Origin of the sequence: Microbulbifer echini, assembly GCF_041447225.1 — a bacterium.
Classification (GTDB): domain Bacteria; phylum Pseudomonadota; class Gammaproteobacteria; order Pseudomonadales; family Cellvibrionaceae; genus Microbulbifer; species Microbulbifer echini.
In genome coordinates, this window is sequence record NZ_JBGMEL010000020.1 from 1 (window position 1) to 57,671 (window position 57,671).

At 51.9% G+C, this 57,671-nt stretch carries 46 protein-coding genes (1 of these 46 running past the window's edge); 24 read left to right on the forward strand and 22 right to left on the reverse strand.

Annotation, left to right across the window (positions count from 1 at the left end):
- Nucleotides 1-855: 855 nt before the first annotated feature.
- The gene (gndA, locus tag ACCI51_RS16635; RefSeq protein WP_299585074.1) at nucleotides 856-2,376 is read left to right on the forward strand and encodes an NADP-dependent phosphogluconate dehydrogenase; all 1,521 of its coding nucleotides are present in this window, start codon (nucleotides 856-858) and stop codon (nucleotides 2,374-2,376) included.
- Nucleotides 2,377-2,488: 112 nt separating this feature from the next.
- Here the strand turns inward: gndA and rdgC are convergent, their stop codons facing one another.
- Complete coding sequence (gene rdgC / locus ACCI51_RS16640) at nucleotides 2,489-3,481, reverse strand: recombination-associated protein RdgC (protein ID WP_299585072.1); 993 nt, start codon at nucleotides 3,479-3,481, stop codon at nucleotides 2,489-2,491.
- 912 nt (nucleotides 3,482-4,393) lie between these two features.
- Here rdgC and ACCI51_RS16645 point away from each other — a divergent pair.
- Nucleotides 4,394-5,233, forward strand: a complete 840-nt coding sequence (locus ACCI51_RS16645) for a type 1 glutamine amidotransferase domain-containing protein (protein ID WP_371844575.1) — start codon at nucleotides 4,394-4,396, stop codon at nucleotides 5,231-5,233.
- A gap of 322 nt (nucleotides 5,234-5,555) precedes the next feature.
- On the forward strand, nucleotides 5,556-6,401 hold the full coding sequence (locus ACCI51_RS16650) for an SDR family oxidoreductase (protein ID WP_299585068.1): 846 nt from the start codon (nucleotides 5,556-5,558) through the stop codon (nucleotides 6,399-6,401).
- Nucleotides 6,402-6,656: 255 nt separating this feature from the next.
- On the opposite strand, the gene ACCI51_RS16655 is transcribed toward ACCI51_RS16650, so the two are convergent.
- The 4 genes from ACCI51_RS16655 to ACCI51_RS16670 all read right to left on the reverse strand — a co-directional run bounded on the left by ACCI51_RS16655 (nucleotide 6,657) and on the right by ACCI51_RS16670 (nucleotide 9,521).
- Nucleotides 6,657-6,995 carry a hypothetical protein gene (locus tag ACCI51_RS16655; protein WP_299585066.1) on the reverse strand — a complete coding sequence of 113 codons (339 nt, stop codon included), beginning with the start codon at nucleotides 6,993-6,995 and terminating at the stop codon, nucleotides 6,657-6,659.
- A 10-nt stretch (nucleotides 6,996-7,005) separates the two neighbouring features.
- Complete coding sequence (locus tag ACCI51_RS16660; RefSeq protein ID WP_299585064.1) at nucleotides 7,006-7,509, reverse strand: hypothetical protein; 504 nt, start codon at nucleotides 7,507-7,509, stop codon at nucleotides 7,006-7,008.
- Nucleotides 7,510-7,596: 87 nt separating this feature from the next.
- Complete coding sequence (locus tag ACCI51_RS16665; RefSeq protein WP_371844576.1) at nucleotides 7,597-8,697, reverse strand: hypothetical protein; 1,101 nt, start codon at nucleotides 8,695-8,697, stop codon at nucleotides 7,597-7,599.
- A 425-nt stretch (nucleotides 8,698-9,122) separates the two neighbouring features.
- Nucleotides 9,123-9,521: a VOC family protein gene (locus ACCI51_RS16670; RefSeq protein WP_371844577.1), complete on the reverse strand. Its 399-nt coding sequence runs from the start codon at nucleotides 9,519-9,521 to the stop codon at nucleotides 9,123-9,125.
- Nucleotides 9,522-9,958: 437 nt separating this feature from the next.
- On the opposite strand from ACCI51_RS16670, the gene ACCI51_RS16675 reads away from it, so the two are divergent.
- From ACCI51_RS16675 to ACCI51_RS16685, 3 genes are all read left to right on the forward strand, one after another.
- Nucleotides 9,959-11,041 (forward strand): linear amide C-N hydrolase, encoded by a 1,083-nt coding sequence (locus ACCI51_RS16675; RefSeq protein ID WP_371844578.1) that lies wholly within the window; start codon nucleotides 9,959-9,961, stop codon nucleotides 11,039-11,041.
- Between the two features lie 99 nt (nucleotides 11,042-11,140).
- A complete protein-coding gene (locus ACCI51_RS16680) occupies nucleotides 11,141-12,016 on the forward strand; it encodes a GNAT family N-acetyltransferase (protein ID WP_371844579.1) in 876 nt (291 codons plus the stop codon).
- Nucleotides 12,017-12,413: 397 nt separating this feature from the next.
- A complete protein-coding gene (locus ACCI51_RS16685) occupies nucleotides 12,414-12,689 on the forward strand; it encodes a polysaccharide deacetylase family protein (protein ID WP_371844637.1) in 276 nt (91 codons plus the stop codon).
- Between the two features lie 735 nt (nucleotides 12,690-13,424).
- On the opposite strand, the gene ACCI51_RS16690 is transcribed toward ACCI51_RS16685, so the two are convergent.
- The 3 genes from ACCI51_RS16690 to ACCI51_RS16700 all read right to left on the reverse strand — a co-directional run bounded on the left by ACCI51_RS16690 (nucleotide 13,425) and on the right by ACCI51_RS16700 (nucleotide 18,091).
- Nucleotides 13,425-13,751 (reverse strand): YceK/YidQ family lipoprotein, encoded by a 327-nt coding sequence (locus tag ACCI51_RS16690; protein WP_371844580.1) that lies wholly within the window; start codon nucleotides 13,749-13,751, stop codon nucleotides 13,425-13,427.
- 781 nt (nucleotides 13,752-14,532) lie between these two features.
- Nucleotides 14,533-16,005, reverse strand: a complete 1,473-nt coding sequence (locus tag ACCI51_RS16695; RefSeq protein WP_371844581.1) for an aminoacyl-histidine dipeptidase — start codon at nucleotides 16,003-16,005, stop codon at nucleotides 14,533-14,535.
- Between the two features lie 118 nt (nucleotides 16,006-16,123).
- The gene (locus tag ACCI51_RS16700) at nucleotides 16,124-18,091 is read right to left on the reverse strand and encodes a VacB/RNase II family 3'-5' exoribonuclease (protein ID WP_371844582.1); all 1,968 of its coding nucleotides are present in this window, start codon (nucleotides 18,089-18,091) and stop codon (nucleotides 16,124-16,126) included.
- A 348-nt stretch (nucleotides 18,092-18,439) separates the two neighbouring features.
- On the opposite strand from ACCI51_RS16700, the gene ACCI51_RS16705 reads away from it, so the two are divergent.
- Both ACCI51_RS16705 and ACCI51_RS16710 read left to right on the forward strand, forming a co-directional pair.
- Nucleotides 18,440-19,528: a Glu/Leu/Phe/Val dehydrogenase dimerization domain-containing protein gene (locus ACCI51_RS16705; RefSeq protein ID WP_299585047.1), complete on the forward strand. Its 1,089-nt coding sequence runs from the start codon at nucleotides 18,440-18,442 to the stop codon at nucleotides 19,526-19,528.
- 252 nt (nucleotides 19,529-19,780) lie between these two features.
- Nucleotides 19,781-22,597: a M16 family metallopeptidase gene (locus ACCI51_RS16710; RefSeq protein ID WP_371844583.1), complete on the forward strand. Its 2,817-nt coding sequence runs from the start codon at nucleotides 19,781-19,783 to the stop codon at nucleotides 22,595-22,597.
- A gap of 131 nt (nucleotides 22,598-22,728) precedes the next feature.
- On the opposite strand, the gene ACCI51_RS16715 is transcribed toward ACCI51_RS16710, so the two are convergent.
- The gene (locus ACCI51_RS16715) at nucleotides 22,729-23,340 is read right to left on the reverse strand and encodes a glutathione S-transferase family protein (RefSeq protein WP_371844584.1); all 612 of its coding nucleotides are present in this window, start codon (nucleotides 23,338-23,340) and stop codon (nucleotides 22,729-22,731) included.
- A 90-nt stretch (nucleotides 23,341-23,430) separates the two neighbouring features.
- Between ACCI51_RS16715 and ACCI51_RS16720 the strand changes: the two genes are divergently transcribed.
- Nucleotides 23,431-24,792, forward strand: a complete 1,362-nt coding sequence (locus ACCI51_RS16720) for a metal-dependent hydrolase family protein (protein WP_371844586.1) — start codon at nucleotides 23,431-23,433, stop codon at nucleotides 24,790-24,792.
- A gap of 107 nt (nucleotides 24,793-24,899) precedes the next feature.
- On the opposite strand, the gene ACCI51_RS16725 is transcribed toward ACCI51_RS16720, so the two are convergent.
- Together ACCI51_RS16725 and ACCI51_RS16730 are read right to left on the reverse strand one after the other, a co-directional pair.
- Complete coding sequence (locus ACCI51_RS16725) at nucleotides 24,900-25,613, reverse strand: SIMPL domain-containing protein (protein ID WP_299585039.1); 714 nt, start codon at nucleotides 25,611-25,613, stop codon at nucleotides 24,900-24,902.
- 205 nt (nucleotides 25,614-25,818) lie between these two features.
- Nucleotides 25,819-26,988, reverse strand: a complete 1,170-nt coding sequence (locus ACCI51_RS16730; protein WP_371844587.1) for a hypothetical protein — start codon at nucleotides 26,986-26,988, stop codon at nucleotides 25,819-25,821.
- Nucleotides 26,989-27,063: 75 nt separating this feature from the next.
- On the opposite strand from ACCI51_RS16730, the gene ACCI51_RS16735 reads away from it, so the two are divergent.
- From ACCI51_RS16735 to ACCI51_RS16770, 8 genes are all read left to right on the forward strand, one after another.
- On the forward strand, nucleotides 27,064-27,504 hold the full coding sequence (locus ACCI51_RS16735; RefSeq protein WP_371844588.1) for a VOC family protein: 441 nt from the start codon (nucleotides 27,064-27,066) through the stop codon (nucleotides 27,502-27,504).
- Between the two features lie 65 nt (nucleotides 27,505-27,569).
- Nucleotides 27,570-28,676, forward strand: a complete 1,107-nt coding sequence (locus tag ACCI51_RS16740) for a hypothetical protein (protein WP_371844590.1) — start codon at nucleotides 27,570-27,572, stop codon at nucleotides 28,674-28,676.
- A 2-nt stretch (nucleotides 28,677-28,678) separates the two neighbouring features.
- Complete coding sequence (locus tag ACCI51_RS16745; RefSeq protein ID WP_371844591.1) at nucleotides 28,679-29,344, forward strand: GntR family transcriptional regulator; 666 nt, start codon at nucleotides 28,679-28,681, stop codon at nucleotides 29,342-29,344.
- 347 nt (nucleotides 29,345-29,691) lie between these two features.
- A complete protein-coding gene (locus ACCI51_RS16750) occupies nucleotides 29,692-31,041 on the forward strand; it encodes an aspartate aminotransferase family protein (protein WP_371844593.1) in 1,350 nt (449 codons plus the stop codon).
- A gap of 122 nt (nucleotides 31,042-31,163) precedes the next feature.
- Nucleotides 31,164-32,549, forward strand: a complete 1,386-nt coding sequence (locus tag ACCI51_RS16755) for a glutamine synthetase family protein (protein WP_299585029.1) — start codon at nucleotides 31,164-31,166, stop codon at nucleotides 32,547-32,549.
- A 583-nt stretch (nucleotides 32,550-33,132) separates the two neighbouring features.
- Nucleotides 33,133-34,476, forward strand: coding sequence for a glycosyltransferase family 4 protein (locus ACCI51_RS16760; RefSeq protein WP_371844595.1), 1,344 nt, complete (start codon nucleotides 33,133-33,135; stop codon nucleotides 34,474-34,476).
- Nucleotide 34,477: 1 nt separating this feature from the next.
- Nucleotides 34,478-35,230, forward strand: a complete 753-nt coding sequence (locus tag ACCI51_RS16765; RefSeq protein ID WP_371844597.1) for a class I SAM-dependent methyltransferase — start codon at nucleotides 34,478-34,480, stop codon at nucleotides 35,228-35,230.
- Nucleotides 35,227-36,342 carry a prenyltransferase/squalene oxidase repeat-containing protein gene (locus ACCI51_RS16770; protein WP_371844599.1) on the forward strand — a complete coding sequence of 372 codons (1,116 nt, stop codon included), beginning with the start codon at nucleotides 35,227-35,229 and terminating at the stop codon, nucleotides 36,340-36,342. Before ACCI51_RS16765 ends, ACCI51_RS16770 begins: the two co-directional genes overlap by 4 nt.
- On the opposite strand, the gene ACCI51_RS16775 is transcribed toward ACCI51_RS16770, so the two are convergent.
- The gene (locus ACCI51_RS16775) at nucleotides 36,271-36,888 is read right to left on the reverse strand and encodes a class I SAM-dependent methyltransferase (RefSeq protein WP_299585021.1); all 618 of its coding nucleotides are present in this window, start codon (nucleotides 36,886-36,888) and stop codon (nucleotides 36,271-36,273) included. The genes ACCI51_RS16770 and ACCI51_RS16775 overlap by 72 nt on opposite strands.
- Before the next feature lie 106 nt (nucleotides 36,889-36,994).
- On the opposite strand from ACCI51_RS16775, the gene ACCI51_RS16780 reads away from it, so the two are divergent.
- Together ACCI51_RS16780 and ACCI51_RS16785 are read left to right on the forward strand one after the other, a co-directional pair.
- Nucleotides 36,995-37,717 carry an acyltransferase gene (locus tag ACCI51_RS16780; RefSeq protein WP_371844601.1) on the forward strand — a complete coding sequence of 241 codons (723 nt, stop codon included), beginning with the start codon at nucleotides 36,995-36,997 and terminating at the stop codon, nucleotides 37,715-37,717.
- Nucleotides 37,718-37,752: 35 nt separating this feature from the next.
- Nucleotides 37,753-38,259 (forward strand): shikimate kinase, encoded by a 507-nt coding sequence (locus tag ACCI51_RS16785; RefSeq protein WP_299585017.1) that lies wholly within the window; start codon nucleotides 37,753-37,755, stop codon nucleotides 38,257-38,259.
- Nucleotides 38,260-38,309: 50 nt separating this feature from the next.
- Here the strand turns inward: ACCI51_RS16785 and ACCI51_RS16790 are convergent, their stop codons facing one another.
- Nucleotides 38,310-38,780, reverse strand: a complete 471-nt coding sequence (locus ACCI51_RS16790) for an Lrp/AsnC family transcriptional regulator (protein WP_299585015.1) — start codon at nucleotides 38,778-38,780, stop codon at nucleotides 38,310-38,312.
- A 277-nt stretch (nucleotides 38,781-39,057) separates the two neighbouring features.
- Between ACCI51_RS16790 and ACCI51_RS16795 the strand changes: the two genes are divergently transcribed.
- Entirely contained in the window at nucleotides 39,058-42,615 is a 3,558-nt protein-coding gene (locus ACCI51_RS16795) for an indolepyruvate ferredoxin oxidoreductase family protein (protein WP_371844602.1), read from the forward strand.
- Between the two features lie 68 nt (nucleotides 42,616-42,683).
- Here the strand turns inward: ACCI51_RS16795 and ACCI51_RS16800 are convergent, their stop codons facing one another.
- Both ACCI51_RS16800 and ACCI51_RS16805 read right to left on the reverse strand, forming a co-directional pair.
- A complete protein-coding gene (locus tag ACCI51_RS16800; RefSeq protein ID WP_371844603.1) occupies nucleotides 42,684-43,994 on the reverse strand; it encodes an OprO/OprP family phosphate-selective porin in 1,311 nt (436 codons plus the stop codon).
- Between the two features lie 330 nt (nucleotides 43,995-44,324).
- Complete coding sequence (locus ACCI51_RS16805) at nucleotides 44,325-45,215, reverse strand: TraB/GumN family protein (protein ID WP_371844605.1); 891 nt, start codon at nucleotides 45,213-45,215, stop codon at nucleotides 44,325-44,327.
- A gap of 187 nt (nucleotides 45,216-45,402) precedes the next feature.
- Between ACCI51_RS16805 and ACCI51_RS16810 the strand changes: the two genes are divergently transcribed.
- Nucleotides 45,403-46,521 (forward strand): glycosyltransferase family 4 protein, encoded by a 1,119-nt coding sequence (locus ACCI51_RS16810; RefSeq protein ID WP_371844606.1) that lies wholly within the window; start codon nucleotides 45,403-45,405, stop codon nucleotides 46,519-46,521.
- A gap of 10 nt (nucleotides 46,522-46,531) precedes the next feature.
- Here ACCI51_RS16810 and ACCI51_RS16815 read toward each other — a convergent pair whose 3' ends face one another.
- The 3 genes from ACCI51_RS16815 to ACCI51_RS16825 all read right to left on the reverse strand — a co-directional run bounded on the left by ACCI51_RS16815 (nucleotide 46,532) and on the right by ACCI51_RS16825 (nucleotide 49,219).
- Nucleotides 46,532-46,969, reverse strand: coding sequence for an acyloxyacyl hydrolase (locus tag ACCI51_RS16815; protein ID WP_299585116.1), 438 nt, complete (start codon nucleotides 46,967-46,969; stop codon nucleotides 46,532-46,534).
- A 592-nt stretch (nucleotides 46,970-47,561) separates the two neighbouring features.
- On the reverse strand, nucleotides 47,562-48,710 hold the full coding sequence (locus ACCI51_RS16820; protein ID WP_299585004.1) for a sigma-70 family RNA polymerase sigma factor: 1,149 nt from the start codon (nucleotides 48,708-48,710) through the stop codon (nucleotides 47,562-47,564).
- A 221-nt stretch (nucleotides 48,711-48,931) separates the two neighbouring features.
- Nucleotides 48,932-49,219, reverse strand: coding sequence for a hypothetical protein (locus tag ACCI51_RS16825; RefSeq protein WP_371844607.1), 288 nt, complete (start codon nucleotides 49,217-49,219; stop codon nucleotides 48,932-48,934).
- Nucleotides 49,220-49,611: 392 nt separating this feature from the next.
- Here ACCI51_RS16825 and ACCI51_RS16830 point away from each other — a divergent pair, with 392 nt between their 5' ends.
- On the forward strand, nucleotides 49,612-49,935 hold the full coding sequence (locus tag ACCI51_RS16830; protein ID WP_371844609.1) for a hypothetical protein: 324 nt from the start codon (nucleotides 49,612-49,614) through the stop codon (nucleotides 49,933-49,935).
- Nucleotides 49,936-49,999: 64 nt separating this feature from the next.
- Here the strand turns inward: ACCI51_RS16830 and ACCI51_RS16835 are convergent, their stop codons facing one another.
- From ACCI51_RS16835 to ACCI51_RS16850, 4 genes are all read right to left on the reverse strand, one after another.
- Nucleotides 50,000-50,758 carry a YciK family oxidoreductase gene (locus ACCI51_RS16835; protein WP_299584999.1) on the reverse strand — a complete coding sequence of 253 codons (759 nt, stop codon included), beginning with the start codon at nucleotides 50,756-50,758 and terminating at the stop codon, nucleotides 50,000-50,002.
- Between the two features lie 51 nt (nucleotides 50,759-50,809).
- Complete coding sequence (locus ACCI51_RS16840; protein ID WP_299584998.1) at nucleotides 50,810-51,469, reverse strand: HAD family hydrolase; 660 nt, start codon at nucleotides 51,467-51,469, stop codon at nucleotides 50,810-50,812.
- 17 nt (nucleotides 51,470-51,486) lie between these two features.
- Nucleotides 51,487-52,188: a bifunctional 2-polyprenyl-6-hydroxyphenol methylase/3-demethylubiquinol 3-O-methyltransferase UbiG gene (gene ubiG, locus ACCI51_RS16845; protein WP_371844611.1), complete on the reverse strand. Its 702-nt coding sequence runs from the start codon at nucleotides 52,186-52,188 to the stop codon at nucleotides 51,487-51,489.
- A 242-nt stretch (nucleotides 52,189-52,430) separates the two neighbouring features.
- Nucleotides 52,431-53,756 carry a TRZ/ATZ family hydrolase gene (locus tag ACCI51_RS16850; protein ID WP_371844613.1) on the reverse strand — a complete coding sequence of 442 codons (1,326 nt, stop codon included), beginning with the start codon at nucleotides 53,754-53,756 and terminating at the stop codon, nucleotides 52,431-52,433.
- Between the two features lie 188 nt (nucleotides 53,757-53,944).
- On the opposite strand from ACCI51_RS16850, the gene gyrA reads away from it, so the two are divergent.
- Together gyrA and serC are read left to right on the forward strand one after the other, a co-directional pair.
- Nucleotides 53,945-56,506: a DNA gyrase subunit A gene (gene gyrA, locus ACCI51_RS16855; protein WP_371844614.1), complete on the forward strand. Its 2,562-nt coding sequence runs from the start codon at nucleotides 53,945-53,947 to the stop codon at nucleotides 56,504-56,506.
- A gap of 167 nt (nucleotides 56,507-56,673) precedes the next feature.
- A protein-coding gene (gene serC, locus ACCI51_RS16860) for a 3-phosphoserine/phosphohydroxythreonine transaminase (protein ID WP_371844616.1) crosses the window boundary here: on the forward strand, nucleotides 56,674-57,671 show its 5' portion. It continues 82 nt past the right edge of the window; only the first 998 of its 1,080 coding nucleotides appear in the window; the start codon lies at nucleotides 56,674-56,676; its stop codon lies off the right edge, out of view.

The window sequence follows — 57,671 nt, forward strand, 5'->3', positions numbered from 1 at the left end:
CTATCGAGGTTTAAAGAAAAACACCCAGCGTCTGTGTATGCTGGCCGGCTTTACCAACTTATTAATTGGAAAAAAATATCTTCCGCACTAGGACCAGTGCGTCTGAAATCTGCAAAACGCAGATTTCAGGGAATGAAAATGGGGTTAAATACGTATGGAAACCTGATTTTTGACTAAAAAACATTCATTTTTTTGCTGTGTGAAACCTAATGCAGAGTTAGAAAGCCATTTTTCAGAGTCTCCTTAAATACCACTATCGCCGAAAGCGGGTACAGCTAAGAATTTCTTTATCATAAGTTTTTTCTATGAATAGAATGCAGTCGGTAAGGTTTCTGAGACGTGAGTTTGCAGCGTCTAATGGCTACGGCTGGTGATCGCTTTTTGGAGGTTGGGTCCTCCTTCCCTGTTTGCACCAGTTAAAGCGCTATTTAACTTGAAATCTGTTTTAGGAAGTTACAGAGCAGGAGTGGATGATAAAGTGCCATCACGCTACGCCTTAGTTAGAACCCTCGAGTTAATTGAAGGATGGTGGGTAATAATTCACTGTGCTCGAAGATCCTATGAGGCATAGATATCGATCCCAATCATATAGGGATGTCTTCACTGCGTGTTTCAAGAGCCCTGTATGTATTGCTTCCGGCCCAGTCGATATAGGTTAAATCAGGTTGGGTAGGCCCGCAGGTGTTCTAGGTGGGGGGCTACTCAAGGCGAGACCCCTACCGCTGCTTTGGACTTTTGCAGGTTGTTTTAAGGTATCCAGGATGGATTTTGTTGGGTTTTTGCTCTCCCGGCTCTGGATTCATATTGCTATACTCCGCGCCCCTGAAAGCCCCCTATCTTTATACGGAGAACTTGATGTCTGATTCACAGTGCGATATTGGCTTTATCGGCGCCGGTGTGATGGGTAAGAACCTGATCATGAACCTGGCGGATAACGGCTACAGGGTCTGTGCTTTCGACCTGGATCACAATCGGCTCAATGCACTGCTGGAGCAGGACAAGAAAGAACGCGGCGAACAGCCCGCGCGGGTGGAAACTTGTAATTCGTACACCGAGCTGTTGGCAAAGGTAAAAGCACCGCACCTGATTATTCTGTCAGTGCCGGCGGGTGCGCCCGTGGATGATGTCTGTGGCAAGCTGCTGGATGCGGGCCTAAAAGCCGATGATATCGTGGTGGATACTGGCAATAGCTTATGGACCGATTCAGTTGAGCGTGCCAAACGCTATGAAGGCAAACTGATTTTCTTTACCACGGCCGTATCCGGTGGCGAGGTGGGGGCGCGCTTCGGGCCGTCATTAATGCCTAGCGGAGATCGCTACGCCTGGAGCCGTATCGAGCCTGTTTGGCATGCCATCGCAGCCAAGGTAGACAAGGCCAGCGGCCAGCCCATTGAGCGTTTTGAGCCGGGTAATCCTGTGCGTGAAGGGGAGCCCTGCGCCGCTTATATTGGTCCAATCGGCTCCGGTCACTACGTAAAGATGGTGCACAACGGCATCGAGTATGCCGATATGCAGATGATCTGCGAGGCTTATCATGTCATGCGCAGTGCACTGGCGATGTCTCCGGCAGAAATTGCCGAGGTGTTTTGCGAGTGGAATCGAGGGCCGCTGAATAGCTACCTGATTAGTATCAGTGCGGAAGTCCTGTCTACCCTGGATTCGGTCACTGAGCAGCCGCTGGTGGATGTAATCCTGGATCGTGCCGGCCAAAAAGGTACCGGGTTGTGGACGGCAATAAGCAGTCTCGAGGTTGGCTGCCCTGCGCCAAGTATTGCCGAGGCGGTCTATGCCCGTTCACTATCTACTCGCAAAGCCCTACGAACTCGCGCGGCACAAAAACTGAAAGGCCCGGAAATTTCCCCGGTGGCTGCGGAGCAGCGCGAGGAAGTGATTCAGCAGCTACATGATGCGCTGTACTGCGCCAAGATTTGTGTGTATGCACAGGGATTTGATTTGATGAAGCTGGCTGCACGGGAGCAGGGCTGGCAGCTGAACTTCTCTGAGATTGCCCGTATCTGGCGTGCCGGCTGTATTATCCGAGCGGTATTTCTGCAGTCGATTAGCGATGCTTATGAACGCGATGCCAAGCTCTCCAATCTGCTGCTGGATGACTTCTTTACCCAGCAAATAGCTGAGCACCAGGCTAACTGGCGTCAGGCGGTGGCGAGTGCGACGCTGAATGGTATACCGGTGCCGGCGCTATCCTCTGCATTGAGCTACTACGATGCTTTCCGCACAGAATCACTGCCGGCGAATTTGTTGCAGGGGCAACGGGATTTCTTTGGTGCCCACACATTCTCCCGAGTGGACCAGCCAGAGCAGCGCAAGTATCACGTCCAGTGGAGTGAGCCGGGTCGCCCCATTACTGAAATATAAGGCTCTGATCAAGCCGGGTTCCCCGGCCCCGATCTGGGAGAATCCCCGCAGGGAGAGTTGATATAGTGCTCTCCCTGGCGGGCTTACCTGGCACATCGTGCCGGGTAAGTGATCAAAACACCACTTCTTCCACTTCTCGTGCCAAGTTATCGACTTCTGCACGGGAGGCTTTGGCCACGATTTCCTCTACGCTGACTGACTCAGTGTTTACTCCACCGAAAGCAGCAAGTAAGTCCTTGAGCAGGGCAGAGATTTCCAGGGTCATTACGGCAAAATCCGCATCGAAGCGCAGAGCTGCGTTATCCGCATCGGCGCTGTCAGCCTTTTCCAGCAACTCATCGCTGAATTTTACCCGCTTCAGGGATAGCTGGTCGTCGACCAGGAATTCCACTCCTCCGCGCCAGACGAGGCCCAGTTTGTGTACCTGCATTCCAGCCACCAAGTGGTTGTGGATTTCTTCCGCACACAGATCCTGGTTTTTACAGCGAATCACACTGCCGCTGTCTTTAGGGTCACGCAGTTCACATTCGTGGCCAAATTCGAACTGTGCGGGGGCCTCGGGTGCGGTAAGCCAATGGGTCATGGTGTGCTGTGGCAGATTCTTGGCAGAAAGCGGTATTACCGCAAGGCTGCTGATCGCTTCGCGCAGATTTTCCAGTAATTCCTCCGCGGCAGAGGCTGAGGAAGCATCCACTACTACCCAGCCATCCTGCGGGGCGATGTAGGCGTAGTGCAGTCGCGAACGGGCGAAGGCTTTTGGGCGCATCTCCAGTAGCACTTCATCCTTGAGGTTTTGCCGCTCCTTGCGGCCAACCTGGCGGGCTTCCTTTTCGGAGATGGCTTGGGCAAGCTCCTCCACTTTTTCATTCACGACCGTTGCAGGCAGTACCTTTTCCTGCTTTTTTGCACAGATCATTAAGTGGCCATTGGTGGCGTGCACCAGTTGGCTGCCATGGCGCCCCAATGGAGGGACCCAGCCGTAGCGGGCGGAATCCTGGCTACCACAGGGTACAAAAGCCTGTGTCTCCAGCAATTCGTTCAATTTTTCGGCGTCCAGGCTAAATTCTTTGGTTAAGCGGTAAATACGAAGGTTTTTAAACCACATACATCAGGCCATTTATATTCAGTTGCGTGTGCGGCCGTCAATTATGCGGAAACTGAGGCGAAGCAGCTAGTGAGCTGTTTCCAAATGCCAGATTGTCTTCTCTCAGGTTGCTTCTTTTAGGAGATGATTTGGGAGTTTTGAATAGAGATCTCCCAAGCTTTGCGTCACTTCAGATGGTAGGATCCGGCTACCTTGACAAAATCGGCGGGAGTCAGGTCCTGGAACTGTCATGCAACAGTAATCTGCTTCATTGAATAAAGCAGCACCGTTCGGATACGTCACTGCGTCTTTTGAAAGCTAGGCCCAGGAGGGTAATCAAGATCTCATCGGAGTGGGATGCCTGTGCGTTGTGGCGGTAGCTTCCCTTGCCGAAGAATCGGGTCGGAGTTCTATAGCTGGTGCGATGTGTTCAGAAACCAACAGTCTAACCTCGCAATGGTAATTAAGTTGAGGTTGTCCGAGCGGTCACTCATTGACTGGGGAGCGTTCGATCGTAGTGCAGAGAGAATAGGTATCAGGTATTGGCGGTGTTACTTATTGTTGGGAAGGTCATCACATCAAGCGGGAAAACCAGCAAGTTAGCGGCTTAATGTGGCACGAGGGTTTGCTGCTACAGTCCATTGGGCGGCATTGGTGGTAGTGAAATTGATAAGGGCTGACAGATTGCATTCTTAAGTGAATATGAGGATGCCAAAAATGCCGATTCAAACAAAAATGACCACCGGACCAGGACTTTGTGCCTCCATTCTATAAGGTCCAAAGACGCCATGCCTCTGATGTTAAGTGTAGGAATTTTTAAAATTAACTGTTTCTAAAACAAGAACATTAAGTTTCAAAATGCAAGATTGTGCCTCTTTTGCCAACACTTACAATGGAGCCCACGTTTCAAATGTACTTAAAGAGGTTTTTAAGATGAAAATTAAACAGGTGATAGCGGCTGCAGCCCTGCTATTTAGTCCGGTAGCATTCGCCGACAATATTTTGGTGGTTATGTCTGATGCATCTGAGATGATGTTAAAAGGAGGCACCAAATATGAAACTGGTTTTTACAGTAATGAGTTAATGGAACCGGTTAAGATTTTTCTGGATGAGGGACACACCCTGACCTTTGCGTCACCAAAGGGAATGGCGCCCACTCTCGATGTAAACTCTGATACTCTCGATCATTATAAAAAGGATCAAGAATATTATGACGCGCATAACTCATTGCTTGAGGAATTAAAGATAACTGACCCGAACAACTCTCCAGTTGTTAGTTTCTCACGTATTGAACAAATTGGTATTGAGAATTTTGATGCGATATTTGTTCCCGGTGGACATGCCCCTCTGGCTGATCTTGTCGCCAATGAAAAACTGGGTAAATTCCTGATCCACTTTAACAAAAAGGGAAAGCCAACAGGACTGGTTTGTCATGGTCCAGCCGCATTATTGTCGGCACTGCCTAATAGTAAAGAATTTGAAGCCAGTATGAAACGCGGTGAAGAACCGAAGTCTGTGACTGGCTGGATTTACGAAAACTACGATCTTACGTCTTTCAGCAATACTGAAGAGGCAACGGCAACTAAATATTACTTGAAGGGAGATGAGTTATTCTATACCCCGGAAGATGCGCTGACTTATGCCGGCGGCGATTACAAGCGCTCAAAAGCTGACTGGGGTGAGAAAGTTGTTGTTGATCGCGAGCTGATCACTGGTCAAAACCCTGCATCAGCAGTGGGTGTGGCTAATAAAATGCTAAAAATGCTGAAATAACCTGCATACAGGTTTATATTTTAACCTTCTGTAAGCCCAGCCTTAATGATTGGGCTTATTTTTAGGTTGTACTATGTATGACCTCTGCATTTTATCCTCCCCATTCACGATATTTGTTTTGTAGTTTTGTAGTTTTGTAGTTTTGTAGTTTTGTAGTTTTGTAGTTTGGGGGTTGATCAAAAAATTTCTGGTGAAGCTTTATTCATCGGAAATTTGGGGTCCATAAGGGGTTTTCCAGGTTTGAGGTATTACTGTTTTTTTGCTAAGACAGTAGATCTTTCCCATACTTCTTTTACTACTAAATTTATCGCTTGGTGATGCTATGAATGGCTCAATATTTCAGGAAGGTCATGTTGCAATTATTAGTGGCGGCGCTGATGGAATTGGCTTGGCAGCGGCAAAGAAATTTGCATCCGTGGGGATGAAAATCGGTTTAATCGATCTGAATGAAGAAAAACTTTCGAAGGCTCTAAAGGACTTGCCTGACTCTACGCTTTCATTCGTTGTGGATGTCGGAAATGTTCAATCACTGGAGAAGGTTAAGGTTGAAGTTGTTGAGCAATTTGGTCGAATAGACCTTCTTATGAATAATGCTGGTGTTGGCTACCCAACCAAGAGTTGGGACAATTTAGACAGCTGGGAGAATATAATCAATACTAATTTTTGGGGTGTTGTTAATTCCATACATGTATTTGTACCACAGCTTATTTTACAGGAACATGCCTCTTTAGTGATTAATACAGGATCTAAACAGGGTATAACAACACCTCCAGGCAATCCCGCCTACAATGCGAGTAAAGCCGCAGTAAAAGTGGTAGCTGAAGCACTTGAGTATCAGCTCAGAGAGCTATCTTATAAAGGTGGTCCTCGCAGTAAAAATAATAGGATTGCATCACACTTGTTAATACCAGGGTTTACCTATACGGGGATGATTAGCAGCCCGCAAAAACCCAAGTCGGCCTGGGCCCCAGATCAAGTTATTGATTTTATGTTAGAGCGAATTGAACAGGGCGATTTTTATATTCTTTGCCCTGATAATGACGTAACTCGTGAGGTGGATAATAAGCGTATAGCTTGGGCCGCTGGTGATATCATTGAAGATAGGCCACCCTTATCCCGCTGGCACCCAGATTATGCCGATGCCTTTAAAAAATATATGGAGTCCTGATCGCCTAGTGGTAAAAATTGAGAGGTTTGATTTTTACCTTAATGCAGATGAGCAGGGTAAGTCACATCAAACGAATAGGGATGAAAAGTTCTGTGTAGTGTCAATGAGAGTCGGTGATTTCCCTAATATTCCTATTGGCAGCCCCAAATTTTGAACAAAAATTTCCCTTAAAGAAATCAAGTTCAATAGAGTTGTAGACTACAAAGAAAGCCCGGTAGCACATTAGAGTGAGCTACCGGGGAGAGGCCTCGGTGATTAAGAGGCTACTTTTAGTGATATCCCCGTGCAGGCCTCTATTGCTGACCAAATGACCCCAATTATCGCATTCCAGACTTTCTCAATAGTGACTGCCAGCAGACCTCGTAAGGTCTTGGCAAAGTTCAGGGCCATATCCTCAAGGGAGTCCAGGAAATAGTCCCTTAAGTCTTCGTCTATTTCTTCCGTCACGATAGCTTTGGCGATGAGCTTTGCCTGAAGAGCCAAAGCAGACAGCTGACGTTCTGAGAAACCGCGTATCTCAGTAACATCGTGGCTGATAATTGAAGAGGCTGCATCTTTGATATTGGAAATCAGCTGGTTTACGTCAAGTGACATGTCGAAGTCCTTAGCGGTTCAAAAAAGTTTCGTAGGTCAGTGCCTGGTCCATGGAAATCACAATCTCATTCTTGAAAAGAGCAACAGCGGTAGCACGCAGCCCCTTATCCTCGTCTTCTTCACGCATCCGATTGAGGCTGCTGGAAATTCTCTCTAGAGAGGCAACGCTGGGAGGCTCAGCTTCAAAGACAATATTGGTTCCTTTGGAATTCAGGTAGTTATTGATTTCCTCCAAAGTGTCTTTGTTGGGGATTGGGCGGGTATTGGATTGCAGGGCCATCGCATCAATTTTACCAATCAGGGAATGATAGTTTTGGTTCCTCTCTGTGTAGGAATCTCTGCTGGTGCCATGGGAAACTGAGGAAAAGAACTGCATGAGTTCTGCATTCACTTCGGTGAGGTCTGAGTAGAGCTCCGCATCATATCTGGGGGCCAGCTGGGTACAGCTACTGACTAGAATTGCCAGAAAAACACTTAGGGCCGAAATAACCTTCATTGGCTGGCTGGGCGACATCTCTATTCTCCTTGCTATTGGCGTATTGTTGATATTCGAAATGCTCCGCTATTTTCTCCGGAGCAATTAATTTACGTTATTAATGGATCAAGCTGTCTCCAGGGTGGCTTTGTCGCTGGGAATGTTTGCATTATTTTGCCGCTCAAAGTACGAAAGTAAAAGCCTTACCGCTTCTTGATTGTCGAAGTAGCGGGAGTGTACCTTAGCGGCAATTTTGTCAGGGAAAGTGCCGTAGGAGCCGATAATTCGCTCATAGCAATGGTGGGTCTCGGGCACAGCGGAACCACTGGCAAACCAGTCTGAGTGCGATTTAATATCGATCCACTCAATGAGATCTTCGCGCTGCGATAATGCCATAACTTCGTTTTGTAGCCAGGGCGCCTGTTTGCCCAGAACCTCGATCAGAGAGCCCATGGTCAGTATACGCACGGGGATCCCGAAGGAGGGCAAGTCGGCAAATAGGTCTACCGTCACCACGCTACCAAAGCTGTGACCAACGATAGTAACCGACTCATAGTCTCCCAGTGCCAGGCTGCTCACCAGTTGCTCGCGGACCCGTCGAATAATTTCAAAGCGTACAGCTGGTTTCCCGCGCGCAGCGGGTTCATTGGTAAGATAGCGCTTACAGAAATCGGAGATATCTACCAACAAGGAAACTGGTATTAGAGCCACAATAGCTGTGGCCACGGCCCAGATCCGCCAGCCACCGATATATTCTACTGATCTTTTAAGCTCCTTCACGAGAGGAAATAAGGGGTTATCAGCGGCGGGCTCAATGGCTTCCACGAACAATATAATAGTACCTAGGTACCAAACTAGAAATGCCAGTGCCGATAAAGTCAGTCCAAAAGTTAGGTACTTACGACCCAATACCCCCTTCCAGATATGCAGGTTCGCTAACCAAAACCAGATGAGTGAAAAGCCGCGGGTTAATCGGGTCTTCAGTGTCTGTTGGGTAATACTGGGTACCAGGTCATTCCAGTAGGCTTCAACGAGATCGAGTTCAAGCTCCTGCCCGGTGGCGGTTACGCGTAGGCGTTGTACACCTGGAGGAATCAAAGGGTCTGCAATAGGGGTAAGCGGCATACGTTCGCTTGCGGCGATCAGCCCTTCACTAAATTCAGATAATTGTGCGGTACTGGTAACCCTGGTAAGCCCAGGAACCAACATAATTAAGCTTCTTTTCATAGTATCTTCAAATGGTTGTGTTGAAGCGTGGGCTTCTCCACCAGTGGAACTGACGCCCATAGAGCTATTGCTATAAGAGGCCGGTTACTATTTCGACTGGTATTGCGGTAAGAAATAAACTTCCTTTTATGCGGTTACACGCCGGCGTTGAGCTGGCAGTGGCACATTCCAGTGCCGAAAATTTGATCTGTGGTTAGATTTAACCGGATCAAGAGGCGTGATAGGTGTTTAATTTGGTACTGATATCGCGATTCTTGTTCGATTTATATGTGATAGTCGGTGAGAAGTAAACACCATTTTTTCAAGAGTAGGATTTATTGCTTGGTAACAGAACGAGAAACTGATTTTGAATATTGAGGTTGTAGGTAAATGGTAATCGCCGGAGTAAACATAGGTTACACCGCGGATTCTTTTGAAGAGTGGTACTAATCAGCAGCGACTGTTTTGAGTTCCACGAGTACAAATTCATTACCATATAGATCTACAAAATGCCCAAATTCGGCATTTGTATCCGCGCAGCGTGGCTTGGTGAAGTGGACCCCATTTTCTGAAAGGCGCCTATAATCAAAATCAAAATTATTTGTATAAATCACGGCGCAGGGTTCACCTGCAGTCTGCCTACCGACTTGATCCCGTTGTGCGCTAGATGAAGCTTTTAAAAGCCAAATTCCCATATCCTTTTGCTGAGGTAGGCGAAGGTGAACAAATCTTAATGATGATTCCTCTGAGTCAACAAAAACTTCAAAGCCGAGTTTGTCCCGATAAAATGTTATGGCCTCTTCGTAATCCCGAACAAGAATAACGAGCCTACCTATGGTATTCATATGAAATTCTCCTAACGATGAAGTCTCACTTTCTTTTTGGTATATGGATTCGCCTTGTTGGGTATGGATTCTACCTGAAATTCTGAAAGATTAAATTCCGAAAGTGTCTATGGCGCCAAGTTCTTAAGGAGATGCCCAGTATCTAAGGTCGGTGAAGGTGTAATGACGCGATACTTTTTATTTAAAAGTAAAGATTGAGACTATCTGTGTGTTTTTGCCCAAAGTTAGTCGCAGCGTTTACCTAAGAATGAGTATTTAGATGCCTTTCCTGGGGGGCACTCAATTAGTATCGCTTCCTTCTTTGTAAAATAGCTTTTTCTTTATCCATAAAAGCTAAAGTTATCCCATACAGATACCCCAATATATAGCCTGTCGAGTTGTTTGGCGGGTTTGGGTATGCAAAGTGGTTAGTAAAAAAGCTCAAAAGGAAGCTTGAAATGAACGTTCAGAAGCATACGAACGCTATAAGGTTTATTCCCCGTCTCCTAGCTAGTACTTTGGTGATGATACTCATCCTGACTCAAGAGGAAGCTCGCGCTTGTACCCGGATTTTTTATGAGGCTGGCGATGGGTCATATATTACCGGCCGGAGTATGGATTGGAGTGATGCTAAAGCGGCAATGAATTTTTGGTTGTTTCCTAAAGGGATGCAGAGGAATGGTGGTGTAGGTGAGGGCTCCATAACCTGGACTTCGAAGTACGGCTCGGTAGTGATTAGTATTTATGAGGCGGCAACGTCAGATGGCCTCAATGAGGCTGGCTTGGCCGGGAACCTACTCTATTTAGCTGAAGCCGATTATGGAAATGCAAAAAAACGTGGTAAGCCAACGATATCTGTGGGGGCCTGGCTACAATATATCCTTGATAATTACGCAACTGTGGATGAAGTAGTTAAGGCAATGGAGGCGGATCCATTTACCGTAGTGAGCGCCAACCTTCCCGATGGTAAACCTGCAACGGCTCATATTGCGATCTCTGACCCAAGTGGAGATTCGGCAATATTTGAATATATCAATGGAAAGTTACAAGTGCACCATGGTAAGCAGTACAAGGTGATGACGAACTCACCCGTTTACAACCAGCAGCTTGCAATTAATACCTATTGGAGCCAAATAGGCGGGGATAATTTTTTACCAGGCACTATTAGTGCGGCAGATCGTTTTGTCCGCGCTAGTTATGCCCTTAAATCATCACCAAAATTTAAGGATCACAGGACCGCAATCGCTTCTGTGTTCTCCCAAGTGCGTGCAGTCAGTGTGCCTTTGGGGATGAGTAATCCGGCTAAGCCCAATATAGCCTCGACATTGTGGCGCTCGGTAATAGATCAAAAGAGGATGCGGTATTACTTTGACTCAGTTATCAATCCCTCAGTGGTATGGTTGGATTTTAATAATCTAAATTTTAAAGAAGGTGCAAAGGTTTTATCCATGAAAATGGATGCTCCCAATGATGCTGGGGGGGAAGTATCTTCGCAGCTTAAGCCTGCACAGCCTTTCAAATTTCTTGCAGCAAAAAATTAAAGAGTGCTTGTAAGGCATTCCTGTCGCTGAATGAGGAGGCTGACCTTTGATTCAGGCAGGGGAAGGTTTTTACTCTGCTGATCTTTTAAGTTGGGAGTGATGGTGAAAGATATACTTGCAATAAGAAATATGTGTCGATCAGAGATCGATATTCTAGTTGATTGGGCAGATCATGAAGGGTGGAATCCGGGAAGGCACGATGCGGAAGTGTTCTGGGAAACTAATCCTGAAGCATTTATAGCCGCCGAAGTTCAGAAAGGTTTGATTGGTGCAGGTTCTATTGCCTCTTATGGAGGTAACTATGGGTTTATGGGATTTTTTATTATAAGACCTGAGTACCGCGGATTTGGATTTGGCCGTAAACTTTGGTATCTCATGTGCGAGCGAATGCTTGAGCGGCTTAGGCCTGGGGCAAGTGTTGGTCTCGATGCCGCATTTCAGATGCAGAATTTCTATGCCAAGGGTGGTTTTGTATTTTCCCATCGTAATCTACGTTTTTGTATGGAAATACCGATTGAAAATAAATTAAATGATACCCGAAATCATGAAGTGCTGCCTCTTACTGAAATTCCTTTTACGCAATTGCTTGAATACGACACTTCCTGCTTCTCAACACAAAGAGCGCGCTTCCTGAGAGCCTGGCTTTGCCAGAAAGACTCTCGTGCATTAGGCCTAGTGCAATCAGGAGAGTTGCGTGGGTACGGGTTGATTCGTCGCTGCAGAACAGGTTTTAAAGTGGGCCCCTTATTTGCGAACACTATTAAAGTGGCAGACTCTCTTCTGGTTGAACTGGCAAGCTTTGCTTCAGGTAACTCGATATTTCTGGATGTCCCGGAAAATAACCCGAAAGCTATGGAGTTGACACAAAGATATAATATGAAAGAGATTTTTGGTTGTGCGCGTATGTATCTTGGTTCTATACCTAATGTCGCTCATGAGCGAATCTTTGGTGTGACAACTTTTGAGTTAGGTTAATGGCTTACCGCGCTCTAAAGGGTTGCGCTGGAAAACCGCCTGCACCTGAGTGGCCAAATGGAGCTCGGATAGCCGTACAGTTTGCCTTAAATGTTGAGGAGGAAGGTGCAGAATCCTGCACTCTTAATGGCGATAATCAATCTGAAGCTTACTTGCATGAACTCTCTGGTCGAGGGGCACGGCTTGGGGAAAGAGACCTAATTGTTGAAAGTATATATGAGTAGGGCAGTAGGGTAGGGGGAGTGGCGTATTCTCGATATTTTTGCACCGAAAGGCTTACAGATAACTGTATTTGCAAGTGGATTGGCCTTGAGTTAAAACCCATTCTTGCTAAGGAGTTAGTCAACCGGGGCATGAAATCGCTGGGCACGGCTATCGATGGTTAGATTATCAGAATATTTGTGAGGAGGTGGAGCGAGAACATATTCAAATTACCATTAACTCTATTGAGAGGTTAACAGGAAAAAAAGAAATTAGCTGGTACACAGGTCGAACCAGCAAAAATACTCGAAGTCTTTTAGATGAAGTACCCGAATTGCTCTACAGCTCTGATGCCTATAATGGTGGCCTTTCTTACTGGTGCTTGGAGTCGAGGTGGAGGTTGATTATCCCTTATGCACTGGTAAATAATGATATGCATTACCATTCTCCCAAATGGTTGTGCTTGTGCTGAGGGTTTTTTCAGATTCTTAAGAATAGTTTTGATCTTCTTTGGGGGGAAGGTGGGGGCATGCAAAAATGATGTCGGTTGGGTTGTAAGGCCGAATCAGCGGTCACCCTGCGTGAGCCATTGCATTAGTTCGATTTTTAGCCTAATTCCAGAAGTGCAGGCACGTATGGATTTGCCGACGGGAGGAAATTGCCTGGTATTGGTGGTCCTACCATCCACAGCAGAGCTATAATTAAGTTGGGTAGGTTGTAAGATAGTTCTTGCTCAGAGAAATAACCTGCTGCAATCTGAGCGTTTACGTTTGTTAACACGCTTCAGGTCTATTTTATTTTTTGATACTTATGTCAGTGTAATTCTTATAAAGCTGTCGGGTTAATATTCTCTACCTCTGTTGTAGCGGATTTTCATCAAGAACTCCGAGGCTGCTAGACGTATATCGACACTGACATATCCCGAAGGTAGCCATGAGACCTCCAGTTGATCAACGATTACCACTGTAACTACAGTGCCTATAGCTATTTTAAGGCACGGAGTATAGACAGGGGCACGTGATTTTTTTAAAGGCTATGTAAGTCGTTGCAAGTAGGTTGCTGCCTATTTCTTCAGGTTTTGCCTAAACCATACCTGCATTTCCCATGCAGTTATGGCTCGAAGGGGGCTGGGAGCTTTTTCGGAGGTGATTTGGCTGGCCAGCCCACAATGTATGAATCCTGGGTCTATATATTGATACGTGATCCGCTAGTATTGGCTGGATCTGACCAGTATGTTTCCACTTTTGTGTTGCTCATAGATTGTAAAGGGAAGTACGGCTGTATCAGTTGCAGTCGACATGACGCTGTCGATGAGGTAGATACCAAGGAGTAAGTCAGCATTTATTGATTCACTCGATGAATGCATTTTGCACATATTGTAGGACAATCCGCTGTAAACTCGTGGGATAGACTCACAGCTGGATTTCTGTTTTTTCAGGTTTGCGGCAATTTCACGGTCTGTACTGGTAAGTGTGGTGAAGGTTCCGCAATTTGTTAATATGACGGTGCAAAGGATTAAGGTTAATATTTTCATGGGGTGATTTTCTTTTTCTATTAGGGTTGGTGGCTGAAATGTAGTTTTAGTTTTTCTATATCTTTGAATGAGTCATTTTTTGTTTTGATGTGGGGGTTTGGCCAGGTTAAAAATTTATCTTTATCAGGGGTGTTAACATGATAGCTGAAACCCCTGCGGCTTTATGTCTAGATGTTCTTTCAGTTTGGTTGGTTTGGAAATGTGTTGCCGTTTTCTGAAGTAAAAAAGACGCACTCTTTTCAGGGGTACAATATTCTCACTCTAATTCTTATGCTCCTAGCATCTGCCGTGTGAGTGCTCTAGGTAAAAGGCCCTTCTAATTTGGAAAGGCTTCCATATTCGTCATCAATGTTGTTGGCTAACTTACTTCTAATATAAAAGGCGTTGAGTCCATTGATTGTTTAGCACTTAATCCTGATATGGTGATCATGTTGCTCTTTTGGGATCGAGTGGTAACTTATTGAGGTTGATGTGATGGGTGGGAAAAATATAAGTTGAAGTCACGCTTTTCATAATTTCCTCCGTGTTTGTATAAAGCGATTGTATTGACCCGTGAGTTTAAAATAAAGTTCCAGGCGCAGGGTGCTGTTTTGTGTGAATTAGTTCGCTTCTGCTTATTGGTTAAATATTTTTAATTAACCCCTTTTTACGATCGGTATGATCAATCTCAATAGGGCAACTCTGTATCTTGGGGGGAGTAGCCCGCCCCCAGGCAACTCCTGGCAGACGGGATAAGCACTATTCTACAGACTGCACTGTTAAGGAATAGGAAGGAAAGTCGTTATGACTGAGTGGGAATTGCCTGCACTACCTGAATAAAATAATCCCAGAAATTGGCAACACTCTGGATATGAACTCTCTCTTCGGGGGAGTGGGCGCGGCGGATGGTGGGGCCAAAAGAGACCATGTCCCAGTTGGGGTATGGCTTGGCCAGAAGGCCGCACTCGAGGCCAGCGTGGATCACTTTTACCTCGGCATCTTCGCCTGTCATTTCTCTATACACATTTTTCATCAGGGCAAGTAGTGGCGATGTCGGGTTTGGCGTCCAACCCGGATAAGCATTTTCGAGCTTGGCCTGGGCGCCAGCCAGCTCGAAAGTGGCAGCGACGTCCAGCCCGTGTTGGTCGCGGGCAGTGTCTGACAGGCTGCGCACCAGACACTGGATTTGAGCTTGATGCTGGCCATCTTTTTCTACAGTTACCACGCGAGCGAGGTTGTTGGAGGTGTCAGCGATGCCGTCTAGTGCCGTGCTCATGCGCTCTACGCCGTTGGGACAAGAGCGAATAGCGCGGATCAACTTCAGCTGGCTCGCCGTGTCCATGGTGTTTGCGGGCGTTTCGCAGGTTTCCAGGCGTACTTCGAGCCCCACTTCATTATCAAACTCGCGAGCAATGTGAATGCTCTCGCGCTCGACAATTTCCTGTAGTTGTGTCTGTGCACTGCTAGGTACAACCAGGGTACTGAAGGACTCGCGGGGAATAGCATTGCGTAAGCTGCCGCCATCTAGGCTGGCGATACGCAATAGAGGAAGGGCCCTCAGGGCAGAGTCAATAATGCGATTAGCGATTTTATTGGCGTTGCCGCGGCCTTTGTCGATGTCCAGCCCGGAGTGTCCACCACGCAAGCCGCGCACTATGAGCTTAAAAGCTCGGTCGTTTGCCTCCAGGGGCTCTACAGAGTAAGGCAGAGTAACATTAACATCTACGCCACCGGCGCAACCAATATAGAGCTCGCCTTCATCCTCTGTGTCGAGGTTTAGCAGCAGATCTGCTTCGAAATAACCTGGCTTGAGGTTCTTGGCCCCGGTCATACCCGCTTCTTCATCTATGGTCAGCAACGCTTCCAGAGCCGGGTGGGGAATATCTCTAGATTCCAGTAGGGCGAGGATGGCAGCGACGCCGATACCATTGTCGGCACCGAGGGTAGTGCCTTCTGCGGTAACCCACTCGCCATCCACATAGGGTTTAATGGGGTCGATAAGGAAGTCGTGATTCGTGTCGGCATTTTTTTGCGGCACCATATCTACATGGCTTTGCAAGGCCAGGGTTTGACGGTCTTCCATGCCGGGTGTGGCCTGTTTTTTAAGAATCACATTACCGATTTGGTCGAGCTGTACTTCCAGACCGCGATTCTTGGCAAACTCCACGATGTATTCGACAACCCGGTCTTCGTGTTTGGAGGGGTGGGGGATTTCACAGAGTTTGGCGAAGTGTTTCCACAAGGGGCTAGGGTTCAGCTCAGCAATATTGCTCATTGGTGGCCTCGACTAATTATTACGGGTTGGCTGTTAGGCATTGTCCTGAGTTGGGACGGTTTGCGTGCAACAGTAAAGAGCCCGGCGAATGCCGGGCTCTTTGGGGGTCTCTAGCGACTTATTCTTTCGCCGCTTTTTCGCTTGGCGAATTCTTGGTTAATAACTCGAGAGATATGCGGCGTTTATCCACGTCCACGGATGAAACTTTGACGCCAATAGTCTGCTCCAGCTGGAAGCTATGCTCGTTGTAGGTGAGGGTCAGGTGCTTGCCGTCAAAACTGGGCAGGTTCTTTTTGTCGCCGTTTAGGCGAATGAATCCATCGATTCCGAATTCATTAAGGCGTACGCCGAGCCCTGCACCATTGACCAGGGCGATTCTTCCCGTGAATTCCTGGCCAACTTTATCCTGCATAAATTGTGCGTAGAGCCATTGTTCGAGGGCGCGATTGGCTTGGCGGCCACGGATCAGGCTTTCCTGAAGGGATTCTATCTGTTCATTACTCAGGGACTTGGCGGTATCGCTCTCCAGTGCTGCGCGCAATACCCGGTGGTTGTGCAGGTCGTTGTACTTGCGAATTGGTGAGGTCACGGTGGCATAGGCTTCGAGCCCCAGCCCAAGGTGGGCACCGGCTTGGTTGTTGAGCTGGCCGGGACGCAACATGCGCTTCAGTACTGCCAGAAGGTTCTGCATCTGGGAGTCTTCATGCTGCTCCAGGTGTTTTACCAGGGCCAGGTAGTGCTGCAGTTCACTGAGATCTTTCTCCGCGTGCTCTGGCAGCATCTCTTTGAGTAGGCTGCGCACTTCGCCCATACGCTCCTCGCGGAATCCCAGGTGTACTGAGAAGCAGCCTTGTTGTAGTTCAGCCAGTTTAGAGCCGATGCTGATATTGGTGGCGAGCATCGCCTCTTCTACCATGCGCTGGGCGATATTGCGTTCCTGTTTCTCGATACGTGCAATTTTACGTTTGTCGTCGAGGTGGATCTCGTAGTCAGGGCGGTCTTCCATCGCCAGGGAGTGGCTTGCACGATAGGTGGAGCGAGCCTCAAAAACAGCAGCCAGGTTACGAAGGCTCTGTTTCTGTTCCTCTGGAACCGCGGATTCGTCGCCCTCGATAAACTGGCTGACCTGGATATAGCTCAACTTGTGCTGGGAGCGAATCGCGGCGAATTCATAGCGGCTCTCGCCAAGTTTGCCGTCGGTCTCGATATCGACATGTACCACCAGGGATGGGCGCAGTTCTCCGGGGACCAGCGAGAAAAGGTCTTCACACAGGCGGCGCGGCAGCATCGGAAGGGTTTCGCCCGGCAGATACTGGCTGTGGGCGCGCTCGAAGGCCTCTTTATCCAGAGCGCTGCCTTCGGCAATTACGCTGGAGGGATCGGCAATGGCGATGTGCAGTGTCCAGCCATCGTCGCGGGCAGTGACCGAGAGGGCATCATCCATATCGCGGGTGCTCTCCGCATCAATGGTGGCAAAGCCCAGCTCGGACAGGTCTTGACGCTCAGCCGCGATAGAGGCGAGTTGCTCGCTTATTTCTTGCGCTTGTGCTTGCGCCGCCTGACCAAATTGTTCCGGCAGCTTGAACTGGGCGACGACATAGGCGTGCTCAATCCCAGGAATATCGGGCTTGCCAATAACCGTCTCTACTTTTGCCTGGGCGCGACCGTCCTTAAAGGGATGTCGGTTAATCTTGCAGGCGATGAACTCGCCGGGTTGGGCCTTGCCGCGGGCTTTGGGGGGCAAGAAGATCCAGCGTGAGAGGCCGTTCTGGGTGGGTTGTATAAAATGCCCCTGGCCCCGTTGAACGTACTGTCCAACCAGGTAGTCGAGTTGACTGTCGATTAAGGAGTCCAATTCGGCACTGAGCTTGCCTTTTTTCTCTTCGGAGAGACTGACGCGAACCCGGTCGCCGGGGAATACCCGCTCCATTTCGTTGGGAGGCAAAAAGGCCTCGCGTCCATCTTCCAGCTCCACGAAGCCAAATTTGCCGTTGCTGCCGCGAACCCGGCCCTCGGCAAACTCCTTACTGGAGCGAATATCTGTTTTCAGTTGTGAAAGTTGTTTCAGAGCGTCGGCATTCAGCATCGAGTTTATCTCTCGGGTCGATTTAGGCGCGGATTCTACCAGACCAGGATGATGCGGGTAACGGGGTTCTGGCCGTGAAGAAACTATCCCCGTTTGATTAGGCGCAAAGGTGCCAGGTTGGAGCTGCCCCCAAGTTTACTGACCATATGGACTACAATATTTCCACGGGGCTTGCTGTCCTAAAAAAAAATATTTTGTGTGAAGATTTAGCTATTACTGCGCCGTTATGTGCAAAATATGCAAACTTTATCTGGCGAAGCTAGATATAATCTTACTCTTAAATAAAAACAGATAAGGGCTGTGGTTGTTCCCCAGCTGTAGAACCGGCTTTCCGGAGAGGAACAGTTAATGAGTATTTTTTCCCATTCCGCCTACGATAAACACGAACAAGTGGCGTTTTACCAAGATGCTAAGAGCGGTCTCAAGGCAATTATCGCGGTACACAATACGAATTTAGGTCCCTCCCTGGGTGGCTGCCGCATGTGGCCATACGCCGACGACGGCGAGGCGTTGAATGATGTCCTGCGCTTGTCCCGCGGTATGACTTATAAGTCTGCGATGGCCGGTTTGAAACTCGGCGGCGGTAAATCCGTGATTATCGGCGATCCGCGCAAAGAAAAGACCCCTGAGCTGCTGCGCGCTATGGGTGAGTTCATCAATACCCTGGGTGGTCGCTATATCACGGCAGAGGATTCCGGCACCAGTGTTGCCGATATGAGTGTTATCGGTGAGACCACCGAGTACGTATCCGGCCTGTTTGCGGGTTCTGAATTCGGAGGCGATCCCTCGCCCTCCACAGCTTACGGCGTGTTTGTGGGCCTCAAGGCGGCTGTAGAGCATCGCTGGGGCAAAACAGACCTCACGGGGCTGAAAGTCTCCATTCAGGGGGTTGGTAATGTGGGCTTCCGCCTGGGCAAACTCCTTAAAGAGGCCGGTGCGGAGCTATTTGTAACCGATATCTTCCAGGACAATATCGACCGCGCGGTAACCGAGCTGGGTGCAATCGCGGTTACCGCTGACGAGATTTTTGACCTCGATGTAGACCTCTTCGCCCCCTGCGCGATGGGCGCTATCCTCAATGACGATACGATTTCTCGCCTGAAAGTGGGCGCGGTGGCTGGTGCGGCCAACAATCAGCTGGCTGAGGAGCGCCATGCGGTGGCTCTGCGCGAGAAGGGCGTTCTTTACGCTCCAGACTATGTGATTAATGCCGGTGGCATCATCGATGTCTACTATCAGCAGAGGGGCGACTACGATGCCGCTGAGGTGCGTGCACATATTGAAGCGATTGGCAGCACCATGAAAGAAGTCTTTGAGCGAGCGGATGAGACCGGAGAAACCACGGCACATGTGGCGGACCGTATCGCTGAGGAGCGCTTTGGACACCACTCTGTGACTGGTGGTACGGAGAATAAGTCCGGCACTGTCGCGGCATAACCGAATTCGGCACGAGAGGCGTGCCGATGACCTGATCCCTGGCGATTGGTATCATCGCTTCTCTCTGTGATGTATTTATTTGGGCACTTTAGTGCCCATTTTTTTGTCTGAAGGTTATCTTAGTGGCCTGGCACCTCGCTGGTGCACTAGGTTTGTGGTTTGATCTTGCGGGTGGATATTGCCGATAAGGGGAATGGATCTTCCCCGAAACTTGCCATTCTGAATCCGCGGTTACTAATAGGGAGTGACAATATGGACTTGCGTCCAGTGCTCATCAGTGTCGTTATTGCTACCGCCGGTCTCGCCGGCTGTAACAAGTCTGCCGACAATACACCCCACGCACTTTCTGTGGACAAGGAGGCTGCCGCCAGCAGTAAAGATGCGGCGATTGATAAAAAAGCCTATGTGCCACCGCCCCAGCTGGATATTCCTTTTCACAAAGAGGTTTTACCTAATGGCCTGACGGTAATTGTGCACGAGGATGATAAGGCGCCGGTTGTCTCCACCAATATTTGGTACAAGGTGGGTTCCAAGGATGAACCGGAGGGTAAAACCGGCTTTGCGCATTTATTTGAGCACCTGATGTTTAACGGTAGTGAAAATTATTCGGGTGAGTATTTCGAACCCTTCCAGCGCTCCGGTGCCACCGATATGAACGGCACTACGAGTAACGACCGCACGAATTATTTCGCGACTGTGCCCAAAGGCGCCCTGGATATGGCTCTGTGGATGGAGTCTGATCGCATGGGTCACTTTAAGGGGGCTATCACCCAAGAAGTGCTTGATGAGCAACGCGGGGTTGTGAAAAACGAAAAACGGCAGGGTGAAAATGCGCCCTACGGTAAAGCTTTCGATATTATTGCCAAGAGTACATTCCCCACGGATCACCCCTATTCCTGGACCCCCATTGGCTCTATGGAGGACCTGGATAATGCCAGTCTAGAAGATGTTAAAAAGTGGTTTGCCGATCATTACCAGCCAGCCAATGCCACTTTGGTGATAGCCGGTGATGTTACTGTCGATGAAGCTATGGCCAAGGCCCGTAAATATTTTGGCGATATTCCCAGCACGGGGGTGCAGCCCCGAATCAAAAATTGGGAATTGCCCACGCAGGTGAAAAAGCGGGAAGTCGTGCACGATCGGGTTCCACAAACCCGTATTTATAAGGTTTGGAATGTGCCGGCGGTTGGTAGTGAGGAGGAGCAGGCTCTGGAGTTGATGACCTCATTGCTGGCGAATCGCAAAAATTCCTTGCTCTATCGCCGCTTAGTGCGGGATGACAAGGTGGCGACCAGTGTGAGTGCCTTTTATTACGGGCGCCAGTTGGCCGGGCAATTGATTATTGTGGTCGATGTAAAACCCGGTCAATCTGTCGATAAAGTTGAAGAGCTTTTAAATAACGAATTGCGGCAGTTTGCCAAGAACGGTGTTAGCGCAGAAGAGTTACGCCGGGTTAAGCAAGGGGAATTTGCCGGACTGGTTAAAGGGCTGGAGAAAACCGGTGGCTTTGGTGGTAAGAGCGATATTCTCGCCCGCTCGGAATTTTACTTCGGTGATCCCGGCGCACTGTTGAAGGGCATTGATGATTACGCCAAGGTTTCTGCACGTGAGGTACAGGATGTTGCCGAGCAGTGGTTGAAAGACGACTCCTACACCTTGATTATCGAGCCTGAACAGCAGTATACGGCCGCGACAGAGGGTGCGGACCGCAGTAAATTGCCGGAGGTCGATAAAAAAGTAGAGTTGGAGCTGCCGAAACAGAAGACGTTCACCCTGAAAAATGGCCTCAGGGTGGTGATGGCGGAGCGCCACGATACACCGGTAGTGCTGATGAACTTACAGTTTCGCAGCGGCGCAGCCGCAGATAGCACTAAGCCCGGTCTCGCCTCAGTGGCTGCACAGATGTTGAATGAAGGTGCTGGAAACTTGGACAGCCTCGAGTTTAGCGCTCGGGCTGAGGAGTTGGGCGTGAGTATCAGTGGCGGCAGCGGGTTGGATTACAACTCAATCAGTATGAGCGCACTCAAGTCACAACTTAAGCCCTCCCTGGAGTTATTTGCCAAAGTGGTGACTGAGCCCCGCTTCCCGGAATCCGACCTAGAGCGGGTGAAGTCCAACCGCCTGGATGCAATTGCGCAAGAAAAAGCGCAGCCCCAGGGGTTGGCTCTGCGTGAATTACCGCCATTGCTCTTTGGTGGAGAGCATCCTTATGGTGCGCCCCTGACGGGTTCTGGCACACCTGAGGGTATCAAGTCGATTACCCGCGAAGATCTGGTTAATTTTCAGAAAACCTGGGTGCGCCCGGATAACGCCACCCTAACCGTTGTTGGCGATGTGACCGAAAAAGAGATTGAGCCGCTGCTTAACGAAACGCTGGGAGGCTGGAAGGCACCAAAAGAGGAGTTGCCGAAGATCGATGTGGCTAAAGTGGAGCGACCAGAGAAGGCCCGGGTTTATCTCTTGGACCGCCCCGGAGCTCAGCAGAGCTATATTATGGCCGGGTTGGTAATGCCGCCTTGGCAGCCGAAGGGTGCCGAGGCCTTCGATGCCATGGCGAATACAATTGCTGGCAAGTTTACCTCCCGGGTCAATATGAATTTGCGCGAGGATAAGCACTGGTCTTATGGTGCCCGTGCGGTCTCTATGGATACCGAAGGGCAGCGCCCGTATATTCTTTTCGCACCGGTACAGACAGATAAGACTGCCCCGGCGATCAAAGAGCTGATCAAAGAATACCGGGAATATCTGGCTGGTCGGCCGATTACGGAAAAAGAGTTAGAAGATTACCGTAACGACGAGGTACTTAAGCAGAGTGCCCGCTTCCAGACGAAAGGACAGTTACTTTCCAGTATTAACTGGCAGGTGGAAAAAGGTCTTCCGGAAGATTACATTGCCGAGTACCCGCAGCGGGTAGCTGCACTCGATAAGGGCCAGGTTGAGGCTTCGGCACAGGAGTTTCTGGCCCCAGATCAATTTACCTGGGTCATTGTGGGTGACCTCGACAAGATTAAAGGTGAAGTTGAGGCTCTGGATATTGGTCCGGTAGAGGTTCTCCCTTCAAAAGATTAATACCGAATCAAAAACTGCCCCATATCCAGGCGGGTTGGGGCAGTTTTTAAGGTTGCTTTCCGGTTCGGCATAAACTAACAGAGCTTTTCTAAAAAAATCACCGTTCGCGTAGCCCTTTCAAAAATATACCGTTAGGCCTTGAAGCTGGGGCGCTGCTTAAGTTGTTCGCGCCAGCGAATCAAGTGGGGGTGTTTTTCGGTAACTGGGCGCAGGTTTTGTACCTTGCCAAAATCCAGACTGCAAACCATGCTGATGTCGGCTGCTGAAAAGTAATCGCCCAGCAGATATTCGTGGTCTGAGAAATGATCGTTTAAGGCATCCATAAATTTCAGTGCACGTTTGCCGGAATCCTCACCGAACTCTGGATAGACATTCATGCGGTCCTTGAAGAAACCGGAAACATGCTGAAAGCACATGCCCACAGGAAACATTAAATTGAAGTCTGCACGGCGGGTCCACATCTCGACTAACGCTTTTTCTTTAGCATCTCGACCGAAGAGTGCAGGCTCCGGATGTAGTTCTTCGAAGTAGCGTTGAATGGCTACGGATTCGGAGATGTAGGTACCGTCATCTAATTCCAGTACAGGCACCTTTTTGTTGATATCTTTGCTGCGGAACTCCGGGCTGAGGTTTTCTCCCTTGGTAATATCTACATGGACAAATTCAGAGTCGATCCCTTTTTCTGCCAGGTACATGCGGACTCGGCGGCAATTCGGGGCACTTGCAAATTCATAAATTTTCATAGGGCTTCCTCTCGCCTTGGCGATTGCGGTAAATTGGGGAACTTTCAATAAAAACGATACCAATCTAAGAGAGACTTACCGGTGACGACAATGACAACAAGTACCAAGAGAAGCTGCTTCTTTCGCCGTGCAGCCACCGCTCTGGCGGTTTTTATCGGATTTTTTTGCCAGTTGGCTTCGGCAGAAGAGTTGGCTATTTATGCGGGTAAGCTTTTCAATAGTAGTAATGGAAAGTTGTTGGAGAATCGCACTATCCACATTGTGGATGGGCGTATTGAGTCGGTGCAAAAAGGGTTTGCTAAGCGCGACCGCGAGGCTTTGGTCGATTTGCGCAATTTCACGGTATTGCCTGGGCTGATGGATATGCACAGCCATTTGACCTACGAATTCGGCCCTAGCGCTTATATGGAATCCTATACCTGGAACCCGGCGGATTTCGCCTTGCGCGGAGTCGATGCTGCCAGCCGCACCCTACAAGCGGGCTTTACCACGATTCGCAATTTGGGTGACCACGACAATGTTACCGTGAGCCTGCGCCATGCCATCGAGGCGGGCACAATTGAGGGGCCGAGGATTTACACCGCGGGTAAATCCATTGCCACCACCGGTGGTCATGCCGATCCCACCAATGGCCGTCGCCAGGATTTGGTTGGGAATCCCGGCCCCGTTGACGGTGTTGTCGATGGGCCTATTTCCGCGCGCAAGGCGATACGCCAGCGCTATAAAGATGGTGCCGATCTGATCAAAATCACCGCTACTGGCGGGGTGCTGAGTGTGGCTAAAAGCGGGCAAAACCCACAGTTTATGCACGATGAGCTGGAAGCAATTGTCTCCACCGCTAAGGACTACGGTTTTACTGTGGCGGTACATGCGCACGGAAGAGAAGGGATGATCCGGGCCATTCGTGCCGGGGTAGACTCTATTGAGCACGGCACTTATATGGATGAAGAGGTTATGGACTTGATGCGCCGGAATAAAACCTGGTTCGTTCCGACGTTGATGGCCGGTGAGTGGGTAACGGAGAAATCTGCCATTGAAGGTTTTTTGCCGGAAATCGTGCGTCCTAAAGCGGCCACTATGGGGCCATTGATGCAGGAAACTTTTTCCAAGGCCTATAAGCGTGGAGTCAACATCGCGTTTGGTACCGATACCGGGGTGACTCGACATGGTGAAAATGCACGGGAATTTGTTCTGATGGTGCAGGGCGGTATGACGCCGGCCGATGCGATCCGCTCGGCGACCTGGAATGCTGCAGAGTTATTGCAGGTGCAGGACGAGCTGGGGAGCATCAGTGAAGGTAAACTTGCCGATATTATTGCGGTAGCGGGTGACCCATTGGAGGATATCTCTGAGTTACAGCGTGTGCAGTTTGTGATGAAAGAGGGGAAGATTTTCAGGGCGCCCAGTGAGCCGGCCGTCGAAGTATTTCTGGAAGCGGATACCAATGGCTGAGCGGTAAACTTGAAGGCGGTGTTCTAAAGACTCAATTCGAGACGCTAAGGCGGGTTTACAAGGGGCAGCGGCCTCGCGTGTTACCTCGCGAGGCCGGTACAAAGTGCCTATTTTTCTAGCTCAAATACCAGGTCCAGGTTGACCGAGAGGGTGGTTTCACCGGGGGCGATCGGCGTTGAGGCGCTTTCTTTCATTGATTCCATCTGGCCACGCAGCATCATTGGGCGGGGTATGCCGCCACTACCCTGCTCAGAGATACTGACAATCCGACGCACCTTCATGCCCAGCGCTTTTGCGTAAATGGTCGCGCGCTCCTGGGCGTCCAGCAATGCTTTTTCTCGGGCCTCGGCTTTAACGGGGCCGGGTTCGCCAATCTCAAAGCTGGGGCCGTTGATTTGGTTGGCGCCGGCGGTTGTTAGATCATCCAGTACTCCACCCAGCTCATCCAATTTACGCACCTTGATGCTGACGGTGTTGCGTGCGGTATAACCAACAATTTGAGGTTTCTGGTTTTTTTGGTAGTGATAACGGGGGGAGAGGCTCACACCACTGGTTTGGATATCTTTCTTGGCAATACCGGCTTTTTTAATGGCTTTTAGTAATGACTCCATCTGCGCGGCATTGTTACGCATGGCTTTTTTGCTATCTTCGGCTTCGGTTACCACACCGACAGAGAGATTGGCGACATCGGGAGTCTGACGGGCTTCTCCTTCGGCTGCGATAGAAACAAGTGTGCCGCGCTCGGAGGGTATCTGGCCGTTGTCACAGGCGGTAACCAGTAAGGCGAGCAGTGTAACGGTGGAGAGTTTAACGAACTTCATAATTTTTCCTTATCTATCGCTATGGGGTTGGCAATATAGCAATGCATCATGTGCCAAAATGCTATCAGCGTGTATCTGAACCGCAGCTGAGCAAGTATTTCAGCATAACGGATTCACCGGTTGTGCTATAGGGCTGTGATCCTGTTGAGGTTGGCAATAGAGGTGACCCTCCAGCGTCCAAATGAAACCTTTCTTCTTTAAAGTGCTATTCAGAGCCGAACACCTGCTGGTAAGTTTCATCTTGGTCGTGGTAGATGGCAAAACCTAGCCGCAATAGTTGCTGGCGTTTGTCGCATAAAACAGCACGGGTTTTCAGCTCACTTTGCAGTCTCCCAGCATTTTCGGCACTCTGACAGTCAAATGTGAAAAAGTGCCCATGGCCCTGCTCTAGGTCGTGGTGGATTAAATGTTTCCGATTGAGGATAGGGTGGTCGGCATTGTCCATGCTGTGCAGGAATCGTCGCTGAGCGGCGAGCACAAAGCGGTGGATCTTATTAACGGTAATGCCTTCACGCCGAAACAAGTCAAAAATTGCCAGACCCTTGTAAAGGCAGGAGTAGTCCATGGTGGCTCCCGCAAACCTGAGCCAGTTGTCCGCATAACCGACCTTGCCGGAGCGGTTGTCAAGCGCTGCAATCTCAGCGAACCAGCCGGTGTTTAGGGGGCGCAGGCTGCAGTGGCGGGGTACACTCATAAAACACATCCCCTCACCGGCGCCCAAGTATTTGTAGGAGCCGGCGGTAAAAAAAGCCTTATCGGCAATCCTGCTCAAGTCGATAGGGAGGGCGAAAAACCCGTGATAGCCGTCGATTACAAATTGGGTTTTCTCTGGTTTTTGCTCGGCGATGCGCACGAGCTCTGGAAATACTACGCCGGCGTCGAAGAACACCCAGCTGGCATAGGCCAGTTGGTAGTCTTGAGCATGTAATTCCCGTTCGAAGCGCTCGGCCAGTGTGGCGTAAGGCGCCCTGGGGATACGCGTCACCCGTACATTGGGGAGTTCTTCCAGCCTCCGCAGTTGGTGTGTGAAACTGTAGAATTCCCCATCGGTTGTGAGGATATGCAGCGGTTCGCTGGGATTGAAGGTGCTAATTAGCCGGTAAACCAGTTCGTGGGTGTTCGGGGCGATGGCGATTTGACCGGCATCCGGCAGATTCAGTGTCTGTGCGACAGCGCTTTGCCAGGACGGTATTTTCTCTTGGAAAATAGGCCCCCACTTTTCATCGGCGAGCAGCGCGGCATCATGCCAGTACTGCCTGGTTGCCTCCAGAGTAACATCGGGCCAGTAGTGGTGTGAGTGGCAGGCCATGTGCAGCATGGAAGATGGGCTGCCACTGGGCGCCTGTGAAAATGCTCGATAGAATTTTTTATACATTTGCTTTTCGCCGGGCGAAGCTGAATTATTTATTATTCCGCGATTGTAGATCCTGGCAACAGGAAGGAGTAGAGAGTGAGATATCTGCACACAATGGTCCGTGTGGCCAACCTGGAAGAATCTTTAAAATTTTACTGTGAAAAACTCGGTTTACAGGTGATGAGCCGCAATGATTATGACAAGGGGCGCTTCACCCTGGTATACCTGGCTGCACCAGAGGATGTTGATGCCGCTCGCGAGAAAAAAGCGCCTACATTGGAGCTCACCTACAACTGGGATCCGGAATCCTATGACAGCGGGCGCAACTTTGGCCATTTGGCCTATGGCGTTAATGATATTTACGCTGTTTGCCAGCGCATGATGGACGCGGGGGTCACCATAAACCGCCCACCCCGCGATGGCCATATGGCCTTTTTCCGCTCACCCGATGGCATTTCGATTGAACTATTGCAAGATGGCGAGCCTATGGAGCCAAAGGAACCTTGGCAGTCGATGGAAAATACTGGCGAGTGGTAAGTTTTCCAGGGAAGCTCTCAATATTTTTATTTTTGGCCTGTAGGCAAACCTTTTAAGGAAATTATGTGAAGAACAGCAGTTGCATTTTGCTGGCCGGTGCTGTTGCGGCGCGCAGGATTCGCGAGGAAGGATTGCACCAGGAGCAGTTTTCCACTTTGCTGGGGGCCTCCGGCGGTCCTAAATGGCTGGTTCTCAGTCAGTTGGATCGTGTGCTGATGGGGGAGTTTTTTAAAGGCCGTTGCGAACCTATGGCGACACTGGGCTCTTCCATCGGTAGTTTTCGCAACATGTGCTATGCCATGCAGGCGCCTCTGGCAGCACTGGAGCGCCTGGAGTATGGTTATATCCATCAGAGTTATGGCACTTCAAAGCCCACTCCCGCGGAAATCACCGCGGCGGGGGAGGCTATTCTGCTTGAGGTATTGGGTGAGCGTGGCGCGAGTGAGGTGGCGGAAAATCCTCTGTGGCACAGTCATTTTGTCACGGTGCGAGGACGTGGTCCTCTCGCGAGTGAGCGGTGGGCCCTACTGGCACCGGCTCTCTTTACATCGGCGCTCGCTAATGCGTTTTCCAGGCGCAGCCTGAAAGCCTTTTGGGAGAGAGTGGTGTTTCACTCGCAGGAGCAAGCTGCGGTGGCGTTCGATAATCTGAGCACAGTCAATTCGCCGCTCACCAGACAAAACGTCTGCGCAGCAGTTTTAGCCAGTGGCTCTATTCCACTGGTGATGGCCGGTGTTCAGAATCCTGCTGGTGCGCCACAGGGCAACTATCGCGATGGGGGCATTACCGACTACCACTTTGATCTGCGCTTTAAGCACCCACCGGGTCTTGTGCTTTACCCCCACTTCTTCCCATTTATGGTGCCCGGATGGTTCGATAAAGGGTTGTCCTGGCGGCGGGTGCGCGGTGATGCCATGGCCTCTGCACTGCTGATCGCACCATCTCCTGGGTTTGTTGCAAAACTCCCATTTGGCAAGATACCGGACCGCAATGACTTTTATAAGTTGAATCAGGATGAGCGAGTGCGCTACTGGAACAAAGTGGTGGATTTGAGTCGGCAGGTGGCCGAGGACTTCCATGAAATCTGGCAGTCAGGCCGTGTGGCCGATTATCTGATTGAAGTAGGTTCTGATGAGCTGCCCCACAAGTTGCAACAGGTTGGGGCCGCGTGAAGATGGCATTGGAATTTAGCCCTCCCCAAGAGGAATTTCGCACGACCCAGGAACGCGTTTACTTCCAGGTGCGCGATGCCATCCTGCGCGGTAAGTTTCTGCCGGGGCATGCCATCACCATTCGCGGCCTGGCGGCAGAACTGCACTGCAGCCCCATGCCGGTACGCGAGGCCCTGCGGCGGCTAACTTCTGAGCGGGCGTTGGAGCTTTCCGATACCCGTCGTGTCACTGTGCCCACCATGACCCCAGAGAAGCTCGCAGAGATCTGTGCGGCTAGGGTTGCGCTCGAGTGCCAGGCCGCAGAGCAAGCCCTGCCTTTTGTAGGAAAGGGAGAGTTTGAGCAGCTGCGAGAGCTGGATGGGCGGGTAACCGCTGCACTACAGCAAAAAAACATCGAGCAGTATGTGACTGCCAATCTCGACTTCCACTTTACGCTTTATCGCCTGGGGCGTCCCCATATCATTCTCTCCCTGATTGAGAGTCTCTGGCTGCAAACTGCCCCTCTGCAGCACCTGGTATTCCAGCGTTTTGGTGTGCAGGAACTGCCGGATCGCCACGAAGACCTACTCGAGGGTATGGCCGATGGGGATGTAGGAAGAGTGCGCCAAGCTATTCGCCAGGATATTGAGGAGGGGCTCGGCTCCATCTCTGCCGAGGAGCTTCATTAACTCCCTGATCTCGGCCTCTTGTCTCTCAGATTCGTTTGAATAAGTCCCGTGCCATCCCGGTGTGGGATTATCTCCCCTTCAGAAGCGTATCAAGGCTGCTCAGTTTGCTCGGGGGAAGTGGCTCCGCTGACCCTATTGTTGTTCTGAGGCATAGATAGATCTTGCGCTTTCGTGAGTCTCACCACTAGAATGTGATCACAAATTTTGAAAGCAATGCGGCACCCCTAATGTCTGCGTGTAGGCAGCGTATGGGGTGAAAGACAAATTGCGGGACTATTCATTCGATGCATGCGGGGATTCCTTGTCCGCAGCTATGGAGAGCCCCAGAGCAAAGCCAGGAGCGAAATATGAACAAAAGTGAGCTGCAACAACACGATCGCGAGCACCTGCTGCACCCCTTTACTGACTTCAATGATTTGGGGCAACAGGGCACCCGCGTGATCACTCGTGCCGAAGGCGCTTATATCACCGACATTGATGGCACCCGTTTGCTCGACGGTATGTCCGGCTTGTGGTGCTGTAACCTGGGTTACAGTCGCAAAGAGATTAGTGACGCCATCTACCAGCAGTTAAATACACTGCCGTTTTACAACAGCTTCTTCCAGTGCACCACGGTGCCATCTATCGAGCTGGCTGATGCCCTGGCAGAGGTAACTCCGGCGCACATGAACAATGTGTTCTTCACCGGTTCAGGTTCCGAGGCGAACGACACAAATTTACGTTTGATCCGTCGTTTCTGGGACCTGCAAGATAAAGCCGAAAAGCGCATTGTGATCTCCCGCAAGAACGGTTACCACGGCTCCACGATTGCCGGAGCCAGTCTGGGTGGTATGAGCGGTATGCACAAGCAATTCCAGCCGCTGGATTATATTGAGCACGTGCAGCAGCCTTACTGGTTTGCCGAGGGCGGTGATATGTCCCCGGAAGAGTTTGGTATCCAGGCGGCGCGCAGCCTCGATGAAAAAATCCAGGAACTGGGCCCGGAAAAAGTCGCCGCCTTTATCGCCGAGCCGATTCAGGGTGCCGGAGGTGTGGTGATTCCACCGGAAACCTATTGGCCGGAAGTGAAGAAGGTCTTGGAGCAATACGATATCCTGCTGGTGATGGACGAAGTCATCTTCGGCTTTGGCCGCACCGGGGAGTGGTTCGGCGCTGATTACTACGGTATCAAGCCCGATCTGATGACTTTCGCCAAAGCGGTCACTAATGGGTACTTCCCCCTGGGCGGCACTATGGTGAGTGACCGTGTCGCTGAGGTGATCAAGAGCAAAGGCGGTGAGTTCACCCACGGCTATACCTACTCCGCCCACCCGGCGGCCTGTATGGCGGGTCTGGCGACTATCAATATCCTGCGCAATGAGAAAATCATCGAGAATGTGCGCGATGTGACCGGCCCCTACCTGGCCAAGCGCTGGGCTGAGCTGGCGGAGCATCCAATTGTCGGTGAAGCGCGCAGCCTGGGTATGGTTGGTGCCCTGGAATTGGTGAAAGACAAGGGCAGCCGCGCCCGCTTTGATGACGACTGCACCGCCGGTAGCGTGTGCCGCGACCTGAGCATCAAGCACGGATTGGTCATGCGTGCCGTCGGTGATGCAATGGTGATTGCACCGCCACTGATTATTACGACCGAGCAGGTGGATGAGCTGGTTGAAAAAGCGCATCGCGCGCTGGACGACACGGCCAAAGCTCTGGCGTAAACTCGGGTCTTACCCCCTTGTTGGAAGCGGCTCTAAGCGGCCAACCACTATCTGCCCTCGGCGGATGCGGTCGGTGGATCGGGGCCGCTTCTGCGATTTGACTGGACTACCTCAGGCTATATATGTCACAAGAAAAAGAATTTTCCGCTCAGCCGGAGCTGCTGGAGCAGTCGCGCAAATTTCTCTCAGAGCACCCAGACCTAAAGTGGATCGAAGGCTTTATATTCGATATCAATGGCGTGCCTCGGGGCAAGTGGTTGCCAGCAGAGGCGGCAGAGAAACTGCTCAAGGGCAGTCTGCAAATGCCGCGCAGTGCGGTTAGCCTGGATATCTGGGGGCGGGATATTGAAGATAGCCCCCTGGTGTTTGCCAGTGGTGATAGCGACGGGGTTTGCCTGCCGGTTTCGCCGGTCAGCCTCGCGCCCTGGCATCGTGAGGAGACGGCACAGCTGCATATGCAGTTGCACGAGGCCGACGGCTCTCTTCTTTATGCCGACCCGCGCGCGCAACTACAGCGCGTGGTGAGTAGATTGCAGAAACTTGGTTACACCGCAGTTTGTGCTACTGAGCTGGAATTCTACTTGTTGCGTGATGAAGTGGACCATTTGGCGCGTCCACGTCCAGTGAGTGACAACGATACGGAACTGGTACCCTCTACCGATGTATACGACCTGTCAGAGCTGAATGCACAGCGCCACTTTTTTGCCGATGTACGGGCTGCCTGTGAGGAGCAGGGTATCCCTGCGGATTCGGTGCTCTCCGAGTGTGCGCCCGGTCAATTTGAAATTAACCTGTTGCATAGCCCCGATCCCGTCAAGGTTGCAGACCAAACTCTGTTGTTCAAGCGCCTACTGAAAGGGGTGGCACGCAGCCATGGTTTCCGTGTGAGTACCATGGCCAAGCCCTTCGGTGATCAGGCTGGCAACGGTATGCATGTGCATATGAGCCTGATTGATGGCGCAGGCAAAAATGTTTTTGACGACGGCAGTGCGGAGGGCTCAGATTTGTTGCGTCAGGCGGCCGCGGGCATGTTGGCAACTGCCAATGATGCAATGGCATTTTTCGCGCCGCACAGCAATTCCTATCGCCGTTTCCAGGAGGGCTCCCACGCGCCATTGAATCTTTGCTGGGGTTACGATAATCGGACCACCACATTGCGGGTTCCCGCCAGTAACCCCGAGGCGCGTCGCATCGAGCACCGTATTGCCGGTGCCGATGTAAATCCTTATCTGGTGTTAGCGGGTATTCTTGCCGGGGTTTGTCACGGTCTTGAAAATCAGTTACAAGCTCCCGCTCCGGTGGAAGGTGATGCCTATCAGGCGCAAAGTGCACAGTTGACTAACACCTGGAGCGGTGCCCTTGAATGCTTTGAAAAGAGCACCTTGTGGCGCGAATACCTCGATCCGCGTTTTATCGAGTTATTCCTTTTGTTGAAACGTCAGGAGCAGGCGGAAATTGGTGCGCGGGTGACCGATGTGGAGTATCAGAGTTATTTACACCGGGTCTGAGGTGGTTCTCTGTGGCGAGGGCGTTCTAAATATTGAAAGGCTTTTACGACAGGGGCGCTGGAGGGTGGCAATACTCTGCTATACCTAAATTTAAGTGCGTAACGTGCTTGAAACTCTCCTCCTGAAAGTGTGTTCGAGAAACCTGGCCCGCCATCTGGCGGGCATTTTTTTGTTCCGGTAAGCAAAAAACACTACTGCCATTTTTGGCAGAATTCCTATCTCTCCCAGCGTAAAAACCAGTTGTTACTTTTCTCTTCCGGTATCATCGGCTGCCAGCTGTTGGGCTAGTCGGATGCGGGGCGAAGAAACAACAGCCACTTCGTCGATTTGCGCCAGTTTTCATTGAAGGCTCAATCAAGCCTGCAGGGGCCGCATTTTTATTTGGCCTGTGAAGCCACAAGGAGGTCACACTGGCCAATAGTGTGGATTGCTTCTGCCTAGCAGTCATTTCCCCGCCAGTGTATTCTTCCGCTTTACCAGCGTAGGGCCCCGGATTGGTCGACTGCCACAGCCTGGCATTACAGCTCGGCGCTGCCTTTTTGATTAATGTATGTGGGTCTCAGAACAAGCAGATGGGGAATCTATGACCGCCTTGGGAAATTGTGCAGACGGTCCAATGGCTGGCGAGGCACGGCCACTAAAAATATGCCTACTCGGTTATCGCAGCCACCCGCACAGTGGTGGCCAGGGAATTTACCTCCGCTATTTGAGTAAGGCACTGGTTGATGCTGGCCATTCCGTGGATGTCATATCCGGCCAGCCCTATCCTGAGCTTGATGAACGAGTCAAGCTCATCAAGATGCCCGGACTCAACCTTTATGAAGTAGAAAAGCCGACTCGGGCGCTCAAGGTTAAGCATCTACTTTCCTGGGCGGATTTTTTCGAGTGGTGGAGTAAGCTGACAGGCGGTTTTGCCGAGCCCTACACGTTTGGTCGTCGGGCGCATAAATACCTGCGTCAACACGGCCACCATTACGATATCGTTCACGATAATCAGTCCCTTTGTTATGGCTTGCTAGATATCGAGCGCAGTGGTTTACCGGTTGTCGCCACCATTCACCATCCTATTACTCGCGATCGCCAGCTGGCCCTAGATGCGGCCCCAGACTGGCGCCTTCGTCTATTAGTGCGCCGTTGGCATTACTTTCTGAATATGCAGATTAAAGTCTCGAGAAAGTTGCGTCACATTGTGACGGTTTCGCGCCAGTCAGAGCGGGATATCATCGAGCAGTTTGGAGTGGCGCCAGAACAGGTGCACCTGATTTACAACGGTATCGATACGGAAATATTTAGTCCAAGCGATACGGTAAGCCGTAAACCATTGCGCATAATGACAACCTCGTCTGCGGATCAGCCTCTCAAGGGACTGGGAATACTGCTGCAGGCTCTGGCCAGTTTGCGCGGGAAGTTCCCCGGCCTGGAATTGCTGGTAGTCGGGCGTTTGCGCGAGGGTGGTGCTACGGAAAAGCTACTGCAAAAACTGAATCTGCAGGATGCGGTGCGGTTTGTCTCTGGTATTTCCAACGAAGCACTGGTGAATTATTACCGCAGCGCCACCGTAGTTGCCTGTCCGTCACTGTACGAGGGGTTTGGCCTCCCGGCGGGTGAAGCTATGGCCTGTGGGGCTCCGGTGATCTCCAGCGATGGCGGTGCGCTGCCGGAGGTTGTCGGTGATGCCGGTATCGTTGTGTCAGCCGGTGACAGTGAGGCATTGGGCGAGGCTCTCGGCCGCGTGCTTGCGGATAAAGCGCTGCAGACAGAGCTGAGCGCTCGGGGCAGGGCACGTATCGAGAATAAGTTCTCCTGGAGTTTGGCCGCGGCGAGCCTGGTGGCTTACTACCGCGCCATACTTGGGGAGTCCACCGCGCCGAGTAGCACCCGGCAGGATCTGGGTGATGCCGGGGTTAGCGGCGCGGAGGCGGCTTGAGATGATTACTGTTAATCCACGAAATTTAAACCTTTGTTCTGGGCAAAAGGTGCTCGATTTGGGGTGTGGCGAAGGGCGCCACTCTATCCATTTAATGATCACTGATGACGTCGATGTCTACGGTATCGATCTGTGTCTCGATGATGTGCGTACTGCCAGTGAGCGCGCAGAACCGTTTAATAGTCCAGAACACGCCAAAGGGCGCCTACTACTCGGGGTTGCCAATGGCTTGCAGTTGCCATTTGCCGATGCCACCTTCGATGTGGTGATCTGTTCCGAGGTGCTGGAACATATCCCTGAATTCAAGGCCGTCCTAGCGGAAATTGACCGGGTGCTGAAGCCTGCGGGCGTATTTGCCGCCACGGTGCCTGCGTACTTCCCCGAGTGGATATGCTGGAAGCTCAGTGACGAATACCATCAGGTGGAGGGTGGGCATATCCGTATTTTTCGCGAGCGTGAATTGCGCCAGAGCATTGAAGCTTTGGGGCATCATCATTTTGCCCGCCATAAGGCCCATGCTCTGCACGCACCCTACTGGTGGTTGAAGTGTCTGTTCTGGAACAAGCCCAACTCCCGTCTTGTGGCGGCCTATCACCGTCTGCTGGTATGGGATTTGATGAAGCGACCTGCGCTCACTCGCGTGGCGGAAAAACTATTAAATCCGCTGTTGGGCAAGAGTATTGCCCTTTATTTTGTAAAGGCGGAGCAGAAAGCGTCGGAATCGCTGCGGCTGGCAGGGGAGGTGAGGTCGTGAGTGATTTGGCGATACCGCAGGTAAAGAGTACCAGTCTGTTTCCCTCTGGTTTTGTGCGCGATAGTGCCGCCTATATCCTCTCCCAGCAATTGCCCGATGGTTCTATTCCCTGGTTTGAGGGGCACTTTGCCGATCCTTGGGATCATGTTGAGGCGGCTATGGGGCTGGCCATTGCCGGTGAGTTTGCGGCCGCGGAAAGAGCCTATCGCTGGTTGGCAGATATCCAATTGGCCGATGGCAGCTGGTGGGCGGCTTATAAAAATGGAGCGGTCGATAACGGCGAGCGTCGGGAAACCAATTTTGTCGCCTATGTGGCCACCGGTATCTGGCACTACTACTTGATCAGCGGGGACAAGAAGTTTCTGCAGCGATACTGGCAAATGGTGGAGCGCGCTATCGATTTTGTGCTGGGGCTGCAGACAGAACATGGGGAAATCCACTGGGCCGTGGATGCCGATGGAAAGCCTAGAGAAGATGCTCTTATTACCGGGTGCGCCTCGGTTTACAAAAGCCTTGAGTGTGCAATCAATATTGCCTGCGAGCTGGATTGTGCACGACCGGAGTGGCAGCGGGGGCGCTCAGCTCTTGGTGAGGCCCTACAGCACAAGCCTGAGCGCTTTGATCGCACCTGGGAGAGTAAAGCGCGTTTTTCCATGGACTGGTTTTATCCGGTTCTGACGGGTGCAATTTCCGGTGAAGCGGCTCGTGCGCGTATACAGCAGCGTTGGGACGAATTTGTAGTGACCGGCTTGGGGTGTCGCTGTGTCAACGATGAACCCTGGGTGACTGTGGCGGAGTCTTGCGAGTTGACCATGGCATTACTCGCTTCCGGACAGCGGACGCGAGCCGAGATTATTTATCGAGGTCTACATCGCTGGCAGGACAGCGACGGAGGTTACTGGACCGGGTATGTCTACCGGGATGAAGCGGTTTGGCCGGAAGAAAAAACCACCTGGACGGTGGGAGCGATGCTGCTTGCGGCAGATGCGCTCGCCGACCTGACACCGGCGAGCGGACTGTTTACCTCGGTGCGCCTGTTGTCAGATACGGCGCAGGATGCCCAGGGTGTCGACTGTTTCGACCAGCTCGAACTGAGCGGAAGCCAAGGCTAGTTTGTAAATATCGTAGGGGGCCTGGCCGCCATCGGCCGGGTCGGGGAAAATATCGTGAATGGCCAGGTAGCCACCTGGGACTATGTGTCGAGACCAGCTGCGGTAATCAGTCATTGCGGCCTCCAGTGAGTGACCACCGTCAATAAATACCAGCCCCAGAGGGGTATTCCAGTGGCGTGCGGCCACTGCTGAAGAGGCAACCACCGGCACAACCCAATCTTCCAGTTCTGCCGCACGCATATTAGTGCGAAAAGTCCGGAAGCTGTCCATGAGTTTCACCTGTTGGTCAAACAGGGCTGGATCGTGATACTCCTCGCCCGGCTGGTGTTCCTCAGAACCGCGATGGTGATCTACGGCAAACACAACGCTGTCGGTCAGTTTGCAGGCTGAGGCCAGGTAAATGGTGGATTTGCCGCAGTAGCTACCTACTTCGAGGCAGGGGCCAAGACTGCTGGCCTCTGCGGCGAGATGGTAGAGGGCCTCCCCCTCGTGGGCGGCGAGGAATCCCTTGATGGCTCGGATATCGATGGGCAAATGAATGGACATAGTTTACTGCTTGCTTTTTTACTTGACCGAAACACTAAACCGGGGCTTGCACAAAAGCAATTGCGATTTTATAGGGGCAGCGTGCCTAAACAAATAGAAGTTAACTATGCGCAAGGATCATAGGCCTTACTGGCTAAAGCGCCTGCAGTTACGTTGGCGCAACTGGCGGACAAACTATTTTCTGATTCCACAGTTTGATGCCATTGGTGTCGAACCAGAGGTTATGGACCCCACTTCGGTACACGTATTTGGGAGTAATGTTCGCCTGGGTAATTATCCCCACCTGATTTCCAATGCGGAAAAATGTATCCGTTTTACAACTTTCGGGCACAAGGGCGGCGAGGCTTTTATTACCGTTGGGGACTATGTATTGATTTCTCCTGGGGTGCGTATTTCAGCGGCGCAGTCTATTGAAATTGGTGATGCCTGTATGATTGCGGCCAATGTCTATATTTCCGACTCCGATTGGCACGGCCTCTACAATCGCACCAGACCTTTTCGTTGTACTGCACCCGTGTGCCTCGGCAACAATGTCTGGATTGGTGATAGCGCGACGATTTGTAAGGGGGTAAGCATCGGAGACAATTCCGTTGTCGGCGCGGGCAGTGTTGTCACCAAAGATGTGCCGGCAAATACGGTAGTGGCCGGAAATCCGGCTAAGCCGGTAAAAACACTTAACCCCAAGCGGAGAATGATTACCCGCGCGGCGCTCTTTGCCGATGCTTTTCGCCAGGCGCATAATATGGATGAACTGGATAAATTAATGTTGAAAGACAATAGTTTGCTCGGCTGGCTGCGTGCGTTACTGTTTCCCCGGCGCGGCGATTAAAGGCCGGCCCGTTTTCCCTGTGGACAGGTGAGCTGATGAAAAAAATAAAAAGTATTATTCTGATCGGTATGCCCGGTGCCGGGAAGAGCACTCTGGGCGTTCTACTGGCAAAGGAATTGGCCCTGGATTTTATTGATACCGATGTGTTGATCCAGGCCCGCGAGGGTAAAACTTTGCAGGAAATAATAGCGGATAGTGACTATCTCAATCTGCGAGCTATTGAGGGCGAAGTCATCGCTACTGCTCAGTTGCCCAGGCACGTGGTTTCCACCGGGGGCAGTGCGGTGTATAGCGCGGAGGGAATGGCCAATTTGCGCGAGCAGGGAACGGTTGTTTTTTTGCAGTGCTCCGCAGATGAGCTGCGTCGGCGAATCCACAACTATGAAAGCCGTGGGATAGCCAAGGCACCGGAGCAGAGTTTTGAGGATTTATTTGCCGAGCGTCAGGCCCTGTACCGCAAATATGCAGATATTACGTTGAGCTGCGATGGACTGGATTTACAGCAGGCACTGGATGAGTTGCTGCAGAGGTTGCAGGGATAGTCTTTAAGGGTTTTGAGCCCCTTAGATAGGGGGCTCGAATTTGCGTTACTCTACAGCGGTAACTGGGTAGTATATTTTACTTGCTTAAGGGCAAAAGTGGAGTTTACTGAAGCGACATTGGGCAAATGCACCAGTGAGCGCTTCAGCAGTTGCTCATAGTGCTCAACGCTGTCTACTACTACACGCAGTACGTAGTCTTTGTCGCCACTGGTTGAATAGCACTCAACGACCTCCTGTACATCCTGCACTGCGGTTTCAAAATTGTTCAGGGATTCTTCATCGTGGTTGTGGATGGTCACATAACAGTATACGGTGACGCCTAGGTCCAATTTTCGCGGGTCCAGCAAAGTGACGCGGCCGCGAATAATGCCATCTGCCTCCAGTCTCTTGATGCGTCGCCAGCAGGGCGTGTGGGAGAGACCAACTTTGTCTCCGAGTTCCGCCATGGAATAATCGGCGTTCTCCTGCAGCGCTCGTAGAATCTTGCGGTCAAAATCATCCAGGTCTGTCGAACGCTTCATAAAGACTCCTATCCTATAAAAATTAGCTCGATCGAGATTTTCATCACAAATTTACGCACATTTACGTAAATAAAGCAATGCTCTGTTGCGCTTAACGAACTAGTATGACCTGACTAATCCGTTTCAGGCTGAAAGCTTTTTGTGATTCCCCGCCAAAAGACTTTTCAGGGTGGTGAAAAAATGTGCGCTTGGCTGATGCGGTGAAGTGATTCGGAAGAATAATGACTCATAACTCGAACCGGGTTTCGAGAAGAATAAATGACCGGAAATTAGGTGTATGACTGATAAAGTAGCCAGTCCCCAGCGCGTGGTGGACCCCCAGGTAAAGAAACAAATATCACTGGATGATCGCTATACCACTCTCAAAGGCCGTGTACTCCTCTCGGGAATACAGGCCCTGGTGCGCCTGCCTATTGACCAGATGCGCATGGACCAATCCCGCGGTCTGAATACCGCGACTTTTATTTCCGGTTATCGCGGCTCCCCCTTAGGTGGTTACGATTTACAGCTCTCCCGGGCCAAGAAGTTGCTGGACCAACACAATATTCGTTTCCAGCCTGGGGTGAATGAGGAGCTGGCCGCCACAGCTGTGTGGGGCTCCCAGCAAGTTGGCTTGTTCGACGGGGCCCGAGTGGATGGGGTCTGTGGTATTTGGTACGGCAAGACACCCGGTGTAGACCGCTCCTGTGACGCTTTCCGCCACGCTAATGCTGCGGGTTCCTCTCCAAAAGGTGGCGCATTGATTGTCGCCGGCGATGATCATGGCTGTAAATCCTCTTCCTATCCGGGCCAGTCAGAATTTGCTTTCGTGGATATGCATATTCCGGTGTTGAACCCCGCGACAGTGCAAGAGGTTTTGGATTATGGCCACTATGGCTTAGAGCTTTCCCGCTTTAGTGGATGTTGGGTAGCAATGATTACCTTGGCGGAAAATATGGACAGCTCCGCCACCGTGGAAGTGGATCCCCAGCGGGTGCAGTTTCACTACCCGGAGATCGAGCGCCCCACGGGCGGCCTCAATATTCGCAAACAAGATAATCCCCTTGAGCAGGAAGAGCGCCTTTGGCGCCACAAGCGTCCGGCGGCACTGGCGTTTGCCCGGGCTAACAAGTTGAATAAAGTGGTGCTGGAAAACCCCCAGGCCAGCCTCGGTATCGTTACTGCCGGCAAGGCTCACTTGGACCTGTTGCAGGCTTTCGAGGATATGGGTATTGATGAGGGGCAGGCCAGGCAGCTGGGTATCCGGATCCTCAAAGTTGGGATGAGCTATCCCCTCGACGTGCCCGGTATTCAGGAGTTTGCCCGTGGCCTGGATACCCTGCTGGTGCTGGAGGAAAAGCGCAGTCTGATGGAGGTACAGCTCAAAGAGGAGCTGTACAACGTACACCTTAAAGATCCTAACTTCCCGCGTATTCTCGGCAAAGTGGACGAGCACGACCAACCTCTGATGCCGGCTTATGGAGAGCTGTCCCCGGCTATTATTGCCCAGGTATTGGGCCTGATCCTGGATCAGGACAAGCTGGGCGAGCGCGGACAACACCGCTTGATGCGTCTCGATGCCCTGGCTCGGCGCATTGCTCAGCAAGCAGGTTCCAGTGTGTCGCGCCTGCCTATGTTTTGTGCTGGCTGTCCCCATAATCGCTCTACCAAGGTCCCAGAGGGTAGTCGCGCCCTCGCCGGTATCGGCTGCCACTATATGGCCCAGTGGCTGGATCGCGAGACCTTCACCTTTACCCAAATGGGCGCCGAGGGCGTCAATTGGGTGGGCCAGGCACCGTTCACTGATGAGAAACACGTGTTTGTGAACCTGGGGGATGGCACCTATTTCCATTCGGGTATCCTGGCGATTCGCGCTTCTGTCGCCGCCAAGGTGAATATCACCTACAAGATTCTCTTTAACGACGCCGTGGCTATGACGGGCGGTCAGCCCCACGACGGAGAGTTGGCACCGGATATGATTTGCCGTCAGGTGCTGGCGGAGGGCGTAGAAAAAGTCGTTCTGGTAATGGATAACCCGGATAAGTATCAGGGTGCTCTGAGCTTCCCCTCGGAAGTGGAGATCCGCCACAGGGATTACATGCCGGCGGTGATGGAAGAGCTGCGTGAAGTGGAAGGCTGTACAGTCATTATTTACGACCAGACCTGCGCCACTGAGCTGCGCCGCAAGCGCAAACGGGGGCTGTTGCCGCAGGCGGAGGGGCGCCCCTATATCAACGAACTGGTCTGTGAGGGGTGTGGCGATTGTGTGCAGCAGTCGAGCTGTATCGCTGTGGAAAAGGTTTCTACCACCCTGGGTGACAAGCGCCGCGTTAACCAGACCGGCTGTAACCAAGATCTGTCCTGTATCAATGGCTTCTGTCCCTCGTTTGTGACGGTAAAAGGCGGCCGCCTGGCTAAGGGGGCACGCGTTGGCGATGTGCTGCGTACAGAGGCGGATAAATTGCCGGCGCCGCAGCTTCCCGGTCTTGGCGAACCCTATAACTTCCTGGTAACAGGAGTTGGTGGTACGGGTGTTGTGACGATTGGTGCGCTATTGGCAATGGCTGCACATATAGAAGGCAAAGCCTGCAGTACCCTCGACCAGACCGGCCTTGCGCAAAAAGGGGGCGCGGTGTATTCCCATATCCGTTTTGCCGCCCAGCCCGATGCGTTGCAGGCGGTTCGGATTTCCGACGGCCGCGCCGATGCGCTGATGGCTTGTGATCTGATTGCTGCCGGCAACCTTGCCGCCTGTCTGGCCAAGCTGGATGAAACCCATAGCCGCGCGGTAGTGAATACTCACCTGAGCCCAACCGCCGCTACTGTTTTGGGGCGTGAAGATGCCCACTCCCCCCAAGCGGTTCTCGACACACTGAGCGACGCAGTTCGCGAACTGGATTCCATCGAGGCCCATCGTCTAACCAAATCTGCGTTGGGTGATACTCTTGCGGCCAATATATTCATGCTGGGCTTTGCTTGGCAAAAAGGCTTACTGCCACTCTCAGAGGAATCGCTGCTGCAGGCGATTAAGCTCAATGGCGTAGCGGTGGAGGCCAACCAGCAAGGGTTTGCCGCGGGGCGACTAGCCGCTGCGGATCGCAAGGTCTTGAATCGTCTTCTTGCCCATGACCGAAAGCCAGCGGCCTTACCGCAGGGGCTCGAAGAAGTGGTGGCCCACCGGATTGAACACCTGACTGGCTACCAAAATGAGCAGTTGGCTAGGCATTATCAGGGGCTGGTGGATAAGGTAAAAACCGCCGAGACTCTCAGGGTACCAGGAGGCCAGGCGCTTGCTGAGGTCGTCGCGCGAAATTATGCCAAGTTGCTCGCCTACAAAGATGAGTATGAAGTGGCGCGCCTCTATACGGATGGTCGTTTTACCCAGTCGCTAAAGGAAAATTTTAGTGGGGACTTTGAACTCGAATTTAATCTGGCTCCGCCGCTGCTGGCGCGTTTCGATAAGGTACTTGGGCGCCCCCGCAAAATGAAATTTGGTGGCTGGATGTTTAAAGCATTTAGCTTGCTGGCCAAGCTGAAGTTCCTGCGCGGAACAGCCCTGGATATTTTTGGCTATACTGCCGAGCGTCGAATGGAGCGGGCCTTGATTACAGAGTATGAACAGCTGGTTAACAAGGTAGTGAGTGGGTTGAACGAGCAAAATCACCAGGCGGCTATTGAATTGCTCAGCTACCCGGAGACGATTAAAGGCTACGGACATATCAAGGAGGCCAATGTGCTGGAGGCCAAGCAGCAGAGGGAGCAAGCGCTTAGCCTTTTTGAAAACCCCGCGCATAACACCGAGCGAGCTCGAAACGTTGAAATTTTCGATCCGGCCAAAGCCCAGCAAGTAGGCTAAATCGCTTTCCGGTAGCCGTTCTTGGTGATTTTCACCGAGGATGGCTTGCCGGAAACAGGAAATACTGCCTACCAGAACCCTTGCATACGCACGGCAAACTGTTTGGTTTGATCGCGGATAAAACGGTCATTTCCCAGTGTCACATTCACCATCAGACGCACTTTGGGATTGAAATAATAATTAAACCCAAAAACGAAGTTGCTGACTTTCATGTTGGGAATATCTTTATTTTCGATGGTGTCGTAGCGTGCGGTAACCTCGAAAGCCCCCTCGGGCGGTCTAGGTTTGATAGATCTGAAAACTCCACTTTTCTCATCGTAGGGTTTGTGCTGACCGGTGATGGCCCAGCTGCCAGTGATGTACCAGCTGTGTACGCTCTGGTCGCCAATAAAGCAGCCAGTGATGGGGTCGCAAAGAAAACTGGGTGGGCCGCCAAAGAAATCCCCGAAGGTGATTTCTGAGAGGTAAATATCGCCGGAAAAATTACCAAAAGCGTACTCTGACTGAGCGTAAAAAGGTCCGTAAGTGCCGGCTAATTCCAGCCCTAGAATCCATACTTCTCCGCCAGGTCTGCCCTGATAAAACTCATCGTCACCGAATTCGCCGAAGAAAAATTCTACCCCGCCGGGGCTCAGGGCTACCAACTGCTCGGGGCCGCGACGCCCGGCGTACTCAATCAAAGCCTCTCGTGGGAGAGTATCTTCATTGGCATCCTCATAGCTAAAGGATGCCCCCAGGTGTACTGTGCTGTCGAAATCGTTGATTGGTGCCCAGGTAAAGCGGGAAGCGGCCCCTACGCCTTCATTGCGGGGATCACCGGGGTTGCGCAGGTTGAATAGAGTGATCCCAAAAGTATGGCAGCACCAGTGGGTGTTCCAGCCAATTCCCTGTTGCCTGCCGCGATTGTCGAAAATACCAGCTGAAGAACCAAAGGATCGCTCCATCATGGTGATTTGATTGGATGAGGTCAGCTGGCTCATAGAGCGACTTGGCTTAAAATTTCCTATACGAAGATCGCCGTCAAAAATTTCCGTGCCCAGAAACACATCGCGAAGCCCCCCTGTTCCAGAAGAGGCGAAGTCTCTCTCCAATTTGTATTCCCATTCCCATAATTTCCCCCTCATTGTCAGTCGCACACGGCGAAAATCTGTGGTGTTTACCGGTTCTTCAAAGTTGTCGATAATTAAGAGCCTTTGTAGTTGGCCATCGTCCTTGTCAAAAAAGTACGTATCAAAATGGATACGTCCGCCGAGCTCAGCGGAAAAATTATCGTCTTCGGAGGTGATCTTGAGCCCGCCCTCGGTTTTAGCCTTATCGGCAATACTGGGTAAGGGGAAAAATACACAGGCTAGGGCGCAATATAGGCCGTAGTATTTCATTGGGTGCTCTCTGAAAACTGTTCTATCTACAGCGGCGTGTTGTTGCAGTTTAGCAAGCCCGTATGATCAGCTATTGGCTTTGCGCGGGTGGCGCACCAAAGTAGGCAGTGGTGGTGTGTGACTGGCGTTGATCCGCGACCTTGGTTCCAGGGGTGAGTCGATTTGGCTGCAGCCTGGTCATTAAACTAGATAAGCTTTCATCTCATTCATTGTTGCCAGCGCAACCTAGGTTTAGGTGTGCGCCTCAAAGGGTATTCATTGCCCCGCGCCGGCCAGTGGCCGGCGCGGTAAGCTCTTATGCTGAATTACTCTGGTTGATTAGCGGATAACTCAGATGCGTTCCAGTTTATAACCCTCTTTTTTCATCCGTTCCACGATGCTGCCTTGCCCAACTAGGTGGCCGGCACCGACAATTACAAAGAAAGAGGAGTAGTTCGGTGCCTTGGACATAATTCGCTCGGCCATCTTTTCATTACGTTGGAAAAACAGTTTGTCGTAAAGTGGTTTGTATTCGGGGTTTTCTGTGAGTCCATCGAGAATGATCAGGCGGTTGAGGGTGTCCTGATCCCCCGCTTTCCAGGCATTGGTGACCTGTGGCAAGAAGGTAGAGATGTCTTCCAGTTGCTCAAGGGTTTGCTGTAGCAAGAGGGCGGGATTATCCAGGCCGTTTAAAAGCTGGAATTGCTGCAATACGCCTTCCAGCTCCAAAACTGGTTTGCCATCTTTTTTGGCTTTACTCAAAAAGTGTCGGTCGATACCCAGTTCCGGGTTGAGGCCGTAAGCCTGCATTTCAATCATGCTCATGGTAATCATGGCGATAGCGGGACGCTGCCGAATAAATATAGCTTCGGGTATATTGCGTTTGTGCATCCACGCCTGCAGTTTCTTGTATAAATCTGGGGGTAGATCGTCGCGCAGACTGCGCTCTCCATGGTAAACCGATTCCATCCTGATTTTTTGTTGCGTTATCACGTCAGTTTCAACCGCGAGGACATCGGCTTCAACGGCAATGGCATCACTGTTGGCATAGGCGCGTTCTATTCGGGAGCGCATCGGATAAAAATCTTCTGTTGCCAAGTGGATGGATCCGAGCAGGTAGACAGTTTTTTCCTTTTTGGTGGCTTTCCATAAAATACCTTGGTCAATCTCGGCGGCAGAGGCAAAACCAACAAACACAATAAGAGCAAGAGTGATCGACAGCTTTAGATAGCGATGAAACATTGCTTTTCCCTGAATATATTGAAGCAAAAGATATTAGCACTGGTTAAGCCCGCCTCACACCTGGCGATGGAAGAAGGCAAATTGGCCGTAAAAGACGATTTTGTTGCAAGTCTGTGTGGAATTTACTGGGAAATTATTCTTGTGAGGGTCAAAATGCATCCTTTGTTCCACTTTTGCGGTATGTATTTTGAGAATTGTACAAGTCTGGCCTGAATTAGAGCCTGGGGATACAGGAAAGGCCGCACTGGAATTTATACAGGAGTTGACTCGGCAGGGTGTTAAGCCTGTTGTCATCTCGGCTGGTGGGGCGCTGGTAGCGCGTCTCGAGTTACATGGGATCCAGCATACTCAACTGCCTTTGAACAAGAGGCCCATTTTAGCTATAGCCATGGTGCGTCGCTTACGTAATGCTCTGCAGGGTTTAAATGCCGATGTTATCCATGTGCATGGCCGCTTGGCGGCCCAACTGGTTTGGCGTGCTTGGCGCGGCATGGAGGAAAGTGCGCGTCCCAGTCTTGTTACCCATGTTGACCAATATTATTTGCCCAATCGCAGGGATGCGGGGCTGACTGGTGGTCACTCCGTAATTGTATCCTCTCAGGGAATAGCCGATCATCTGCGGGAGCACTACGGAGAGAAGTTGGCAGAGCCGGTAGCGGTGGTGCACCAGGGAATCAGCTCCCGGGAGTTCGATCGCAGCAAGCCTATTCCGAGCCAGTGGCATTTGCGACTTCTTAATAGCTACCCGCAACTGGAAGGTAAAAACTGGTGGCTTTACTCGGGCTCTCTATCGGAAGAGGGGGAGCTGGATGTGTTTTTGCAGGCTCTGGCACACGCTGTCAATCGCAGTGAAAATTTGTTCGGTCTGGTAGTGGGCGCGCTGCGAGAAGACGATTTGCGCTATGTGCGTAAACTCGAACAGCAGGCCCGTGAACTGGGACTGGAGGGGCGGGTGTTATTTCTGGGGGATAGGAAAGATTTGCGGGAGCTCTATGCTTCCTCACAACTGACCTTTTGCCTGGACGGTGCAAAGGAACCAAGTGGCAAGAGCGCTATACAGGCTTTGGCAATGGGCTGCCCGGTACTTGCCTATAGGGATAGCTGTGCGGGAGAGATACTTGCGCGCTGTTTCCCTGAAGGGATGGTTGAGCGAGAGAGCCCTTCGACTTTATCCGAAGTGGGCCTGGCTCTGATGGCGCGGGGCGCTAAGGCGGAGCTGTATGGTTTTTTCTATGAGGATGCCGTGAAGCAGACGGTGAGCTTTTACCGATCACTGCGTGATTTTTCATTGATGGGTGAGGCCTAACCTTTGTTCTCTAGAAACTAAAATGACCATTGATTGAGGCGAAATCAAAACCAGGGTTGGGGACATTGGTATAGCCATTGGAAAAGTGGCTGTAGCGCAGGGACAGCGTATGACCACTGGTAAATCGGTAGCCGAGCGCAAAGTGCAGGGCAAAATTCACTTTGGTGCTGAGTTGAATATCGCCAAACTCGCGCTGACTTAAATAGGAGGCCCCGACACCGGCTTCAGCAAAACTGCCCAGGGGTTCGTTTTGCGGATACCAGCGCAGCACTGGTTTGATTTCGATGATGTTTTGTTGTTGCGTTTCACCGAGGTGTTCCAGGCGCAGATATGAATAACTGCCTTGGCCCCACCACTGCCAAGAATTATTTGCGCTGTTGGAAGAGCTGAACAGGTAGGAGTAGTTCACACCAGCCGCTTTCGCCGTAGAGTTGGCATCCCGTTGCATCAGCACACTTCCCAACCCCTTCCCGGCGCTGATGATTATTTCCTGCCCCGCAAAAGCAATTGGTGAGCAGGAGAGGGTGCAGGTGAAGAGAAAAATACAGCCAACTACTGTGTTGTCACTTACGCGCTTTAAAAAATATTTGTTCATGGATTGTGGGGTGATAATTACACAAAAACGTACCTAAGGTGACTCTGCAAAATTCCGAAGTATTTCCGCGGAACTTTAATACCGCGTCTCACGTCTTTAGCTGCCAAGCCACACCCGGTTGAGCTTTCAGGGGGAATCACGCCCAATATTACGGCTTCATGAAAGGTCTGGGTATTCCTGCGAAGCCACGTCCCGATTGTGAGCAGCGTTGAAAGCCAAAAAAGTATTACGGAATAATTTAGAGCTTCTCTAAGACTAGTGGGAAAGTGATTGATGGCAAGCGCACTGGGTGCCGTTCGCCATCGGCTTCCTCTTGTTTGATTCGGCTTGAAATCCGCCCTCATTTTTTATGGCTTGGGGAGCCTCTGAACAAGTCCTTAATTTCTTCGCAGCCTGCAGGGCTACCCTTTCCTATTCCTAAATTATTCAGAGGCTTCTCGAGCTGCTAGCGCCACTGTCGCTTTAGTTGACGGATAGCATCGGAGTGTAATTGACGCGCGCGCTCCTGGCTAAGACCCAGCTGCTCACCGATGACACGGAAAGAGCAATCCCTGTCTGAGATCAGTCCATAGCGCAGATTTAGAACCGTCCTCTGGCGAGCGGGTAGTCGGTCGACCGCTTCGCGTAGACGCTCAGCCAGTTCTTGATTGGTTACCAGCTCATCGGTGTTGTAGAGTTCATCGGCGGGGGCGTAATCCAGGCGGGTGCTGCTCTGGTCGTCTGCGACAGGGTCGTCCAGGGAGCCTGTGGGACCAGGCAGCTTGAGTAAGCTCTGGATACGTTCGAGATCCAGACCTGTGTGTCTGGCTAGGTTTTCATCCGAGGCGGGTTGTCCCAGAGCGCGGACCTCACCGATTGCCCGGTAAATCGCCCGCAGGTCATCCTGGACATTGGCTGGCTGGCGAACCAGGTCCTCATTGCGGCGCATAGCCAGCTGTATTTCTTGCTGAATCCACCAGTATGCATAGGTTGAGAAGCGGTATCCCATTTGCGGTTTGAAACGCTCAATCGCTTTCATCAAGCCGACATTGCCTTCCTGAATTAAATCAATAAAAGGCACGGAGGGATTGCGGAAGCGTTTGGCTATGGCGATAACCAGACGCAAATTGCACTGGATGAGTTTTTTGCGTTGCGCCTGAAAACGCCTGAGTAGCCCGCCAAGTCTGCTTCTTTCCCGCCGCGTGAGCTCGTCGAGAGTCAGTACCTTCTCCGTATGGGCTATGATCAAACCGTGATCATAGGCGCCAGTGCTACCGCGTTGCTCCACTCCCTCGCTGCGCAACTGCACAAGCTCGGTACCACTCTGTTGCAATCTCTCGATGAGAGTATCCTCAAGATCACGCAGCAGGCAGGTGGTGCTGTGTTCCTCCTCGGGGGTGAGTAATTCAAGCCGGTAGAGGTGCTTGAGATAGCTCTGCATTGGGGTACTGCCGCTTTCGCTCAGTGGTTCCCCAGTTGAATGAATCTCTTCGACATCGGGTCCGGAATCTTCTGCCGGGCCACGACTTTCCGCATTGGAGCAGGAATCGGAGAGGGCGTTGTCTGTATCCTTCAGCCAGTCTTCATCCCTTGAGTAGAAATTTTCTCGGGACAAGTGCTTTAACCTTCTGTTGACTGCGTGAACGATATGTCTCGTTTGGTCTCTCCAGGCGCTTTGGCGTTCATTTCACCTTAACAATAGTTGAAGGTTGAATATGACGCCTGAATAAGGCTGACTCGCGGGTTTTTTTGGAAGGGATAAGGTTAAGGTGAAGTATCGCTGGGTGGCGCGGGTGCTGCCCTGAAGTGTCAGCACCTTGGTGTGGGGAAGAGGGCCTATTTCAGGCGCCTGAACCGCATTTTCTTCCCGCCTTGGGTAGGCTTCATAAAGAAGGAGCCGAACATGGCGCGTTCCACTATAACGAGATCGCCGGCCTGCCAGAATATGCGGCCAGTATCATTCTGCTTCCAAATGTGGCCGTTCTCCAGGGTGACGATCTTTTTATCGTGGGCGCCGTCCTGGATATCTGCGATTTTTGCTTCGATCGACTCTGGAGCTTCGACAATTTGCTTCAATTCCTGGCCAAAATCTTGTTCGGCGCGTTTCTCGAGAGAGAGGCTCAACTTGTCATAGCAGGACAACCGGTCCGTATTGGTTGTTATTTCAGGGCACTCTTTGAGTTACTTACCAAGAGAATTGGCGGAAATGGTGGGGGCGAGTAGGGTCAGCAGGGAGGCTATAAAAATTCGTTTCAAGACTATTTATCGCATTATTTGCCAAGTGTGGCCTTTATTTTGCCGGAGCGGCTCGTGATGGACAATTGGATTTGTGCGCCTCAGCACGCTTTTAATGGAACCCGCATGGAAAAATAGCTTCAATAGCGTTGTGCCGATTAGCCGCGTAAAGGGCTTCAATTCGGCTTAGCTGCCATAGCGGTACTTGTCTTGAGGGTTTCGCAAGTATCTGGCTATTGGTTGGGTTTAAATTATAGGCAAAACTATCCAGGGGCGGAAAAATGAAAAGTCTTATCACTCCCGCAGTGTTATTGGCTACTGCAGGTTACCTCGGTATGGAGGGGTTAAGCCTCTCATTTTCAGGCGAGGCTTTTGCCTCGGCGGGAGTGGTCACGGTGTCCCAAACTCAACAGGGGCAGGGTGTGGAGCGGGAATTTTCCGGCAGCGGCGGCAAGAAGGGAGAGATACTCGGCGGCAGTGAGATGATGGAGTTTGATGGGGATGTTTTTGCTGATGTTCCTGAGCAGACTGAAATAGGCGATAGAGCAGGGCAAGGGCAGAGAAGCCAGTCGGGAGAAGATTCCCCAGGTAAGCGCCAGGGTTAATGTTTACCGCTATTGATCATAATAAAAAACCGGGTGCCACCCGGTTTTTTATTATCGGCATTATTTAGCGCTTTTGGGCGCTGAAATGTTTGCCGCTTTGGTTCCGGCTGTCATCGCCCATCAAATATAAGTATGTGGGCATAATTTCTTCCGGGGTGGCTACGGATTTGGGGTTTTCTGCGGGATAGGCCGTTGCGCGCAGGGCCGTGCGTGTGGCGCCTGGGTTGAGGCTGTTTACCCGAATATTCGAGACCCCTTCCAGCTCATCGGCGAGTACCTGCATCAGTCCTTCCGTGGCGAACTTTGATACAGAGTAGGCGCCCCAGTACGCCCGTCCTTTCACGCCAACACTGGAACTGGTGAATATCACCGACCCAGCTTCAGATTTTTCCAGCAGTGGTAACAGCGACTTGGTGAGTCCAAATGCTGCGTTCACGTTAACCTGCATCACCTGTTGCCATGTGGAGAAATTGTAACTTGTCAGGGGGGTGCGCTGTCCGAGCAGGCCTGCATTGTGAAGCAGGCCATCGAGGCGGCCAAACTCCTGATCGATCGCCTCGGCGAGATTTTCAAAATTTTCTATGCGGGCTTCACTGAGGTCCATGGGGAAAATAGCCGGCTGCGCCCCTCCGGCGGCTTCAATCTCGTCGTAGACCATTTCGAGTTTGGGGGTGGTGCGGCCCAGTAGTATCACGGTGGCCCCGTGAGCAGCGAAAGTTTTCGCGGCTGTTTTTCCAATGCCGTCTCCGGCGCCGGTAACGAGTATGATTTTATCTTTCAGTAGGTTGGAGGGCGCGACATAGTCGCCGGCAAATTCAGACATGAAAAATCCTGATGCTGGCGCCCAGCATCGGGCCGGGCATGATTTCGAAAGTTAAATATAGTGTTGCTGTAGCAGGGGCCAGATTTCATCCACTGAGCTGACCAAGTGATCGGCACCCCAGTTGGCGGGGTTGTCAGAGGCATCGATATAACCGTACGCACAGGCAATGGTGGGCATGCCCGCACGCTGACCGGCAATAATATCCCGTTGGTGATCGCCGATATAGACCGCCTCCCCTGGAGTGCAGCCTATTTTGCTGCAGGCGAGCAAAATCGCTTCGGGATCCGGTTTGGATTTGCTCACATGATCGGGGCAAATAACCGTGGAGGCCGGTGGCAGGTATTCAAATGCCTGCATAAGTGGGACAGTGAATGCCTCTGGTTTATTGGTAACAATGCCCCAGGGGATTTCATTTTGTGCGAGTGTGTCGAGCAAGGGTTCTATGCCGGGGAAAGGCACGGTTTGCTCAGCCAGGTGGGCCAAGTAAAGGTCTAGTAGGCGCTGCAATAGGCTGGAAAATTCGGGGTCGCCCTCCTGCTTACCAAACCCCAGGGTAACGAGGGCCCGAGAGCCGCTCGAAACGGTGCCGCGGATAACCTGATCGGGCAGGGGGGGCAGCTGCTCCTGCTGTCGCAACTGGTTGAGCACGACGATAAAGTCCGGTGCGGTGTCGAGGAGAGTACCATCCAGGTCAAATAAAACAGCTTTCATTGTATGGTTCGCTTCGCTTACTCGGGTTTGCTGGCATACATCAGGTAGTTGACGTCGACATCGCGGGGATTGAGTTTATAAGTGCGTGTCACCGGGTTGTAGGTCATGCCGGTCATATCGCGCAGCTCCAGGTCCGCCTCGCGCAACCAGGCCCCCATTTCTGAGGGGCGGATAAACTTGCTGTATTCATGGGTGCCTTTGGGTAGTAAGCGTAGGATATATTCCGCTCCCACCACTCCGAAAAGCCAGCCTTTGGGAGTGCGATTAATGGTCGAGAAAAATAGGTGGCCGCCTGGTTTGACGAGCTTTGCACAGGCGCGGATTACCGAGGATGGATCGGGCACATGTTCGAGCATTTCCAGGCAGGTAACGACGTCATAGCTACCCGGTTGTTCCTCGGCAAGTGCCTCCACGGCGATTCGTTGGTAATCCACATTTACGCCGCTTTCGAGTGCATGGAGTTTGGCGACGTTGAGAGGCGCTTCCCCCAAATCAATACCTGTAACGGTTGCGCCTCTTTGCGCCATGGCCTCGGTTAGAATGCCCCCACCGCAACCGACATCCAACAGTTTTTTGCCGGCCACTAAAGCATGCCTATCAATATAGTTGGCACGCAATGGGTTGATTTCATGGAGCGGTTTAAACTCGCCTTCTTTATCCCACCAGCGGCTGGCGAGCTGCTCGAATTTGGCGATTTCCGCGGGATCTACATTACTCATGAATTTCTCTGCAAACTCCGTCGCTGTTAACCCGGCAAATAAGCCAGCGGGTTAAGGCGGCACAACAGCGTGCCCTCACCGGCTGCTGGCCGGCGCAAGCCTGTGAAATACCGGTAGGTTCGCTTGGCGGCGCCAGTACTTCGCGGGCGGTAATAAAGCCGGTGAGGGTTCATCGGTTTTATTGTCTGATTAATGGATAGCCGGTTGTTTTCAGTGGCTGAAACGCGGCGATCAAATCGCGGCTAGCGCGAATGGCCGGAGATTCTATCACGCCACAGTTGTGCCCGCTGGATTACCTCTGTCTCGTTCAGGGTGAGCAACTGGCGTTCTCTCAATAATTGTTTTCCCGCCACCCAAACATCGCTGACATTGTGGCCTCCGCCGGCGTAAATGAGTTGAGACATGGGGTCGTGTACTGGTTGTTGCTCCAGGCCGGCCAGATTGATTGCGGCGATATCGGCGCTCTTGCCGGTTTCCAGGCTACCGGTCTCCTCTTCAATGCCCAGTGCGCGGGCACCGTTGATGGTGGCCATTGCCAGGGCCTGGTGTGCGGGTAGTGCGGTAGCCTTGCCGCTGACAGCCTTGGCCAGTAGCGCGGCGGTATTGGCTTCGGCAAACAAGTCCTGGCTGTTGTTGCTGGCGGCACCGTCAGTGCCCAGTGACACATTGATACCGGCATCGAGCATCTCCATGGTGGGGCAGAAGCCCGAGGCAAGTTTGAGGTTGGATGATGGGCAGTGGGCCACGTGCGCACCGCTGGTTTTTAACAGTTCTATATCCCGCTCATTGGTCGCAACCATGTGCACACAGAGGGTCTGTGGATTCATCAGGCCCAGGCGCTGCAGTCGCTCGGTGGGGCGTTCACCATTTTGCTTTAAGGCCGTTTCCACTTCCTGGTAAGTCTCGTGCAAATGTATTTGCACGGGAATTTGTGCCTCGGCGGCGCACACAGCAATCTTTTCCAGGGTCTGGTCGCCAACCGTGTAGGGCGCATGTGGCGCAAAGACGACTTCGATGCGTTCATGGGCGCGGTAATCGTCGCGCAGGGTCAACCCCTTGTGCAGGGCTTCTTCGGCGTGTCGGCTCCAGGGGGTGGGTACATCCAGCACGGGGAAGGCGATGTGCGCGCGGATACCGGTTTCCCGCGCGGCGATAGCAACGGCCTCCGGGAAAAAGTACTGGTCGGAGAAGGTCGTGGTGCCCGAGCGCAACATCTCGGCAATGGCGTGGCGGCTGCCATCGGCGACAAACTGGGGTCCAACCCAGCGCTCTTCCGCGGGCCAGATGTGCTGTTCCAGCCACTCCTTGAGCGGGCGGTCATCGGCATAGCCGCGCAGCAGTGTCATTGGAGCGTGGTTGTGGGTATTGATTAGCCCCGGAATCAGGGCGTGCTGCCCGAGTTCCACTTCCTGTTTTGCCTTGAAGCGAATCTTGGCCTCTGAAGAAGGCAGCAGGGCGGTGATGCGTCCCTGTTCTATGGCTAGAGAGCAATTTTCGTACACTTTTTGTGTGGGGATCACTGGGATAATCCAGCGTGCGTGAATCAGGGTGTCTATGGGTTGGAGCATGGGAACTTGGCAGCGGCGGTTAGGGTGGAGTTTTACTTTAGCGGCAGAGTTGGCCTGCGGCAACAGGGGCCTGGAGACGCTTCAGAAGTGCGTGGGGGCAGCCTCCAAAGGCGTCAAACTGTGCTAGAATCGCCCGCTTATCCGGGCTCAGTACTCATGCCCGCGCTATAAAAGGAACGTCGTAAGCCATGGGCGAATTAGCCAAAGAAATCTCTCCGATTAATATCGAAGAAGAACTCAAGCAGTCTTATCTCGACTACGCCATGAGCGTGATTGTCGGGCGCGCGCTGCCGGATGTGCGCGATGGCCTCAAGCCGGTACACCGTCGTGTGCTCTTCGCTATGAGCGAGCTTAAAAACGACTGGAACAAATCCTATAAAAAGTCAGCGCGTGTCGTTGGCGATGTAATTGGTAAATATCACCCGCACGGGGATACCGCGGTCTACGACACCATTGTGCGTATGGCCCAGCCGTTCTCTATGCGCTACACCCTGGTGGATGGCCAGGGTAACTTCGGTTCTATTGATGGCGATAGCCCGGCCGCCATGCGTTATACAGAAATTCGCATGGATAAGTTGGCCCACGAGCTGCTGTCCGATCTCGATAAAGAAACCGTCAACTTTGTCGACAACTACGATGGTTCCGAGCAAATGCCAGAGGTGTTGCCCTCTCGCGTGCCGAACCTGCTGGTCAATGGCTCCTCTGGTATTGCGGTGGGCATGGCCACGAATATCCCCCCACACAACTTGGGTGAGGTTGTCAGTGCCTGTCTGGCACTGATTGGCAATCCCGAGCTGTCCGTCGACGACCTGATGGAATATATACCCGGGCCTGATTTCCCCACGGGTGCAACCATTAATGGCCGAGCCGGTATCCTGATGGCCTACCGGACCGGCCGCGGGCGTATTTATGTCCGCGCCAAGGCCGATGTGATTCGCGATGACAAGACCAATCGCGAAACCATCATAATCACCGAGATTCCCTTCCAGTTGAACAAGGCGCGTTTGATTGAGCGCATTGCTGAGCTTGTGAAAGAGAAGAAGATCGAGGGTATCTCTGAACTGCGCGACGAGTCCGATAAAGACGGTCTGCGCGTGGTGATCGAATTGAAGCGCGGTGAGCTGGGTGATGTGGTTCTGAATAACCTCTACTCCCAGACTCAGCTGGAAAGCGTATTCGGTATCAATATGGTCGCTCTGGTCGACGGCCAGCCGAAGGTACTGAACCTGAAGGAGCTGCTCGAGCACTTCGTGCGTCATCGCCAGGAAGTGGTTACCCGTCGTACGGTTTACCTGTTGCGCAAGGCGCGTGAGCGCGGCCATATCCTGGAAGGCCTGGCTATCGCCATTGCCAATATTGACCCGGTCATTGAGTTGATCAAATCCTCCTCGACTCCAGCGGATGCCCGCGAGGCGCTGTTGGCCAAAGGTTGGCCGGTGGGCAATGTACAGCAGTTCCTGGAGCGCGCCGGCGCCGATGCCTGTCGTCCGGATGACCTGCCGAGTGAGTTCGGTTTGCGCGATGACGCTTACTATCTGTCCCCGGCCCAGGCTCAGGCCATTCTCGAGTTGCGCCTGCATCGCCTCACCGGTATGGAGCACGATAAGTTATTGGCGGAATACCAGGATCGACTGGAGCAGATCGCAGAATACCTGCATATCCTTGGCAGCTTCGAGCGTCTAATGGAAGTCATCCGCGAAGAACTGGAGCAACTGTCAAAAGACTTTGGCGATGAGCGTCGCACGGATATCGTTGCGTCCCGCCAGGATCTTACTGTGGAAGACCTGATCACCCCGGAGGATAAAGTAGTAACCATCTCTCACGGGGGTTACGCGAAGAGCCAGCCGCTCACCGATTACCAGGCCCAGCGCCGCGGTGGTATGGGCAAATCCGCCACCCAGGTGAAGGACGAGGATTTTGTCGAGCACCTGCTGATCGCCAACTCCCACGACACTATTTTGTGTTTCTCCAACAAGGGCAAGGTGTACTGGCTTAAAGTGTACGAAGTCCCCACCGCCGGCCGAGCTTCTCGTGGGCGCCCGGTGGTTAATATGTTGCCGCTGGAAGAGGGTGAGCGCATCAGCAGCCTGATGCCGGTTTCCGAGTACGATGAGAAGCACTTTATTTTCTTTGCTACTGCCAGTGGCACGGTGAAGAAGACCCCGCTCACCGCCTTTGCCCGTCCGCGCAGCGTAGGGTTGCGCGCCATCGAGTTGGAAGAGGGAGATCGCCTTGTTGCCACGGCAGTGACTGATGGCGAGCGCGATGTATTGCTGCTCACCAGTGCCGGTAAGGCCGCACGCTTCTCTGAGGCGAATGTGCGCTCCATGGGGCGTGTCTCTCGGGGTGTGCGCGGTATCCGCATGCAGGAAGGCCAGGAAGTGATCGCTATGGTGATCCCGGAAGAGGGCGGTTCTGTCATGATGGCGACCGAAAACGGCTTTGGTAAGCGCACCGCTATTAGTGAGTTCCCCACTAAGGGACGCGGTACTCAGGGTGTTATTGCGATTGCCGAGAGCGAGCGCAATGGTGCCCTGGTTGGCGCCTGCCAGGTGCACCCCGGTGAGGAGATGATGTTGATCTCCGGCCAGGGCACTCTGGTGCGCACCCGTGTCGATGAGGTTTCCGTTCTGGGCCGCAATACCCAGGGGGTGCGTGTCATTCGTCTTAAGAGTGGTGAGAAACTCGTGGGACTTGGGCGCATCGAAGAGACCGAGGATGAGGGTGAAGATAACGGTGGGGAGGAGTGATCCACCCCTCGGTATCATTAAGAAAGGCTGCGATTATCGCGGCCTTTCTTGCCTCTGGCGCCCTAAAAAAAGCCTGAAAGCGTGATGCTTATCTCTCTGAAGGGCGGTTTGTGCGTCGGCACATCTAGTTGAATTTGAAACCATTTTGAGTTTGTGGAAATCAGATCATGAGGAAATATAACTTTTGCGCCGGCCCCGCCGCTCTGCCGGAACCGGTTTTACGGCAGGCACAACAGGAACTGCTGGATTGGCGCGGGTTGGGCTGCTCGGTAATGGAGGTGAGTCACCGCTCGCCGGAATTTGTCGAGGTGGCGGAGCGCGCTGAGCAGGACTTACGTGACCTGCTGACGGTGCCAGATAATTATAAAGTGCTGTTTCTACAGGGCGGGGCCACGGGGCAATTCAGCGCGGTGCCCTGGAACTTACTGGGTGCGGACTCTAAGAGAGCCGACTTTATTCACTCTGGGCAATGGGCAGCCAAAGCGATTAAAGAAGCGAGGCGCTATGGCGAGGTCAACGTGGTGGCGTCTAGTGAGGATCGCAACTTTAGCTACGTACCGGCCAGGGGTAGCTGGCAGCAGTCTGAAGGGGCGGCCTACCTTCACTACACTCCCAACGAAACTATTGGCGGTATTGAATTCGACTATGTTCCAGAGGTGGATTGTCCTCTGGTTGCGGATATGTCCTCGAATATACTCTCCAGCCCTATCGATGTAGAAAAATTTGGTGTGATCTATGCCGGCGCACAAAAAAATATAGGGCCTTCGGGGATTGCCATCGCCCTTGTGCGCGAGGACCTGCTGGATAGGGCCATGGGCAATATACCCCGAAGCCTCAGCTGGAAAGTGGCGGCGGATGCGGGCTCTATGGATAACACACCGCCGACCTTCGCCTGGTATCTTTCCGGGCTGGTTTTTCAATGGCTAAAGGCTCAGGGCGGGGTCGAGGCCATGGCTGAGCAGGCTATGAAAAAATCCACTCTGCTCTACGAGTTTCTCGATGCCAGTGATTTCTATTCCAGTCCAGTAGAGAAGTCGAGCCGCTCGCGTATGAATGCTCCCTTTGTTTTGGCGGATGATCGTCTCGACAAGCAGTTTCTATCAGAGGCGGAGAAGGCTGGACTTCTCAGTCTAAAAGGGCATCGCTCCGTCGGGGGTATGCGTGC

Bases quoted from the DNA above. Each gene is read 5' to 3' on its own strand.
- ACCI51_RS16645 (WP_371844575.1), top strand. From the start codon at position 4,394: ATGAAAATTAAACAGGTGATAGCGGCTGCAGCCCTGCTATTTAGTCCG.
- ACCI51_RS16675 (WP_371844578.1), top strand. From the start codon at position 9,959: ATGAACGTTCAGAAGCATACGAACGCTATAAGGTTTATTCCCCGTCTC.
- rdgC (WP_299585072.1), bottom strand. From the start codon at position 3,481: ATGTGGTTTAAAAACCTTCGTATTTACCGCTTAACCAAAGAATTTAGC.
- ACCI51_RS16730 (WP_371844587.1), bottom strand. From the start codon at position 26,988: ATGTATAAAAAATTCTATCGAGCATTTTCACAGGCGCCCAGTGGCAGC.
- ACCI51_RS16680 (WP_371844579.1), top strand. From the start codon at position 11,141: ATGGTGAAAGATATACTTGCAATAAGAAATATGTGTCGATCAGAGATC.
- ACCI51_RS16725 (WP_299585039.1), bottom strand. From the start codon at position 25,613: ATGAAGTTCGTTAAACTCTCCACCGTTACACTGCTCGCCTTACTGGTT.
- ACCI51_RS16650 (WP_299585068.1), top strand. From the start codon at position 5,556: ATGAATGGCTCAATATTTCAGGAAGGTCATGTTGCAATTATTAGTGGC.
- ACCI51_RS16850 (WP_371844613.1), bottom strand. From the start codon at position 53,756: ATGCTCCAACCCATAGACACCCTGATTCACGCACGCTGGATTATCCCA.
- ubiG (WP_371844611.1), bottom strand. From the start codon at position 52,188: ATGAGTAATGTAGATCCCGCGGAAATCGCCAAATTCGAGCAGCTCGCC.
- ACCI51_RS16830 (WP_371844609.1), top strand. From the start codon at position 49,612: ATGAAAAGTCTTATCACTCCCGCAGTGTTATTGGCTACTGCAGGTTAC.
- ACCI51_RS16840 (WP_299584998.1), bottom strand. From the start codon at position 51,469: ATGAAAGCTGTTTTATTTGACCTGGATGGTACTCTCCTCGACACCGCA.
- ACCI51_RS16690 (WP_371844580.1), bottom strand. From the start codon at position 13,751: ATGAAAATATTAACCTTAATCCTTTGCACCGTCATATTAACAAATTGC.
- ACCI51_RS16765 (WP_371844597.1), top strand. From the start codon at position 34,478: ATGATTACTGTTAATCCACGAAATTTAAACCTTTGTTCTGGGCAAAAG.
- ACCI51_RS16695 (WP_371844581.1), bottom strand. From the start codon at position 16,005: ATGAGCAATATTGCTGAGCTGAACCCTAGCCCCTTGTGGAAACACTTC.
- ACCI51_RS16795 (WP_371844602.1), top strand. From the start codon at position 39,058: ATGACTGATAAAGTAGCCAGTCCCCAGCGCGTGGTGGACCCCCAGGTA.
- ACCI51_RS16670 (WP_371844577.1), bottom strand. From the start codon at position 9,521: ATGAATACCATAGGTAGGCTCGTTATTCTTGTTCGGGATTACGAAGAG.
- ACCI51_RS16790 (WP_299585015.1), bottom strand. From the start codon at position 38,780: ATGAAGCGTTCGACAGACCTGGATGATTTTGACCGCAAGATTCTACGA.
- ACCI51_RS16805 (WP_371844605.1), bottom strand. From the start codon at position 45,215: ATGTTTCATCGCTATCTAAAGCTGTCGATCACTCTTGCTCTTATTGTG.
- ACCI51_RS16815 (WP_299585116.1), bottom strand. From the start codon at position 46,969: ATGCAACGGGATGCCAACTCTACGGCGAAAGCGGCTGGTGTGAACTAC.
- ACCI51_RS16705 (WP_299585047.1), top strand. From the start codon at position 18,440: ATGAGTATTTTTTCCCATTCCGCCTACGATAAACACGAACAAGTGGCG.
- ACCI51_RS16665 (WP_371844576.1), bottom strand. From the start codon at position 8,697: ATGAAAAGAAGCTTAATTATGTTGGTTCCTGGGCTTACCAGGGTTACC.
- ACCI51_RS16785 (WP_299585017.1), top strand. From the start codon at position 37,753: ATGAAAAAAATAAAAAGTATTATTCTGATCGGTATGCCCGGTGCCGGG.
- ACCI51_RS16720 (WP_371844586.1), top strand. From the start codon at position 23,431: ATGACAACAAGTACCAAGAGAAGCTGCTTCTTTCGCCGTGCAGCCACC.
- ACCI51_RS16710 (WP_371844583.1), top strand. From the start codon at position 19,781: ATGGACTTGCGTCCAGTGCTCATCAGTGTCGTTATTGCTACCGCCGGT.
- ACCI51_RS16745 (WP_371844591.1), top strand. From the start codon at position 28,679: ATGGCATTGGAATTTAGCCCTCCCCAAGAGGAATTTCGCACGACCCAG.
- gndA (WP_299585074.1), top strand. From the start codon at position 856: ATGTCTGATTCACAGTGCGATATTGGCTTTATCGGCGCCGGTGTGATG.
- ACCI51_RS16835 (WP_299584999.1), bottom strand. From the start codon at position 50,758: ATGTCTGAATTTGCCGGCGACTATGTCGCGCCCTCCAACCTACTGAAA.
- ACCI51_RS16800 (WP_371844603.1), bottom strand. From the start codon at position 43,994: ATGAAATACTACGGCCTATATTGCGCCCTAGCCTGTGTATTTTTCCCC.
- ACCI51_RS16715 (WP_371844584.1), bottom strand. From the start codon at position 23,340: ATGAAAATTTATGAATTTGCAAGTGCCCCGAATTGCCGCCGAGTCCGC.
- ACCI51_RS16760 (WP_371844595.1), top strand. From the start codon at position 33,133: ATGACCGCCTTGGGAAATTGTGCAGACGGTCCAATGGCTGGCGAGGCA.
- ACCI51_RS16750 (WP_371844593.1), top strand. From the start codon at position 29,692: ATGAACAAAAGTGAGCTGCAACAACACGATCGCGAGCACCTGCTGCAC.
- ACCI51_RS16755 (WP_299585029.1), top strand. From the start codon at position 31,164: ATGTCACAAGAAAAAGAATTTTCCGCTCAGCCGGAGCTGCTGGAGCAG.
- ACCI51_RS16780 (WP_371844601.1), top strand. From the start codon at position 36,995: ATGCGCAAGGATCATAGGCCTTACTGGCTAAAGCGCCTGCAGTTACGT.
- ACCI51_RS16655 (WP_299585066.1), bottom strand. From the start codon at position 6,995: ATGTCACTTGACGTAAACCAGCTGATTTCCAATATCAAAGATGCAGCC.
- ACCI51_RS16775 (WP_299585021.1), bottom strand. From the start codon at position 36,888: ATGTCCATTCATTTGCCCATCGATATCCGAGCCATCAAGGGATTCCTC.
- gyrA (WP_371844614.1), top strand. From the start codon at position 53,945: ATGGGCGAATTAGCCAAAGAAATCTCTCCGATTAATATCGAAGAAGAA.
- ACCI51_RS16700 (WP_371844582.1), bottom strand. From the start codon at position 18,091: ATGCTGAATGCCGACGCTCTGAAACAACTTTCACAACTGAAAACAGAT.
- ACCI51_RS16660 (WP_299585064.1), bottom strand. From the start codon at position 7,509: ATGTCGCCCAGCCAGCCAATGAAGGTTATTTCGGCCCTAAGTGTTTTT.